This window comes from Roseomonas indoligenes (genome assembly GCF_017813365.1).
Lineage (GTDB): Bacteria > Pseudomonadota > Alphaproteobacteria > Acetobacterales > Acetobacteraceae > Roseomonas > Roseomonas indoligenes.
In genome coordinates this window covers 1-55,976 of record NZ_JAGIZA010000018.1, presented here as the reverse complement: position 1 = coordinate 55,976, position 55,976 = coordinate 1, and the positions used below count along the sequence as shown (strand labels likewise).

Genomic DNA, 55,976 nt, shown 5'->3' with positions numbered 1-55,976 from the left:
GTGGGCTCAGCGCGCCCACCACCTTCTCGCGCGAGAGGCGGCCTGGGGAGAGCCAGCCGGCGGTGTAGGCGAAGGCGGCGGTGGCCCCGCACAGCACCCCCGCGATGACCGCGAAGGCGCCGAGGCGGAAATGCGGCGTTGAAGGTGGCTGCACGACGAACCTCTCCAAGTGCAAGGCGAGCCGCGTTCAGCCCTGAACCCCCAGGCTATCGCAGGTTAGGAATGCTTCAACCCGCAGAATGATGACGAGTGGCAGAGGTCTCCAACTTCGGGACGCGATCCGAGGGACATGAGCCATAGGTGCCGCGGCTGCTCGGCGCTCCGGCGCCTATTTCCCACCAAGTCGTTTCTCCGGCCGGAACGGCTGCCGGCGGAATGATCACTGCGCCTTCTCCGGACGCTGGAGCTGGTCGGACCAGATCGCGTCGGACCTGCACCGGCGGCACGGCATGGCGGTCCACTGATTCCCGCCGTCCGGGCTCGCAGGACCGTGCCGGGGCGAAGCCTCACTCCTGGCGGATGCCGCCCTCCCGGATCACCGGCGTCCAGGTGTCGTACTCCTTCTGCAGGAAGCGCGTGAAATCCTCCCGGGTGCCGCCGACGACGTTCCCGGCCTGGGAGTTGAACACGGCGTCCCGCACCTCGGGCAGGGCGGCGATGCCGGCGAAGATTTCGTTGATGCGCTGCGCGAGATCGGGGGCCATGCCGGCGGGGGCGGCCACGCCGTACCAGACGCCGATGTCGAAGCCGGCCAGGGTGTCGCTGACAGGCGGGACCCCCGGCATGGCGGGGCTGCCGCCGGGATTGCCCATGGCGATCGGGCGGATCGCGCCTTCCTTCAGCATCTGAAGCGCGGAGGAGAGGCTGGGAAAGCCGAGCTGCGTCTCGTTCCGCATCACGGAGGTGACGATCTCGGATCCGCTGCGATAGGGGATGTGCACCATGGAGATGCCGGCGCGGCGGCAGAGCAGGGCCATGAAGAGATGGCTGCCATTGCCCACCCCGGCCGAGGCGTAGGTATAGGCATCCGGCCGCGCCCTCGCCCGGGCGATGACATCCGCCACCGTCCTCTCCGGCACGGAGGGATGGGCGAAGAAGACGGCCGGCAGGTTCACGAGGTGGATGATGGGGGTGAAGGCCGTCATCGGGTCGTAGCCGAGGCGGGGATTGAGCTCCTTGCCAATGGCGTTGGCGCCGATATCGGCCATCAGCAGGATGTTCCCGTCCGGCCGCTGCCCCGCGACATAGGCGCCGCCCACCAGCCCGCCCGCGCCGGCGCGGTTCTCCACCACCAGCGCCTGGCCGTTGGCGAAGCGCGGGAAATGCTGCGCCACCTGCCGCGCCAGCGTGTCCGAGGCGCCGCCGGGGGTGAAGGGCACCACCAGCGTCACCGGGCGGTCCGGCCAGGCCGCGCGCTGGGCCAGCGCCGGGGTGGCGAGCAGCCCGGCGCCGATGGTGCCGAGCGCGCGGCGGGTGAGAATCGATCCTGTCATGGTCGGCTCCTTCGCAACTGGGCGGCCTATTCGGCCGCCTGCTTGCGCTCGGGGCGCGCCCACTTCGCGTCAAAGTCCCACACCTCCTGGAAGCCCATCAGCTCGTTCATCCCGCTGAACGGGTAGATATCCAGGCCGTGGCTGTCGCCGCGCTGGCGCAGGTGGCCATAGGCCTCCTCCAGCACCTTCGCGACGCTCAGGAAGCCGATCGCGGGATAGATAGCGACGTTGTAGCCGATGGACTTCAGCGTCTCGGCCGAGAGGATCGGCGTGCGGCCGCCGCCATCCACGTTGTTCGCCAGCAGGGGCGCATCGATCTCGCCGCCGATGCGGCGCATCTCCTCCTCGCTCTCGGGGCTCTCGATGAAGACGATGTCGGCGCCGGCCTTCGCGTAGAGCTTGCCACGGCGGATCGCCTCATCCAGCCCGAGGGTGGTGCGGGCGTCGGTGCGGGCGATGATGAGGAAGTCGTCGCTCCTGCGCGCCTCGGCCGCGACCTCGATCTTCAGCGCCATCTCCTCGGCGGGGATGACGCGGCGGCCGGGGGTGTGGCCGCACTTCTTCGGCACCTCCTGGTCCTCGATCTGGATGGCGGTGACGCCACCGGCCTCGTAGCCCATCACGGTGTGGCGCACGTTCAGCAGCCCGCCATAGCCGGTATCGGCATCCGCGATCACGGGCGTCGTGCTGCCCTGCGCGAAGCGGGCCATGCGGGAGACCATGTCCGTGTAGGTCGCGATGCCCGCATCCGGCACGCCGAGATGGGAGGCGACGGTGCCATAGCCCGTGGCATAGAGGGCGGCGAAGCCCATCCGGTCCGCCACCCGGGCGGAGATCATGTCGAAGATGCCGGGGGCGACGACGAAATCGCCGGCCTTGAGGGCGGCCTTGAGGCGGGGATCGGCCATGGGGTGTCTCCTGGTGGGGTCTGGGGTTCAGGCGGCGAGGGCGGCGCGGACGCGCTGGACCAGCCCGCCGGCGGCGAGGATGGCGCGCACCTCCTCGCCCAGGGGCTGGGCCTGCCAGGTCCGGTCGCCCTGGCGGATGGAGGCGGTAGCGAGGTCGACCGTGGCCGGCTCGCCCGCTTTCAGGGCAGCGGCGGCTTCCGGGCAGATCAGCACGGGCAGGCCGAGGTTGACGGCGTTGCGGTAGAAGATGCGCGCCGCGCTGACGGCGACGATGGCGCCCACCCCCGCCGCGCGCAGCGCCACCACCGCGTGCTCGCGGGAGGAGCCGCAGCCGAAGTTGCGGCCGGCGGCGAGGATGTCGCCCGGGCGCGCGCGGTCGGCGAAGCCGGGGTCCAGCCCTTCCAGGCAGTGGGCGCGCAGCTCCTCCGGCCTGCGCAGGGCGAGGTAGCGGCCGGGGAGGATGACGTCGGTGTTCACCTCGTCCCCGAAGCGGTGGACGCGGCCTTGCAGGAGCGCGCTCATGCCGCCTTCACCACGGCGCGCAGCGCATCCGGCGGGACGATCTCGCCGGCGACCGCCGCGGCGGCGGCGACCCAGGCATTGGCGAGGAAGACCTGGGAGTCCGGGTCGCCCATGCGGCCGCGGTAGTTGCGGTTGGTGGTGGCGATGGCCGTCTCCCCCGCGGCGAGGATGCCCATATGGCCGCCGAAGCAGGCGCCGCAGGTGGGGGTGGAGACGGCGGCGCCAGCGGCCGCCAGCGCGTCCAGCAGCCCTTCCGCCAGGGCCTGGCGCCAGATTCGCTGCGTCGCCGGCACGACGACGAGCCGCACGCCCGGCGCGACATGCCGGCCCCGCAGGACCGCGGCGGCCTGGCGCAGGTCCTCGATCGTGCCGTTGGAGCAGTTGCCGATATAGACCTGATCCACCCGCTGCCCCCGCAGCGCCTCGACCGGCACGCCGTTGGCAGGGGATGGGGGGCGGGCGACGAGGGGGGAGAGGGCGCCGAGGTCGATCGCGATGCGGTGGCGATAGCTGGCGCCGGGGTCGGCCGCCACGGGCGGACCGTTCGGCGCGCCGGTGGCCGCGTTGCGCGCGGCGGAGAGGGCATCGCCCTCCAGCACGCAGGTATCGGCGCCGGCCTCCACGGCCATGTTCGCCACGGCCATGCGGGCGTCCACGGGAAGGCTGGCGAGGCCCGGGCCGCCGAATTCCAGGGAGGCATCCGCGGCGCCGTCCGAGCCGATGCGGCGGATCACCTCCAGGATCACGTCCTTTCCCGCGACATAGGGGCCGGGCCTGCCCGTGAGCTCCACGCGGATGGAATCCGGCACGCGCATCCAGAGCTGCCCCGTCGCCATGGCCGCGGCGAGGTCCGTGGAGCCGAAGCCGATGCCGAGCGCATTGAAGGCGCCGGCCGTGCAGGTGTGGCTGTCCGCGCCGAAGACGACGCTGCCATGGCCGACCATGCCGAGCTCCGCCAGGAGCGTGTGCTCGATCCCGCCATTGCCGGGCTCGTAATAGTGCGGGATCCCGTGGCGCGCGGCGAAATCGCGCGTCATGCGGATGGCCCCGGCCGCAGCGATGTTGGGGGCCGGAGCGAAGTGATCGGCCACGAGCACGATGCGCTGCGGATCGAAAGGGCGGGCGGCGCCCATCTCCTCGAACCCCTCGAAGGCGAGCGGGCCGGAGACGTCGTTCAGAAGGACGACGTCCGGCCGCACCGTGACGGTCTCGCCCGCAAGGGCGGTCCCGCCGACGGCATGGGCGGCCAGGATCTTCTCGGTGATGGTCTGTGCGGCCAAGTCGGCGGCGCCTTTCCCGTGATTATTGCGAGACGTTGATCAGCCCCTCGCGCGCGGCCTGGGCCCAGCGGGCATCGTCGCGCTGCAGGAAGGTGGCGAAGGAACCGAGGACGATCGGCTTCACGTCGGCGCCGAGTTCCAGCAGCTTCGCCTTCAGCGCAGGTTCCTTCAGTGCGTCCTGGATCGCCGTGGCCATGCGCTGCGCGATCGGCGCGGGCAGGCCGGGCGGCGCGTACATGCCGTACCAGGCCGTGAACTCGTAGCCGGGCACCCCGCTCTCGGCGATCGTCGGCACCTCTGGCAGGAGCAGGGAGCGCGTATCGGAGGTGACGGCGAGGACGCGGACCCGCTCGTCCTGAATATAGGGCAGGACGGAAACGGTGCTGGTGACGCAGGTCGGCAGGTGGCCGGCGATCACGTCGTTCAGCATCGGGCCGCTGCCGCGATAGGGCACTTCCGTCATCGTCAGGCCGGCCATGCGGGCGAAATTGTTGCCGGCGAAGCTGGTGGCGGCCTCCGTGGTGCCGAAGCTGACGCTGCCCGGCTTCTCCTTGGCCGCCTTCATCATGCCCGCCAGATCCCGGAAGGCGCGGCCGTTCACGGCGATGCAGAGCGGAAAGCTGGAGAGAAGGGCGATGGGCGTGAAGTCGTTCACGGGATGGAAGGGGATATTGCGCATGGAGTACTTGTTGATGACGTGCGCGCCCGTGCAGACGGCGAAGGTGGTGCCATCGCCCGGGGAGCGCATGACGTGCTCCGCCCCCACCACGCCGTTGCCGCCTGCGCGGTTCTCCACCACCACGGGCTGGCCGAGCAGGGTCCGCAGGCTTTCCGCCAGGGCGCGCGCGAAGATGTCCGTGCCGCCGCCGGGCGCGTAGGGAACGACAACGCGGACGGGCTTGGTCGGCCAGTCCTCGGCCCTGGCGCGGGGGGCGAGGGCGAGCCCCGCGCCGGCGGCCAGGAGGGTTCGGCGCTGGATCGTCATGCTGGCGGTTCCTCCCGTGATCGGCCCTCTCGGGGGGGCCTCGTCTTGGGGGCGGGGCGCAGCGGCGCCCGGCCCAGGCGGCCCTAGATGCTGTAGGGGGTGTCGCGCATGCCCAGCTCCGCCGCGGCACGGGCCTGATAGGCCACGAGTTCCGGCGTGACGCCGCGCCCCTTGAAGCCGCCGCGCACGCTATTGGCGTCAACGCTCTTGTAGACGTCCAGCAGGGCGGGGGAGAGCGGCCGCGCCTCGGGCACGGAGAGCCAGAGGCGCAGCAGGTGCCGCTTGCGCTCCGGCTCCTCGAAATCCTCGTAATGCGTGCGGGAATGGATGAGGACGTGGTTGTTGACGAGCTGGAAGTCGCCGGGTTCCAGCCACATGTCGAAGGAGAAGTCCGGGCTCTCCGCCATGCGCTGCACCGTGTCCAGCGCCTCGTGCTGGAGCGGGGTCAGGCGCGGCGTGCCCTCCATTGCCTGGGTGGAGCGAATGTGGTTGCGGATGTAGCGGCAGGCAAAGGCGCCGTCGCGCTCGCTGAAGACCGGCGCCATGTACCAGGGCGCCTCGTCCGCCGCCTCCTCGTTCTGCCGGCTGTGGGGAAAGAGGCCGTAGAGCGCCTCCGCCAGGTCGGGGCGGGTGCGGACCAACTCGTTGTGGATGGCCACGGTGGAGGAGAGGCGGCTGAGCCCGCCGGAGCGCGCGGTGTTGAGGCAGAGCAGCCCGACCACGTCGCTGCCATCCGTGTGGTAGTCCAGCTCGGCATTCGTGTTGTAGCCACGGCCGCTGCCGCTGCGGTAGGTGCCGCCGGCGTCGCGCACGTCGGAGATGAGCTGGCTGGCCTTGCCCTGTGGGCGCGCCACGCCGAGATGGGCGCCAACCGCCCAGGCCATCAGCTTGTTCTCATCCGGCGTGCGGCCGGCGGTAGGCAGGCCGCGCATCACGATGAAGCCGGGCCCGTCCTCCACCACGGCGCGCACGTCCTGCAGTACGTCGGCGAAGCGGCCGAGCGGCACGTCGCGGCGGGTGATGCCGAGCATGGGCTTGCCGGCCGCCTTCAGGGCATCCAGGGCGGCGACGAGATCGGCGACCTCCTCCTCCGTCACCTGCCGTAGCCAGCGGCCGGAGCTCGCAATACCGGCTGGGCGCCAATCGGCCTCGGACTGGATCTCCCGATGCATCCGCTTCCTCCTCGTTGTCTCTCTTCCTCCCCGCGTGAGCCGGCGGGGTTAGGGCGAGCATGGCCCGGCAACCGCGCCTTGTTCAAGCACTTTGAGCAAAGCTTTGCGCAAGCATGATGCTGCACTGCGTCAGGGCAGATGCAGAATTGGTCCTGCCATCCAGCGCAAACCTTTGCTCGACGTGACGCTGTGCTAGCATCGCCGCATGGATCTGCCCGCCCCGCGGCTCCGGCCAGCCCGCGCCACGCTGCTCTCCCTTGCCCAATCCGCCGGCGTCTCGGTCTCAACCGTGTCCCGCGCGCTCCGCGGCGACGGGCGCATCTCCCCCGCCACCCGAAAGCGGATCGATGCCCTGGCGACCGAGGCGGGCTACGCGCCGAACGCGATGGCGCGCACGCTGCTGGGCGGGCGCAGCGGCCTGATCGGGCTCGTACTCGGCCCGATGCACAACCCTTTCTACCCGGCGCTGCTGGAGGAGCTGGTCACACAGGCCGCGGAGCGCGGGCAGCGGCTGGTCATCCTGCACGCGGGCGAAGGATCGATGGAGGACCGCACGGCCCAGGCGCTGCTGCAATACCAGCTGGACGGCTGCATCGTGACCTCCGCGGTCCTGCCCTCCCGCATCGCGACGATCTGCCGGGAGAATGCGGTCCCGCTCGTCATGGTGAACCGCGTGGCGCGGGAGCACGGGACGGCGGTGTGCTGCGACAACGCGGAAGGCGGGGCGCGGCTGGCCGACTGGCTGCTCGATGCCGGGCACGCGCGCCATGCCGTGGTCGGCGGCCATGCCGATACCTCGACGAGCCTCGACCGGGAACGTGGCTTCGTCGCCCGCCTCGCCGAGCGGGGCCATGCCCTGGCCCTGCGCTTCGACGGCGGCTCCACGCGGGAGGGGGGATGGGCGGCCGGCACGCGGATCGCCGCCATGCCGCCCGAGGAACGCCCCGACGCCGTCTTCGCCGTCAGCGACGGCATGGCCATGGGCGTGGTCGATGCGCTGCGCGCCGGCTCCGTGCCGGTGGGAGAGGCGGGCGGCGTCTCCGTCGTCGGCTTCGACGGCGTCGCGGCCGCGCTGAGGCCGCCTTACGAACTGACCACCATCCTCCAACCACTCCGGGCCGTGGTCGGCCGTGGACTGGACCTGCTCCTTGCCCGCATGGAGGAGCCGGACAGGCCGGAGGAAGTCGTCATGCTGCGGGGAACGCTGCATGTCGGCCGCTCCGCGCGGCGCCCGGTAGGGTGGGGCATCTGAACCTCTGGGGGCGGTCGGTGGCCGAGGAGAGGAAGAAGGAATTCCTCCTCTCCCCGGGCCCCTCACCATCATCTTTTTCTAGGAGTTGGTCTTGCTGTGCCGACGGCGCGCCTCGGCTCGTGAAGCCGAGGCGACGGCATGAATAGGGTAGGATCGGTCCCGATCCCGAAAGGCTGACAGATCAGGTCAGTCCCGCGGCAGCCCGATGCAGGTCCAGGGTTGGACCTATAGGTCCAACCAGCCTCCTGGCGGAGGGTCGGGGGAGGCAGAGCCTCCCTGGGGCCACTCGGAGCGGCCAGCCTCAGCCCTCGTTCCCGGAGAGCCGCGCCTTCGGCTCATCCAGCGACAGGAGATCGGCGTATTTCTGTCCCATGTCGAACAGGTTCGCCTCCTGCGGCCCGATCGCGCGATCCCCGACGTAATCCGTGATCACCACCGGCCGCATGTTGTAGGCCGCTCGCCCGGACGCAGCCGCTGGTCGTGCAGCCCGCCACCAGCACGGTGTCCACCCGCCGGAAGGCCGGCCAGGCCGCCAGGTCCGTGCCCGCGGCGGAGATGTGGCTGGGCAAGCCGTTGATCCTCATCAACACCGCGACCTGGTGGCACGCGCTGCGCGCCAACGGCATCGAGAACCACATGGAGGGCTTCGGTCGGCTGCTCTCCGGGTTCTGACGCACCGGCGGGAAGAGGGAGCAGCGAGGATACCGAACGCGGCCGAGCGGGCCTATCAGGCCATCCGTGACCGCATCCTCCACGGCAGCTTCATCCCTGGCGCGCCGCTGCGGGAGGAGATGCTGGCCGCAGAGATCGGTGTCAGCCGGACGCCCGTGCGCGACGCACTGCGGCGCCTGCTGGCGGACGGACTGGTGGAGACCACGTCGGCTGGAGGGGGATGCTGCTGCGGCTGCTGCAGGCCCCGCTCGTGCTGCTGAAGGAGTACGGCCTGCAGCAATCCGTCGGGATCGGCCGGTCCAACAGCCAGCACCGCGAGATCCTGGCCGCCCGGCGCGCCGGCAACTCGGAATGGGCGGGGATGGCCGTTCGGGGCCCATATCGCGTCCACCGTGCCGGAAGGGCTTCGATCAGCCGGAACGTGAAAGGGCCCCAGCCACCGATCTCCGTGCGCCTCCCTCAAGGCAGGATGACGTTCCGGAGTTCATGGCTGAGCTCTCCGTAGATGCGCGTCAGCTCGGCAAGCTCCTCGATGGCCGCCATAAGCAGGTGATCCTGTCCCGATCGCTCGAGCTCGGCGATCAGCTTCTTCTGCCGCTCGATGCCCAGCTGGCTCGCGCGCGCGCTGAAGAGCTTTCTCGAATCGGGTTGGCCCTGGTGTCATCCCAGACCTCCGGCACCAGTTGCGTCGCGCTTCTAGGCTGACGAGCAGCGGTCTGGCATTCACAGGCGATACCGGCGCGCCGCGAAACGCCGGTTTCCGGGCGCATGAGGACGCCGCATAGCCGGGGCGTTCCAGTTTCTTTGAAGCGCCGCGAATCGGGGATAAGCTGCCTGTGAGAAGCCGCGTCCTGGCGCTTCCATTTCAGGAGCGAAGCGTGAGAACCCTCGCGTCATTGCCGCAGCGGTATCGCCTGATCCACAAGCTGGAGAGCATCGCGAACCTGACCGAGGACGAACGGAAGGCCCTGTTGGATCTTCCGATCATCTTGCGGGACTACGCGACAGGAGACGATCTCGTCCGGGACGGGGACCGCCCGCGCGAGTGCTGCCTGCTGTTGGAAGGGTTCGCCTGCCGCTACAAGCTGATGCCGGACGGGCGCCGCCAGATCATGTCCTTCCATACGCCCGGCGACATTCCCGACCTGCAAAGCCTCCATCTCGGCGTCATGGACCATGCGCTAAGCGCAATCGTTCCGACCTCGGCCGCCTTCCTGCAGCACAGCGACATCCGTGACCTGACACAACGCTTCCCCGGGCTCTTGCACGCCTTCTGGCGCGACACCCTGGTGGATGGCGCGATCTTCCGGGAGTGGATGATCGGGATGGGCCGCCGGGAAGCCTACCAGCGCCTCGCCCATCTCCTCTGCGAGATGATGCTGCGCTTCAAGGCCGTGGGGCTCGTCTCCGACCAATCCTTCAACATGCCGGTGACCCAGGCCGAGGTGGGCGATGCGCTGGGCCTCTCGACGGTCCATGTGAACCGCGTCCTGCAGAAGTTGCGGGAGAACGGGCTGATCACCTGGACCAAGGGCACCGTCGCCGTCCTGAACTGGGAGGCGCTGCAGGAGGCCGGCGAATTCGATCCGACCTACCTGCACCAGGACGGCAGGCTGTACCAGGACCACGAGGCCACAGCCGCCCGGATCTGAGATCCGACCCGGCTCAGGGCATCTCGCCGGCGCGTGGCAGCAGGGCGCCGCGCGCCTGCGCGAACTCCCCGACGGTGGCCACGAAGCGGTCCAGGTCCGCCTCTGCCACCGGCAGGCTGAGCGCCGCCATGCCGCGGCGCGCCATGTAGATGCCGGCCGCCGCCATATCGAGGAAGAACAGCTCGCGCAGCGCCTCCTCCCGCTCCGTCTGCACAAAGGGGCGCTCGATCGGCGCCGGGCGGAACTGCACCGTCGCCATGGAACCGATGCCGCTGAAATGCATGGCCGTCCCGGCGCGGGCCAGGGTCTCATTCAGCGCCGCGCGCATCGCCTCCCCGCGCCCGAACAGCGCCTGGGCCACCTCAGGCGTGAAGATGGCGCCCATGGCGACGCGGCCGGCGGCCATGGACAGCACGTTGTTGTTGAAGGTGCCGGCATGCGGCAGCCTGCCGTCGAACAGCGCCATCACCTCGGCCCGGCCGCCGAAGGCGCCGAAGCTCATGCCGCCCGCCACGTACTTGCCGAGGGTGGTCAGGTCCGGCGTGATGCCCAGCTGCTCCTGCATGCCGCCGCCGCTCATGCGCGACGTCATCACCTCGTCGAAGACCAGCAACGCGCCCACTTCCCGCGTCGCCTCGCGCAGGGCAGCAAGGAAATCCGGGCGCGCGGGAATGCAGCCGCCGCTGCCCAGCATGGGCTCGACGATCACCGCCGCCAGCCGGTCCGCATGGGCGCGGATCGCCGCCACCGCACCCGCCGTGTCGTTGTAGTCGGCCATGAGGAAGGGAAAGGGCACCGTCACCGGCGCCGGGCCGTTGAGGGAGAAGAGGAGCACGCCGCCGTGGTAGCCGCCGCGGAAGGCCATGATCATGTCGCGGCCGGTAAAGGCGCGCGCGGCCGTCAGCGCCATCAGGTTGCCCTCGGTGCCGCTGTTGGTGAAGCGCACGAGGTCGATCGAGGGGAAGCGCGCGCAGAGCAGTGAGGCCAGCTCGCCCTCCGCCGCGCCCACGGCGGCCAGGTTCAGGCCGCGCGCCATCGCCGCCTGCACAGCGGCATGGATCCGCGGCTCCGAATGCCCGAAGAGCCCCGCCGTGTACTCGCCGCAGAGATCGAGATAGCCGTGTCCGTCCACGTCCCAGAGCCGGCAGTCCTCGCCGCGCTCCATCGCGATCGGGAAGGGGCCGTAGGACAGGACGGAGCGCGTGTTGCCGCCGGGCATGACCTGCCGCGCCGCCTCGTGCAGGGCACGGCTCCGCGGATGGGCGGCGACGTAGCGCTCCCGCGCCTCGTCCAGGGTGGAGGACAGATCGCTGTTCCGCAGCATCTCGGCGGCGCTCATGGGCGAAGTCTCCTGCGGGCCCCGTTCCGGACCCTGTCGTGAAGGGGCGCGATCACTGCCACAGCCAGGACATCAGCATCCCACCCTGCGACCACAGGCGGTTCGGGCCCCGGTCGATCCCGAGCCCGTCCTTTCCGGCGGTGCGCTCGTAGATCTCGCCGTAGTTGCCGACGGTGCGGACCACCTGGAAGGCCCAGTCGGCGTTGAGGCCGAAGCCGGTACCGATGTTGTCGATCCGGCCGAGGAAGCGCTGGACATTGGGATCGGGGTTGGTCCTCCGGACCTCCTCGGCATTGGCCCGGGTGATCCCGAACTCCTCCGCCTGGACCAGGGCGAAGACGACCCAGCGCGTCAGGGTCGCCCATTCCGCATCGCCGTTCCGCACGAGGACGCCGTGCATCTCCTTGAAGATGACGTCCGGCAGCAGGACAAGGCTGTTGGGATCGGGCGCGGCCAGCCGGTTGGCCGCGAGATTGATCATGTCGTTCGTGATCGCGTCGCAGCGCCCGGCGAGAAAGGCCGCCAGCACGCTCGGCGCCGTGTCGAAGGCGATGGTCCTCACCTCGATCCGGTTGGTGCGGGCCCAGTCCTGCAGCGTCCGCTCGTTGACGGAACCCTGCGTGGTGCAGACGGAGGCACCGTTCAGCTGCGTCGCGCGCTCCAGCCCGGCCTGGCGATGCACCAGCAGGCCCTGGCCGGTGAAGAAATGCGCGACGGTCTGCGTCAGCCCCATGGTGCTGTCCCGCGCCAGGGTCAGCGCGGTGGTGCGCGAGAGCAGGTCGACCTCGCCGGACTGCAGGGCCGTGAAGCGGCTCTGCGCCGTGGTCGGGACGAAGCGCACCCGCTCGGCATCGCCGAAAACCGCCACCGCGACGGCGCGGCAGATCTCGACGTCGAAGCCGCTCCAGCGCCCGTTGCTGTCCGGGGCCGACATATGGGCAACCCCGGTGGAGACGCCGCAGCGGACACTGCCGTTGCGCTTCACCGTGTCCAGGATCGTTCCCGCCCCGGCGGGCGCACCGCCGGCCCCGATGGCGAGAAGCAGGCCGAAGCAGGCCAGATGGACGCATCGCCCGAGCCGTCGCATCCCCGATCCCTCACCTGCCGGGCGCGAGTGTGGCCATAGTCCTGGGAAAGCCGCAATCGCGCCTCGGACCGGGTTCTGCGTGGCCAGCGGGATGTTGCGCCGGACATGGCACGGTGGATGCCCCCTGGGCATCCGGCCCTGTCAGGCCCAGTCCGGCGTGGCCAGCAGGGCGAGCATCCGCGCCGCCTCGATGCGCCCGGGGGTCAGGACCGGCTCCGGCCAGAGGATGTTGAGCGTGCCGACGCAGCGCCCGCCCAGGACGATCGGCGCGTTGACGATGCTGCGCAGGCCGAGGCCAAGGATCACCTCGTGATCCGCGAAGTGCTCGCGAATCGCCGCCTCGCCCTCGCCCTCGAAGCGGCGCGCCTCCAGCAGCACCTGGCGGCCCCAGGCCGTGTCCCGCTTCGGCTTCCGCCCACCCACCGGATACTCGTCCGGGCGGGAGCTGAAGAGGCGCTGCACCGTCATCGCCTCCCGGTCAAAGACCATGGCGGTGAGGAGCCGCTGCCCCATCCGCTCGCGCCCGAGCCGGTCGGCGGCACGGATCCGCGGCAGCGGCCCCTCCTCCCGGGCCGCCGCCTCGAAAGCCTCGACAAGGCCGGGCAGGAGGTCAGGCATCGGACTTGTCGATGCCCAGCTCCTGGATCAGCCGGCGCCACTTCACCGCATCCGCGCGCAGCTGGCCGGCGAAGGCGGCCGGGGTCTCGTTCACCACCTCCACGCCGATCGCGGCCATCTTGTCCTTCACCTCCGGCAGCATCAGCGCGCGGTTGATCTCGCCGTTCAGCCGGTTCACCAGGGTGGGCGGCATGCCCTTCGGGCCCAGCGCGCCATACCACACGGCCATCTCGAAGCCCGGCAGGCTCTCACCCACCGTCGGCACCTCCGGCAGCAGGGTGGAGCGGCGGCCTTCCGTCACGCCCAGCAACTTCAGCCGCCCCGCGCGGACATGGTCCAGCGTCTGCGTGCCGGCGGAGAAGAAGAGCTGCGTCTGGCCGGCCACCGTGTCCAGCGTGGCGGGCGCGCCGCCGCGATAGGGCACGTGCACCATGTCCAGCCCGGCCATCTGCGCGAACATGGCGGCACAGAGATGGTTGGTGGAACCGGGCCCTGCGGAAGCATAGGCGACCTTGCCGGGATTGGCCTTGGCGTAGGCGATGAACTCGGGAACCGTGCTCGCCGGCACGGAGGGATGGACCACCATCGTGTTCAGCACATAGGCCAGCAGCGCGATGGGGGTGAAATCCTCCACGCCGTTGAAGGGCATGTTGCGGAACAGCGCGTCGTTCATCGCGTGCGTGCTCATCGTCGCGAAGAGCAGCGTCTGCCCGTCCGGTGCGGAGCGCGCGACATAGGCCGAGCCGATATTGCCGGAGGCGCCGGAGCGGTTCTCCACCACGAAGGGCTGGCCCATTGAGACGCGCAGCGGCTCCGCCAGCACGCGGCCGAGGATGTCGGTGGAGCCGCCCGGCGCCCAGGGCACGATCACGCTGACGGGGCGGCTGGGATAGCTGTCCTGCGCGCGCGCCGCGCGCGGCAGCACCGCCAGGGCGGGCGTCGCGAGGAGCGAGAGCGCGCTGCGGCGAGAGAGGTGGGATCGGGTCATGGCCTGGATATCCTGCGAGTTGCGGCTCGCTCAACGGGTTCGACCGTGGTGGCGTGGCCGTCCGCGTGTTCCCGCGGTTCCGGCGTGTCATTCCAGCCGGCTTCCTCGCTCTGGATGGCGAGTTGGACCGACTGCAGGTGGGCGCGCATGGCCCGCTGCGCCGCCGCCGCGTCCCGCGCGGCGATGGCGGCGGAAATGGCCCCGTGCTCCAGTGCGGAGGCCTGGCGCATGGGCTTCGTGGTGATGGCGGCGCGCAGCCGGCCCCAGTCCGTCAGCGCCCGGCCGGCCTCGATCGTCTCGAAGGCCGCCAGCAGCAGCGGGTTGTGGCAGGCGCGGGCGATGGCACCATGAAAGGCCCCGTCCCAGCGGCCCCAGCTCTCCTGGTCGCTCGTCTCGGCGCCGCGGCCGGCGGCGCGGGCGATCGCCTCGATGTCCGCCGCCGTCGCCTTGATCGCGGCCAGCGACGCCATGGCGGGCTCCAGCGTCATCCGCGCCTCCATGACCGCGAGCGGGTGGCTGGCCTGGGCCGCCGGGTTCGCGCGGCGGGCCGTGGCGGGCTTCGCGCCGAGATAGGTGCCCTGGCCCACGCCGCGCCAGATCCGGCCCTGCAATTCCATCTCGCCCAGCACCGCCCGCAGCGCGCGGCGGCTGATGCCGAGGCGCGCGGTGAGCTGGCGCTCGGGGAGCAGGCGGTCGCCTGGCCTGAGGCCGACCTCCTGGAGGTGGGCCTCCAGCCGGTCGGCGGCGGGGTGGGCGGGCATGGAACCTTTGCTAGATTGGTTTTGCCGTGTCGGCAAGCTTTCTGCCCCTCGCCGCATCGGCTACGACAACCGGCACGCCGGGAAACGGCGGATCGATATGGAACCAATCATGATTGGTTCCGACCCGGGAGCCCTGCATGTTCACGACCCGTCCGGAAATCCGCGGCACCTTCGGCGCGGTGGCCACCACGCACTGGCTTGCCAGCGCCGTCGGCATGTCCGTGCTCGAGCGCGGCGGCAACGCCTTCGACGCGGCCGCGGCCGCCGGCTTCGTGCTGCAGATCGTGGAGCCGCACCTGAACGGCCCGGGCGGCGAGGTGCCGATCATCCTCAAGCGGCACGACGCGCCGGAGCCGGTGGTGATCTGCGGCCAGGGCCCCTTCCCCATGGCCGCCACGCCGGAGCGCTTCGCGGCGCTGGGCCTGAAGCAGGTCCCCGGCACCGGCCTCCTACCCTCCGTCGTGCCCGGCGCCTTCGGCGCCTGGATGCTGCTGCTGCGCGACCACGGGACCTGGAGCCCGCGCGCCGTGCTGGAGGCCGCGATCGGCTATGCCGAGGATGGCTTCCCCGTGCTGCCCCGCGTCTCCGCCTCCATCCTGCCGGCGCGCGACTTCTTCCCCGCGGAATGGCCCAGTTCGGCGGAGGTGTGGATCCCCGGCGGCGAGGTGCCGCGCCCGCGCAGCCGCTTCCGCACCCCCGGCATCGCCGCCACCTACCGCCGCATCCTGGCCGAGGCCGAGGCCGCCGGCGCCGACCGCGAGCGGCAGATCCAGGCCGCGCGGGACGCCTTCTACCGCGGCTTCGTGGCCGAGGCGGTGGACCGCTTCTATCGCACGGCGGAGCTGATGGATTCCAGCGGCCGGCGCCACGGCGGACTGCTGCAGGCCGACGACTTCGCGCGCTACGAGGCGCGGGTGGAGCGCACCGTCTCGCGCGACCACGCCGGCGTCACGGTCCACAAGACCGGCCCCTGGGGTCAGGGCCCCGTCCTCCTCCAGACCCTCGCCCTGCTGGAAGGCTACGACATCGCCGGCATGGACCCGGCCGGGGAGCAATTCGTGCACACGGTGGTGGAGTGCATGAAGCTCTCCTACGCCGATCGCGAGGTCTTCTACGGCGATCCCGACGCGTCGGAGATCCCGCTCGATACCCTCCTCTCCCGCGACTACGCCAACCGCCGCCGCGCCCTGGTGGGTGAGACGGCCTCGCTTGACCTCATCCCCGGCGACCTGCCCGGCGCGGCGGAAGCGATGCGCCGCATCCTCGCCATGGCCGGCGCCGAGACGCCCGTCGGCATCGGCCATGGCGAGCCCACCTTCGCCCCCCTTCCCGTGGAATGGGGCGACACGGTCCATCTCGACGTGGTGGACCGCTGGGGCAACATGATCTCCGCCACGCCCTCCGGCGGCTGGCTGCAATCCTCCCCCGCCGTGCCCGGCCTCGGCTTTTCCATCTCCACCCGCGGCCAGATGGGCTGGCTCAACGCTGGCCTGCCGAGCGACCTGCGGCCGGGCACCCGCCCCCGCACCACCCTCACCCCCACCCTCGTCACGCGCAACGGGGAAGCGATCCTCGCCATGGGCACGCCGGGCGGCGACCAGCAGGACCAATGGACCCTCGCCGTCCTGCTCCGCCGCCTGCACCACGGGCTGGACCTACAGGCCTCCATCGACCTTCCGCTCTTCACCAGCAAGCACTTCCCGCAATCCTTCTACCCCCGCACCTTCGAGGCCGGCCGCCTGCTGGTGGAGGACCGCCTGGGCTCGGACGCCATCGCGTCGCTGGAACGCCGCGGCCACCGCGTGAAGGTGGAGGCGCCCTGGTCCCTCGGCCGCGTCTGCGCCGTGGGGCGGGAGGACGGGTTCGTGATCGCGGCGGCGACGCCGCGCCTCATGCAGGCCTACGCGATCGGGCGTTAGGGATGGTCCGGTTCTGCGGTGGCGGTCTGTCCCGGGGAGAGGAAGAAGGAATTCTTCCTCTCCCCAGCCCCCTCACCATCATCTTCTTCTAGGCTTTGGGACTCCCCGGCTGACGTGCGCCTCGGCTCGTGGAGCCGAGGCGACTGCAAGGGCAGGATCGATCCCGATCGCAGAGGCTGACATATCCGGTCAGTTCCGCGGCAGCCCAACGCAGGTCCAGGGTTGGACCTATAGGTCCAACCAGCCTCCTGGCGGGGGTCCAGGGGGCGCCCCCTGGGTCTTTTGCCGTCAAAGGCTCATCAGGCTGGCGTTCCCGCCGGCCGCTGCGGTGTTGGTGCTGACGGAGCGCTCCGCCATCAGCATGTCCAATCGGTAAAGACCTTCCTGCGGTGTGAGGATGGGGCGGATCGGCCCCTCAGCCACGGCGACGGCCTCTGCCAAGCGTTTCAGCGCCTCCGGCGCGCCCTCGAACAGGACGGCCTGGCAGCCGCCGATCCCGTCGCCACGGATTGGCGGGACATGGCCGGCGAGGATGAGGGGCAGGTCCTCCGGCGGGGTCTCCACGCGAGCCAGGTTTCCGGTGGCAAGGCAGGCCGCGATCTGCACCAGCAGCCCTTCGGTCGTCTCCGCGCGGCAGAGAACGGTGCCGCGGGCATGAAGGCCGTAGCGGTTCGCCTCGCCGACGGGACCGGGCAGGTCGATCTCCAACCCTGCGCGGGACGGCCGGACCTGCGCGGTGCAGCGCGCGGCCAGCTCCTCCGGAACCCTGCCGCGCAGCCAGTCCAGGAAGGCCGCGGCGGCGGTAAGCGCGGGACGGTCCGGCAAGGGCGGATCGGCGGGGGCAACGGCGAGGAGGCGGCGCAGGTAGAGCGGGCCGCCCGCCTTCGGGCCGGTGCCGGACAGGCCGTGCCCGCCGAAGGGCTGCACGCCGACCACGGCGCCGATCAGGTTGCGGTTGACGTAGATGTTGCCCGCACCCGCCTGGCCCGTCAGCCGCGCGATCGTCTCATCGATGCGGGAATGCACGCCGAAGGTCAGGCCGAAGCCGGTGGCGTTGATGTCGCGCAGCAGGGCGTCCATCGCATCGCGCCGGAAACGCAGCACGTGCAGCACCGGCCCGAAGACTTCTCTTTCCAGCTCCGCGATATCGGTGATCTCGATGATCGCCGGCGCGACGAAGCTGCCGTGGCGGCACGCCTCCGGCAACGGCAGGGCGTGCACGGGGCGGCCCGCCGCGCGCATGGCGTCCGCATGGCCCTGGATGCTCGCGCGCGCCTCCTCCGTGATGACGGGGCCAATATCGGTGGAGAGCCGCTCGGGGTTGCCGAGGGAGAGCTCCGCCAGCGCGCCCTTCAGCATCGCCAGCACGCGGTCCGCCACCTCCTCCTGCAGGCAGAGCACGCGCAGCGCTGAGCAGCGCTGGCCCGCGCTGTCGAAGGCGGAGGCGAGGACATCCGCCACCACCTGTTCCACAAGGGCCGAGCTGTCCACCACCAGCGCGTTCTGCCCGCCCGTCTCCGCAATCAGCGGAATGGGTTGCCCGGCGGCGCCGAGGCGCCCGGCCAGCCCGCGCTGGATCATCCGCGCCACCTCCGTGGAGCCGGTGAACATCACGCCCTGGATGCGCGGATCGGCCACCAGCCGCGCCCCCACCTTCCCATCGCCTGGCAGGAGCTGAAGGGCGGCGGGCGGCACCCCGGCCTCGCGCAGCAGGCCCACGGCGAGGGAGGCGATCAGCGACACCTCCTCCGCCGGCTTCGCCAGCACGGGATTCCCCGCGGCCAGCGCGGCCGCTACCTGGCCGGTGAAGATGGCCAGCGGGAAGTTCCAGGGCGAGATGCAGACCACGGGGCCAAGCGGGCGGTGCCCTGGCCCGAAGCCGCGCGCGCCGGCGGCGTAGTAGCGCAGGAAGTCCACGGCCTCCCGCACCTCGCCGATGGCGTTGGGCAGGGACTTGCCAGCCTCCCGCACGATGGGGCCGAGAAGGACGTCCATGCGGGCCTCCATCAGCTCGGCCGCGCGATCCAGCATCGCGGCCCGCTCGGCATGGGGCGTGGCAGCCCAGGCGGTTGCGGCGGCATCTGCGTGCAGCAGGGCGGAATCCACGACCGCATCGCCGGCCTCCACGACATGCCCCACCAGGTCGCGCCTGTCGGCGGGGTTGCGGACCTCCCGCGCCTCGCCATCCACAGGACCGTCGCCCAGCAGCGGCACGGCGCGGAGAGGCGTGACGCCTTCCCGCAGGGTCGCCGCCAGCGCGGCGAGGCGGTCCTCGTTCGTCAGGTCCAACCCCGCCGAGTTCAAGCGCGCCGCACCGAACAGGGCGCGCGGCTGCGCGATGCCATCATGCGGGCGGCCACGAGGCGAGAGGGCGCGCGCCTCTGCCACCGGATCCGCGACCAGCGCTTCCACCGGCACGTCCGGGTCGTTGATGCGGTTCACGAAGGAGGAGTTGGCGCCGTTCTCCAGCAGGCGCCGGACGAGATAGGCCAGCAGCGTCTCATGCGTGCCGACCGGGGCGTAAATGCGGCAGGGCCGGTTCAGGTGGTCCTGGCCGACCACCTCCTCGTAGAGCGGTTCGCCCATCCCGTGCAGGCACTGGAACTCGTACTGGCCGGGATGCCAGACGGTGGGATCGGCCATCTCGTGGATGGCAGCCACCGTGCGCGCGTTGTGGGTGGCGAATTGCGGGAAGATGGCGTCCGGCGCCGCCAGGAGCCGGCGCGCGCAGGCGAGGTAGGAAACGTCCGTGTGGATCTTGCGCGTGAAGACCGGGAAGCCCTCCAGCCCATCCATCTGGGCGCGCTTGATCTCGCTGTCCCAGTAGGCGCCCTTCACCAGCCGCACCATCATGCGCCGCCCGGTGCGGCGGGCGAGGTCCACCACGAAGTCGATCACGAAGGGCGCGCGGCGCTGATAAGCCTGGATGACGAAGCCGACGCCGTTCCAGCCGGCCAGCCGCTCGTCCTGGCAGAGCGCCTCCAGCAGATCGAGCGAGAGCTCCAGCCGGTCCGCTTCCTCCGCGTCGATGTTCAGGCCGATGTCGTGGCGGCGCGCCAGCACGGCGAGTTCCGCGACGCGCGGCAGCAGCTCCGCCATCACGCGCGCCCGCTGTGCGCGGGCGTAGCGCGGGTGCAGGGCGGAGAGCTTGATGGAAATGCCCGGCCCGTCCTGGATCCCGCGCCCGGCGGAGGCTCTGCCGATGGCCTGGATCGCGCGCTCGTAGCTGCGCAGGTAGCGCGCGGCGTCCTCCGCCGTCGTCGCGGTCTCGCCGAGCATGTCGTAGGAATAGCGGAAGCCTTTCGCCTCCAGGGCGCGGCTGCGGGCCAGCGCCTCCTCGATCGTCTGCCCGGTGACGAACTGCTCGCCCATCATCCGCATGGCGAGATCGACGCCCCGGCGGATCACCGGCTCGCCCGCGCGGGCAATCAGCCGCGTCAGCGCGGCGCCCAGCCCCGCCTCGCTGTTGGTGGAGGAGAGGCGCCCGGTCACCACCAGCCCCCAGGTGGCGGCATTGACGAAGAGGGAGGGCGAGTGGCCGAGATGGGCGGCCCAGTCGCCTCCGCCGATCTTGTCGCGGATCAGCGCATCGCGCGTGGCGGTGTCGGGGATGCGGAGCAGGGCCTCGGCGAGGCACATCAGCGCCACCCCTTCCCCGCTGGAAAGAGAAAACTCCTGCACCAGCGCCTCCACCCCGCTGCTGCGGCGCTTGGCGCGCAGCGCGGTGACGAGGCGGCGGGAAAGGGAGGCGGCCGCGGCCTCCCCCTCCGGCGAGAGGGCGGCGGCCTCGATCAGCGGGGGCAGGCACCTCTCCTCCGGCCGGCGATAGGCCGCGGTGACGGCCGCGCGCAGCGAGGACTGCGGCCGCAACTCGTCGGCCAGGGCCTGGAATGGCGTCCAGCCGGTCTTGGGCAGGGTGGCGGTACTCATGGTCGCGTCGGTCCTGGATAGCGTCGACAGCCTAGGGCTGTCCGCGCCGGATCAACATGCGATAGATCCGCCGCGATGCCGCAGGATTCACCCCAAAGCGGCGCGATGGGCGTGAGAGATGCAGGAACTCGACCGGACCGACCGCATGATGCTGGCCATCCTCCAGCGCGAGGGGCGGATCACCAACCTGGAACTCTCGGACCGCATCGGCCTCTCCCCGACCGCGACGAGCGAGCGGATGCGGCGGCTGCTGAAGGAAGGGTTGGTGACGGGCTTCGGCGCGCGGCTGGACCCGCACCGGCTGGGCTTCGGCCTTCTTGTCTTCGTCGAGGTGCTGCTCGACAAGACCACGCCGGACGTGTTCGACCGCTTCGCCCAGGCCGTGAACCGTGCGCCCGAGGTGCTGGAATGCCACATGGTGGCCGGCGGCTTCGACTACCTCGTCAAGACCCGGGTCCGCGACATGGCCGCCTATCGCGACTTCCTGGGAAAGGTCCTGCTCGGCCTGCCCGGCGTCCGCGAGACGCGCACCTACGCCGTCATGGAGGAGGTGAAGTCGGACGGGCCGCTGCCGCTGTGAGCGCGCGGTGCCGCCGGCCCCGTGCGGCGGCGGCACTAGGCATGCCACCGGGTCGATGCAAAACTGGACGGATCGGAACCCCGGCAGTGTTGCATGACGTCTCGTCCCGTCCCCAGGGTCCCGCCTCGGCATCAGCGCCCGGGACGGCAGAAGCCGGATCCCCGCGCCAGGATCTCGATGCCGTAACCATGCCGAGTGCCCTCCGGTCCCTCTGGCGCGAGTCCCTTTGGCGCGAGGTGCTGGCCGGCCTCGCGGCCGCGCTGGCCACGCTTCCCTCGAACATGGCCCACGGCGCCATCGCCTTCGCGCCCCTCGGCACGGCCGGGGCGATCGCCGGCGCCGCCGCGATGGTGGTCACCGGCGCCATCGGCGGCATCGTGCTCGGCGGGCTGGCCGGGAGCCGGCCGCTCGTCGGCGGGCCGGCCTCGGCGGTGTCCCTCGCCATCGCCGGGGTGCTGGGCGCCACGCTCGGCGGTAGCGGCCTGCCGGCCTCGGCGGCGGAACTGGGCAGCGCCGTCGTGATCGCCGCAATCCTGACCGTCCTGACGGCGCTGCTGGTGGGCGGCCTCGCCCTGCTCCGCCTGGGAAGGCTTGCGGCGCTGATGCCCTATCCCGTGCTGTCCGGCTTCCTCAACGGCACCGCGCTGCTCCTGCTGCTGAGCCAACTCGGGCCGTTGATGGGGCAGCCGATCGGCACCTGGCCGAGCTGGGAGGGGATGCGGCCCCTGGCGGCCCTGGTCAGCCTCGTGACGCTCCTGGCGATGGTGGCGCATCCGCCGGGTGCCCTGGCACGGGTGCCGGGCTCGCTGCGCGCGATCGCGGCGGGCTGGGTGGCCGATGCGGCTCTCCGTGCCGGCGGGGCGGGCTCCCTGCTCGGCCCGCTGCTCGGGGCGCCGCCGACCCTCCTGGGCCATGCCGGGAACCTGGCGGCAGGGCTGGAGGCCCTGCCCCTGCTGCCCCTCGCCCCAATGGTCCCGGGCCTGCTGGCCGCCGCCTCCGCGATCGCGGTGCTCGTGATCCTCGAGACCCTGACCACGGGCACCGTGCTGCGGGAGCGAGGCCTGCCGCGCGCCGACCTCGACCGGGATATCCGCGCCCTGGCCGCCGCGAACCTCGCCTCGGCGGCGGTGGGCGGCACCCCCGTCGGCGGCAGCGTCTCCGGCAGCACCGCCTGCCACGCGGCGGGGGGGCGGGGCCGGCTGGCCGCCGTTACCCGGGGCGGGTTCCTGCTCCTCATCCTCGTGGCCCTCGGGCCGGCCGTCGCGCGCCTGCCGCAGGCGGTTCTGACGGGCATCGTGCTCGGCACGGCCTGGAACATGCTCGATGCTGGAACGCTCCGCCCGCTGCTCGGCGGCGCGGTCCGGCCGCGCATGGCCGATGCGGCTGTCATGCTGGCCGTCGCGGGGGTGGCGGTGGCGTGGAGCCTCGCCGCGGCGGTCGCGGTCGGCACCGGCCTCGCCATCCTGGCCTTCACGGCCTCCATGGCGCGGGGCGTGATCCGGCGGGCCTGGCGGAACCCGGGCGGGCGCTCCCGCACCCGGCGCCCAGCCTGGGCGGAGGCCCTGCTGCTCCGGGCCGGCGAGCGGATCGAGGTGGTGGAGCTGGAGGGGCCCCTCTTCTTCGGCAGCGCGGATGCCGTGGTGCTGCACGTGGAGCGTGCCGTGGCAGCGGGCGCGGAGGTGGTCATCCTCGACCTCCGGCGCGTCAACCGCGTGGACCTCTCGGGCGCGCGGCAGATCGGGCGGCTGGTGCGGAACCCGCCCGCCCCCGCTGCCCGCGTGCTGCTGGCCGGGCTGCGGGAGGGCCACCCCGCGCGGGAGGACCTGACGGAGCTCGGCATCCTCTCCGCCATCCCCGCCGCTGCCACCTTCGAGACTCTGGAAACGGCCCTGCAGGAGGTCGAGGGCGAGATCCTCGCCGCCTCGGGCGTCCAGGCCGCGGAACGGGAGAGCGCGCCGGGGCCGCTCGCGGCACTGGTGGAACTGGGCCTTCCGCCGGAGCGCGCGGCGCGGCTGCTCCCGCTCATGTCGGAGGAGAGCTTCCCCGCGGGCACCCTCGTCCTCTGCCGGGACGACCTGCCGGAGGGGCTCTATGTCCTGTTGTCCGGTACGGCGGACATCCTCATCGCCCGCCCCGGCTCCGGCCAGGCCACCCTTCGCGTCGCGACCCTGGCGCCGGGCGCCCTCTTCGGGGAGATGGCGCTGCTGAACGGCGGCCGCCGCACCGCCGATGTCCGGGCCCGCACGGCCCTGCGATGCCTCAAGCTCAGCAGCGAGGCCCTGTCCCGCACGGAGGAGGACGATCCCGCCACCGCCGCCGCCCTGCTCCGCGCCATCGCGCGCCAGCTCGACAGCAACCTGCGCATGGCGAACACGACGGTGACGATGCTCGACGGCTAGTCCCGCGGCCACATGGTTGTGATCGGGGAACGGTCAGCGCCATGATAGTCCATTCCGGCAGGAGGGCTGATCCATGGGACGTCATTGGGGTGTGGCCGGCCATGGACTGGTCCGGCCGGGTCTGGCGGCCGTTCTGATGCTCGCGGCGGGGATGATGCCGGCCCGCGCCGAGACGCCGCCCCTTCGCAAGCCGGTGGCCAGCACGGGCCAGGCCGCGCCGACGGACGACGCGGTCCTGGAACTCCTGCGTTCCCGCGGCGCGCCCTCGGGGCGCTCGGCGGCGGCCACGCGCGGCATGGCCCGCCCCGTTCAGCAGGCCCCCCTGGACGACCAGCAGCGACGCTGATCCCGGATGCGCGGGCCGCGACCTCCCGTTACCGCGGCCGGCGCGGCCCATCGGCCGCCTGACAGGCGCGGTGGGGGCGGGCGGCGGAGCGGGATGGACCTTGCCGCGCGCTGAGGCCGGGGCGCTGCGAGGTCCCGGCCGCCTTCTCCGTCGCCGGGCGGTCCGCGCCCTTCTCTCGGCCCAGGCGGTCGCCGTGCTGGTGCTGCTGGCACGGGGCGCGGGGCTGCTCCAGCCGGTCGAGCTCGCCTGGTACGACGCGGCGATGCGGCAGCGGGCGGGCAGCGCGGAGTCCGCCGAGATCGGCCTCGTCCTGGCCGATGAGAACGACATCACCCGCTTCGGCTGGCCCCTGCCGGACGGCGTGCTGGCCCGGCTGCTGTCCCGCCTGTCCGAGGCGGGGGCGGCCGCGGTGGCAGTGGACCTCTACCGCGATCGCCCTGTAGGCGAGGGCAGCGAGGCCCTGGCGGCCGTGCTGGCGGCGGAACCGCGGATCCTCTGGGCTTTCCGCCTGGGCGAGGAGGGGCGCCCCGGCATCTCCCCGCCCCCGGCCCTGCGCGGCACGGCGCGCGCCGCCTTCGCCGATGTGGTGGCCGATCCCGGCGAGGTGGTGCGGCGCGCCCTCCTGGCCGCCACCGAGCCGGAGAGCGGGCGCGTGGTGCCCTCCCTCGGCGCCGCGCTGGCCGCGCGGATCGCCGGCGCGCGTCTCCGCCCCGCCGGCGAGGACCTCACCTTCGGCGAGGGGCGGCTCCGCCTGCTGGAGGAACCCTTCGGCCCCTACGCGCAACTCGATGCCGCGGGCTACCAGACCCTGCTGGACTATCGCGGCACCTTCCGGCGGCTCTCGATCGCCGAGGTGATCGATGGCGGGGCCGCCGCGCTGGCCGGCCGCGGCGTGGTGGTCGGCATGGACAGCCTTTCCGTGCGGGACAGCTTCACCACGCCGCTGGGCACGGGCCTGGTCCGGACGGCGCCGATGCCGGGCGCCGCGGTGCATGCACATCTCGCGGCCGGGATGCTGCGCGTGGCGCGCGGGGAGGCCGGACCGCCCGCGCCGCCCCCGCGCCCGGCGGAGTACGCGCTGGTCTGGGCGGCGGCGATGCTCGGCGCGGCGATCCCGCTCGCCGCTCCGCCGCTCGGCTGGGCCACGGTGGCGGGCGGGCTGGCCGCACTCTCGCTCGCGGCGCTGCTCGGTGGGGCGCTGCTGGCCTTCGGCCTCGGCCTGCTGCTGCCCGCCATCCCCGCGGCACTCGGCCTGGCGCTCTCCACCGGCCTCTCGGCCTGGCTGCTGCTCGGCCTCGGCCACCGGCAGCGCCTTCAGCTCCACCGGAGCTTCGAGCACTACATGGACCCGCGCCTCGTCGGCGCCGTGCTCGCGGCCGAGATCCCGCCGCGCCTGGGAGGAGAGCACCGCGAGATCACCGCGATCTTCACGGATATCGCGGGCTTCACGACCCTGGCGGAGGCGCTGCCGCCGGAGCGGCTGGCGGAGTTGCTCAACGCCTATTTCGAGGGAATGGCGGCGGCGGTGATGCGCCATGGCGGGCTGGTGAACGACTTCATCGGGGACGGCATGGTCGCGCTGTTCGGCGCGCCGCTGGTGCAGCCCGATCACGCGGAGCGCGCCGTGGCGGCCGCGCTCGCGGCCGACAGCTTCGCGCAGGGCTTCGCCGCATCGCTGGCGGCTGAAGGGATCCCCTTCGGCCACACGCGCATCGGCGTGCATTCCGGCCTCGCGCTCGTGGGCAATCTCGGGACGCGGTCGCGGCTCAAATACGGGGCGCTGGGGGATACGCTGAACATCGCGGCGCGGCTGGAGTCCCTGAGCCGCTTCACGGGGACCCGCCTGCTCGTCTCCGCCGAGACGGCCGGGCGGACGCCGGGGCGGCTCCACCGGCTGGTCGGGGAGGTCCTCCTCGCCGGGCGCACCGGGCGCATCGGCGTGCTGGTCCCGCATGCCGGCAGTGCCGAGGCGGCCGCCCTGCACGAGAGCGCGATGGGGGCGATCCGCGCCGGCGATGCGGGGCTTGCCGCCCGCCGCCTGGAAACGCTGGCCGCAATGATGCCCGATGATCCCGTCATCGCCTTCCATCGTGCCAGGCTCGCCGCGGGGCTGTGCAGCCTGGAGGTGCGGCCGGACGGGAAGTGAGGCGCGCCCGGGAGGACGGGGCCGGGTTCAGGCGGGAACGACGACGGCGGGTTCCCAGCCGAGCGCCGGCGCGACCTTCTCCGCGATCAGCTCGATGGAGCGCAGGATGTAGGGGTGCGGCGGATCGGCGGAATGGACCTGGAAGGCGATGTCGGTCGCCTGCATCAGCGCGGCATCGGTGCGAAGGGATTCGATCACCTCCTCCGGCCGGCCCAGATGCAGGTCGGAGGCCGCGACGACCGATTCCAGCGGTCCCTCGGGAAAGGGAAGGTTCAGGGCGCGCGCCCGGTCGGCGGCGCGGCGCAGGCCGATCTCCGCGAGGCGCAGCGCCTCCGCCCGGTCGTCCGCGACGAAAAGGCTGCGCGAGGCCAGGATGCGCGGCGCGCGCCCGGGCGGCAGCGCGGCGCGATAGGCCTCGATCATCGGGAGCTGGATTCCGGCCAGGGGCAGGCCGGGCGCATCGGCCGGCCTGGGCTGGGTACGGGAGAGCATCAGCCCATCGCCCGCGCGCCCCGCCCGCGCCGCGCCGGCCACGGAGAAGCTGGCCTGCCACAGACGGTCCCGCAGCTGCGGCGCCTGCGGGCTCAACCGTGCGCCCCCGTCCAGGGGCGCCCCCTTCCAGGCGCGGAGGAGCCGGTCGAGCTTGGCGGTGAAGATCGCGGCGCGCTCCTCGCTGCGCTCGCCAAAGGCGGCATAGGCAGTCGCGGAGCCACCCGTTCCCAGGCCCATTTCCAGCCGCCCGCCCGAGAGCAGGTCGAGCACCGCCGCGTCCTCCGCCACGCGCAGCGGGTCCTCCAGCGCCAGCGTCACGACGCCCGTGCCGAGGCGGATGGCCGATGTGCGGGCCGCCACGGCGGCGAGGAAGACGAAGGGGGATGGCAGGCCACCTTCCGTCGGGTCGAAATGGTGCTGCGCCACCCAGGCGGAGTCGAAGCCGTGCCGCTCGGCGTGGCGGATCTGCTCCATCGCCAGGCGGAACCGCTCGCCCGGCCCCACATCGTCCAGAAGCCGGGTGAAGAAGCCGAGGCGCTTGCGGGCGGGCTGCATGGGCTTCTCCTTGGTCGGCGCCACCGAACGTCCTCTCCGGTAAAGCCTGAGCCGACGCGAAAGGCCAGTGCGGGGCCGGTCAGGCGACCTCGGCCGTCTCCGGCGGGGTCCAGGCCCGGCCGGGCACGGAGGCGAGAAGGGCGCGGGTGTAATCCTCGCGCGGCGCGCCGAAGACCTGCTGCGCCGTCCCCTCCTCCACCACATGCCCGCCCTGCATCACCGCGATCCGGTCGCAGATCTGCGCCGCCACGCGCAGGTCGTGGGTGATGAAGAGGAGCGACAGCCCGAGGCGCTGCTGAAGCTCCGCCAGGAGGCGCAGCACCTGCGCCTGCACCGAGACGTCCAGCGCCGAGACCGCCTCGTCCGCCACCAGCACCTCCGGGCGAAGGGCCAGGGCCCGCGCCAGGCCGATGCGCTGCCGCTGCCCGCCGGAGAACTCGTGCGGGAAGCGCTCCAGCGCGTCCGCGCGCAGGCCCACCAGCTCGAAGAGCTCGCGCGCCCGCTCCATCGCCTCGGCCCGCGGCACGCCGTGCAGCACCGGCCCCTGCGCCACGAGGTCGCCCACCCGGCGGCGCGGGTTGAGCGAGGCATAGGGGTCCTGGAAGACCATCTGGATACGCCGCGTCTCCCGCCGCCACTCCGCCGGGCGCAGCGCGAGCAGGTCCGTCTCGCCCAGGCGGACATGGCCCGCCTCCGGCTGCAGCAGGCGCATGACGCAGCGGGCCAGGGTGGACTTGCCGGATCCGCTCTCCCCCACGATGCCCAGGGTTCCGCCGCGCGGCAGGGTGAGGGTGACGTCGGCGACGGCCCGCGTCTCCCGGCCCTTCCGCCCGAACCAGCCGCTGCGGCGATAGGTCTTGGACAGGTCCTCGATCCGCAGGGCGGGCGGGGTATCGGCCGGCATCGGCGCGCGGAGCGCGGCGTGCAGCGGCGGCACGGCGGCGATCAGCGCGCGGGTATAGGGGTGCTCCGGGCGGTTCAGCACGGCTTCCGCCTCGCCGCTCTCCACCACCCTGCCGTGCTGCATCACGGCCACGCGGTCCGCGATCTCCGCCACCACGCCGAAATCATGGGTGATGAACAGCACGGCGGTACCGCGGCGCCGCTGCAGGTCGCGGACCAGGGCCAGGATCTGGGCCTGGGTGGTCACGTCCAGCGCCGTGGTGGGCTCGTCGGCGATGATGACCTCGGGCTCCAGCGCCAGGGCCATGGCGATCATGGCGCGCTGGCGCTGGCCGCCGGAGAGCTCGTGCGGGAAGGCCTTCAGCGCCGCGGGCGGGTCGGGCAGCCGCACCTCCTCCAGCAAGGCCAGGGCGCGGGCCTCGATCTCGGCGCCGGAAAGCCCGGTGTGGATGCGGAACATCTCGCCGATCTGGTCGCCGATGCTGCGCAGCGGGTTCAGCGCCGTCATCGGCTCCTGGAAGATCATGGCGATGCGCGCGCCGCGGATGCGGCGCATCCCGGCCTCGGGCATCGCCAGCAGATCCTCGCCGGTCAGCCGCAGGCTGCCGCCGGCGACGCCGATGCCTGGCGGAAGCAGCCGCATGATCGTGCCCGCCAGAATGGACTTGCCCGACCCGCTCTCCCCCACCACGCAGAGGATCTCGCCGCGCGCGAGGGCGAGGGAAACGCCTTCCAGCGCGAAGGCGCGGTCCCCGCCCGGCGGCAGCCGGACGTCGAGGTCGCGGATCTCCAGCAGGGAGGTCACGGCGTTCCTTTCAGGCGGGGGTTCAGCGCGTCGTTCAGGCCCTGCCCCACGAGGGAGACGGCCAGGACGGTGAGGAGGATCGCCAGGCCCGGGATGGCGGAGACGTACCACTGCACCCGCAGCACGGCCCGTCCGGCGCCGATGAGGTTGCCCCAGGAGGCCACGTTGGGATCGGAGAGGTTGAGGAAGGCCAGCGCGCTCTCCAGCAGGATGGCGGTGGCCATCACCACCCCGGCATAGACGATGACGGGCGGCAGGGCGTTGGGCAGGATCTCCCCGAGGATGATCCGGGCGTCGCGCATGCCGAGCGTCCGGCAGGCCTCCACGAACTCGCGCTGGCGCAGGGTGAGGAACTCGGCGCGGGTCAGGCGCGCCGTGGCGGGCCAGGAGACGATGCCGATGGCAACCGTGACCGTGCCGATCTCCGAGCCGAAGACGGCGACGAGCACGAGCAGGAGGAGAAAGTTCGGCAGGATCTGGAACATCTCGGCCACGCGCATCAGCGCATCGTCCACCCAGCCGCCGTAGTAGCCGGCGATGGCGCCGACGGCGACGCCGATACTCAGCGAGAGAAGCGTGGCGACCACGCCGATAAGGAGGGAGATGCGCGCCCCGTGCAGGAGCTGCGCGGCGATGTCCCGGCCCGTGTTGTCCGTGCCCAGGGGGAAGCGCGGGTTGGCGAAGGGCCATTGCAGCGGCCGCCCGGCCAGGCGCAGCGGATCGTCCGGGTAGAAGAAGGAGGCGGAGACGGCGGCGGCGAGGACGAGCAGCAGCAGCACCAGCCCGATGAGCCCCGCGGGATTGCGGAGGAAGCGGCCGAGCGCGCTCATGTCCGCCCCCCGATCCGCGGATCCAGCCGCGCGTAGAGCAGGTCCACCACGAGGTTCACGGCGATGACGAGCAGGGCGGAGACGAAGACGATACCGAGCAGCGTGTTCAGGTCCCGCTGCGTCACCGCGTCATAGGCCAGGCGCCCGAGGCCGGGCAGGGCGAAGACGCTTTCCACCACCACCGCGCCGCCGAGCAGCGTGCCGGCCTGCAGCCCGATGAGGGTGACCATGGGCAGCAGGGCGTTGCGGAGCGCGTGGCGCAGCAGCACCCCGGCCTCCCCTAGCCCCTTGGCGCGGGCGGTGCGGATATAGTCCTGCGTCATCACCTCCAGCATCGAGGCGCGCATGATCCGCAGGTAGATCGCCAGGAAGATGAGCGCGAGGGTGACGGTGGGCAGCAGCAGGTGGGTGGCGATGTCCGCCACGCGGCGGAGGCCGGTGAAGCCGGCCCCGATCTCCTCGAACCCGCCCGGGGGCAGCCAGCCCAGGGTGATGGAGAAGAGCACGATGCCCATCAGCCCGAACCAGAAGGAGGGCGTGGCGTAGAAGACGAGGCCGAGGGTGGAGATCAGCGTGTCCGGCCAGCGATGCACCCGCCGGGCGGCGAGGATGCCGAGCGCCGTGCCTGCCCCGATGGCGAGCAGCAGAGAGGAGAGCATCAGCAGCAGCGTGACCGGCAGGCGTTCCAGGATCACGCTCGCCACCGGCTTGCCGTAGATGCTGGAGAAGCCGAGATCGAGCTGCACCAGCCGCAGGAGGTAGCGGCCGAGCTGCACGGGCACGGAGACGTCCAGCCCGTAGAACTGCCGCAGCTGCTCCATCATCGCCGGATCGCCGCCGCCGATCTGCGCGGTCAGCGCATCCACCGTGTCGCCCGGGGCGAGTTGCAGGAGCAGGAAGAGGCCGACGAGGACGAGAAAAAGCGTCGGCAGGCTGGCGAGCAGCCTGCGCGACGCGAGGGCGAGAAGCCGCACGGCTCGGCCCCGTCGATCAGCCGGGCGCCAGCCAGGTGTCGTGCCAGTCGGCCGACCCCCAGCGCGGCGTGTTCAGCGCGTTGCCCACGCGCTTGCTGATCACGGTCTGGAACTCGCGCTCCGTGACCATCCAGATCGGCAGCTCCTCGTTCACCGCGCGCAGCCACTCCGCGTAGAGGGCCTTGCGCTTTGCCGGATCGGTCTCGGAGGCGGCCTGGTCCGTCAGCCCATCCACCTTGTCGGACTGCCAGCCCCACTGGTTGGTCCAGGGCGCGCCCTTGGGGCTGCCGGAGCGGTACCAGACGGTGGTGGAGACGGCCGGATCGCCCCGGTACTGGTGCCAGCCCGTCGCGATGTCGAAGTTCCAGTCCGTGTACACCGCCCGCAGCGCGCCGGCGGCGTCGTAGTTCACGATCTCTACCCGGATGCCCACGGCCTGCAGCGATTGCTGGATGAAGGTGGCCAGCAGCGGCACGTCCTCGCCGTTCTGGATGGGAACAAGACGGAGGGAGAAGCGCACCCCGCCGGCACCGCGGCGATACCCCGCCTCGTCCAGCAGCGCCTCCGCGCGGCGCTTGTCGAAGGGATAGGGCGGCTTGGCATCCGCCGGGAAGAAAGCGGCGGAGCTGGAGGGGATGGGGCCGGCCGCCGGCTTGCCCTGGCCGTAGAGGAAGTTCTCGAGGAAGAAGGGCACGTCGATGGCGTGGGCGATGGCGCGGCGCACCCGCAGATCGGCCAGTTCCTTCCGGCGGTGGTTGAACTCCAGCGTGTTGTTGAAGGCGTTCGCCTCCGAGCCCCGGGTGGTGACGGTGAAGCGCGGGTCCTTGCCCAGCCGGTCCAGGTCCGCCAGGCCGATGCCGTTATAGGCGGAGAGCTGGATCTGCCCCGTCTCGATCGCGGCGGTGGCGGCGCTGCGGTCCGTGATGAAGCGCCAGACGATCCGGTCCAGCGGCGCCGGGCCGCGCCAGTAGGTCGGGTTGCGCTCGGCGATCACGTACTGCCCGCGCTCGTACCCCACGAACTTGAAGGGCCCCGTGCCGACGGGGGCGGTGTTGGCCGGGTTCTCCAGAACGTTCGTGCCCTCGAACAGGTGGCGCGGCACGACGTAGCCGAGGTCGCAGAGGGCGCGCAGCAGCAGGTGCAGCGGCATGGGGCGGCTGTAGCGGAACACGGCCGTGTGCGGGTCCGGCGTGTCCACCGCGTCCAGGTACTGCTGCAGCTGGGTGCCGTAGTTCAGGTGCCTCTTCCACAGCTCCAGCGCGTTGTACTGCACGTCGGCGGAGGTGAAGGGCTTGCCGTCGTGCCAGGTCACGCCCTCCCGCAGCTTGAAGGTGATGGTGCGGCCGTCCGGCGCGCTCTCCCACGACGTGGCGAGGACGGGGGCCGGCCTGCCGAAGGCGTCCAGGTCCACCAGCGCCTCGATGATCTTGCTGGTGATGACGTAGACGCCGGTGGAGGCGCGCAGGGCCGGGTTCAGGATGCGCTGCTCACCGCTCATATGGGCGGTCAGCACGCCGCCGCGGCGCGGCTCGCCCCCGGCTGCCTGGGTCTGAGAGCCCGGGGCCTGGGCCGCCGCCTCCCGGGCCAGCTGCATGGTGGCGAGGAAGGCCGGGAGGGACGCCAGGACGGCGCGACGGGTGGTCATGGCGGTCTCCAGGAGTGCTCGTTGAATGAGGGGAACGGGCGCGGCCGTTACAACCGCTGCCCGCCGCCAGGATCGATGATCCGGCGCGTCAGGGCAGGAAGGCCAGGGCCAGACCGGCGGCCGAGGCGGCCGGGACCAGCACGCGATCCTCCCGGGCGGACAGCCCGGCGATGGCGTTCTCCGAGAGCAGCCGCGCCGTCGCGCCGAGGTCCCGCACGCGGATGCCGAGCGCGACCATCCGGTCCGTGCCGTCCGCCTGCACCGGCGCGGCATCCCCGAAACGCTGCCGCACCGCCTCCGGCGAGAGGATGAGGACGGAGGCCGTGTCCGCCGGGACGGCGTATCCGCCTTCCGTGGCGGCCACGGCATCATCGCCGAACAGCTCGCGGTAGAGGCCGGCCGCCCTCGCCGGGTCGGCGGCGGCAATCACGAATTCGGCCAGCCCGGTCGCGCCATTGGCGTGCCCCCGCCACTCGTCGCGCCAGACCAGTTCCGGCGTGAAGTGGTGGCAGAAGAAGACGCGGCCGTTCTGCACGCGCGGGTCGGAAAGGGTTGCCGTGCGGAAGCGGGCCTCGCCCACGCCCTCGCTCGTACGGACCGGCCGGTGGAACTCGCGGGGGTCCTCCACCTGGATGCCCCGGGCGCGGAGGGAGGCGGCGAAGCCGGGATCCGCCGGCGGCTTGAAGACGAGGCCGGCCAGGCCGGTCGGGTGCTGGAGGAAGTCCACGCGGCTGGCCTCGCGCCCGGGCTCCACGCCCAGCAGCTCCAGGTAGTCCTGGCCGAAGATCGCGAGGTGGTTGCTGGAGCCGAGCGAATGGTGGCCGCGCTCGGTCAGCGAGAAGCCGAGCCTCCCATACTCGGCGGCCGCCTCGTCGAGCCCGCTGGCGACGTTGATGACGACGTGGTCGATGACCGGGCGAAGAAAGGGCAAGGCGAGGACTCCACGATGGGGACAGGGTATCAGAGACCTTGCCGGACGCTATCGCGTGGCCGGCGCGGCGCGGAAGGTTCCGCCCTGGACGGCGTGCGGGTTCGGCGGGGGTGCGGGATGGGGCGGGGGCCGCGCGGTGTCCCGGGCCCCGTCCATGCCGGATGGGGGCGGGCCTTCTCGGGCGCCCCCTAGCTGCCCATGACCGTCTGACGGCCGGGACTCAGCTTCGACAAGGCTCTGCGCGCTTCATGCGGCCTGTCAGCGAATGGCTCGACATACGGGAAGGCTAGCAGCGCCCTTCCGGCACACGAAGAGGCAGCGCTTCCAAATCCGGTCACGCCGGAAGCAGGGTTGCCCTACGCGATCCGCCTTTCGGAGCACGAACCGGCTGCGGCGCATCGAAGAAGGTCCCGCTACCGTAGGGGGCGCGCGCCAGCGACGCTCACTCCCCCCGGATGCCGCCGCGCCGCACCACGTCGGCCCAGAGGGTGAGCTGCCCGTCCAGATGCGCGGCGAAGTCCGCCGGGCTGTCGGCCACCACCTCGTAGCCCTGGCGCAGCAGCGCCTCCCGCGTCGCGGGGACGGAGAGCGCCTCGGCCGCCGCCGCGTGCAGCCGCGCGACGATGGCGGGCGGCGTGGCGGCCGGGGCCAGGAGCGCCTGGAAGGTGTCCACCACCACCCCGGCCACGCCGGCCTCGGCCAGGGTGGGCACATCCGGCAGGGCGGGCCAGCGCGCCGGTCCCGTCACCGCCAGGGCCACCAGCGCCCCGGACTGCACGGAGGGCAGCGCCTGGGGCAGGGCGGAGAAGGAAAGGTCTACCTGCCCGCCGAGCAGCGCCTGCATCGCCGGTGCGGCCCCGGAATAGGGAACATGGACCAGCTCCGCCCCGGTGCGCTGCCGCAGCAGCTCCGCGGTCAGGTGCGGGCTCGTCCCGATACCCGGCGTGGAATAGGTCAGCCCGCCCGGGCGCCCCTGCGCGGCCGCGATCAGCCCGGCCAGGTCGCGCAGCCCCTTGCCCGGCCCCGCCACGATGATGTTGGGCGAGACCACGGCGCGGGTGACGGGCACGAAGTCCCGACGCACGTCGAAGGCCGCGTTCGGGTAGAGCGCGGGGTTGATGGCCAGCGCGTTGCTGACCACCAGCAGGGTCTGCCCGTCCGGCGCGGCCCGTGCCGCGGCGGCGATGCCGATATTGCCCCCGGCCCCCGCCCGGTTCTCCACCGGGAAGCCCGTGCCGATCCGGGATTGGAGCTCGCGGGCCAGCAGCCGGGCCACCGTGTCCGTCGGCCCGCCGGCCGCGAAGGGCACGATCACGCGCACCGGCCCATCCGGCCATGGCCCCGCCGCGCGGGCGCCCCGCGCGAGGGCGATGGTACCGGGGCCGGCCAGGAGGGCGCGGCGGCGCAGGGGCCTCATGTCGCGCTTCGCGCCTCGAGCGCCGCCGCCCGGCGCCGCACCTCTTCCGCGGCCCGGGCGGCATCGGCGTGCAGCAGCCGGCCGTCGCGCTTCAGCACGCGGCCATCCACCATCACGGTCTCCACCGCGGCGGCACCGCCCTGGTTCAGCACCGCCGCCACGGGATCGTGCACCGGGCTGGCGCCCACCGTGTCCGCCCGCAGCAGCACGATGTCGGCCCGCTTGCCCGGCGTCAGGCTGCCGGCGACGTCGCCCAGCCCGGCGGCCCGCGCCCCGCCCAGCGTCGCCCAGTGCAGCGCCTGGCGCGTGGTGAAGGCAACCTGGGGCAGCAGCGTGCCGGCCTGTCGCGCCTCCGCATTGGCGAGGCCGCGCGCGGCGGCCAGCGCAATGCGCGCCTGCACCAGCACGTCCCCGCCCACGCCGGCCGAGATGTCGCTGCCCACCGCCGCGATGCCGCCGGCCCGCTGCATCCGCGCGGCGCAGGGGAAGCCGTGGCCCATCTGCATCTCCACCTCGGGCGTGGAGACGGTGCTGCCGCCGGCATCGGCGACCATCCTGTACTCGTCCTCGTCCAGGTCGTTGGCATGGGCCAGGGAGACCTTCGGCGTCAGCAGCCCGCGCTCCCGCATCATCGCGATGCCGCGCCAGGTCCGGCCGGCATAGACCGGCGCGCCGGCATGGAACTGCACGAGAAGGTCGAACTCCCGCGCCAGGCGGATATCGCCCGCCACCTCGTCCATGGTGGAGAAGTCCGGGCCGCGGATGGCCAGGGCGAGCCTCACCCGCCCGGGCGAGGCCATGCGCCCGGCCCGCAGGCGCCGCATGTCCTCCGCCACCGCCTCAGGGCTGTTGGCGCTGCGCACGCTGCCGGCGCCCGATCCTGCGAGCCCGTAGGCGAAGACGGCGCGGATGCCCGAGGCCTCGAAGGCGTCCAGCGCCGCGTCCGCATGGCCCGGGCTCGTCGTCTCCCGGCTCCAGTCCAGCACCGTGGTCACGCCGGCATCGAGAAGCTCCAGCGAGCCGCCGTAATCCGCCGCGCGCAGGTCGTCCGGCGAGAGGCGGGAGGAGAGCTTCGCGACCACCGTGGCGAAGTACTGCGCCAGGGTCTGGTCCGCCGACATGCCGCGCTGCAGCGCCTGGCCGAGATGGATATGCGCGTTCACCAGCCCGGGGATGGCGATGCGGCCCGCCGCCTCCAGCACCTGCGCCCCTTCGGGCGCATCCAGGACAGGCCCGATCGCGGCGATGGCGCCGTCCCGCACCAGGATGTCGCCGCGCGCGAGGTCCGGCACCGCCGGGTCCATCGTGACGACGGTGGCACCGCGGATCAGCAACGGGCGCCGGGGATCGAAGGCCTCCGGCACGCGCGGGGCGGCCGGAACCGTCTGGGCCGCGACAGGGAAGGATGTGGCGGCGAGCGAGAGCCCGGCCAGCAGGGCACGGCGCGGTGGGCGCATGGATCGTTTCCTCGCGCCCCCTTGTCAGAGACCGGCACCGGGCGGAGGGCTTCGCCACGGCGCCTTTTCCCGATGCCCTCGTCGATTAGTCCGCGTATTCGCCGGCGGCGGAGAGGATGGGCCGCCAGCGCGCGATCTCCGCCTCCAGAAAGGCGCGGTGCGCGTCGGGCGTCGCGCGCTCCGGCGGCTCGGCCGTGGTGGCAAGATCGCTGAAGCGGTTGAGCACGGCCGGGTCGGCCAGCGCCGCGCGAAGCGACTGGGCCAGCCGGTCGATCACAGGCCGCGGCGTGCCGTGCGGGGCGTAGAAGCCGTGCCAGATCGTGACCTGCAGCTGCGGCAGCCCGCCCTCCGTCGTCGTCGGCACGTCCGGCAGCGCGGCGAGGCGCTGGGGCGTCGTCACCGCGAAGGCCCTCACCCGGTTGTCGCGGATATAGGGCACGGTGTTGGTGGTCTGGTCGCAGGTGATGTCGATGCGCCCGGCCATCATCTCCGTCATGACGGGCGCGGTGCCGCGGAAGGCCACCGGCGTCATCGGCGTCTGCAGGATGGAGCGCAGCAGCGTGCCGCAGAGCTGGCTGGCGGAGCCGAGCCCGGCATGGGCGATGTTCACCTCCGCCCCAGGCCGGCGCAGCCAGGCCAGCAGTTCCGGCAGGTTCTTCGCCGGCAGGTCCGGCCGGCCGATCAGCGTCATCGGCACGGGCGTGATCAGGCCGATCGCGTCCAGCTGGGTCAGCGGATCGTAGGGTGGGCGGCGGTACAGGGTGGGCGCGGTGGCCACGCCGATATTGCCCAGCAGCAGCGTGTAACCGTCCGGCCGGGCCTGCACCACGCGCTGCGCGCCCAGCGTGCCGCCGGCGCCCGTCACGTTCTCCGCCACCACGGCGACGCCGAGGGCGCGGGACATGGCCTCCGCCACCTGGCGGGCCACCACGTCCGTGGGGCCGCCGGCCGCGAAGGGCACGATGACGGTGATGCTCTTGTCGGGGAAGCGGGGCTGCTGCGCGAGGGCGGGAAAGGCCGCGAGCACGGCCCCCGCTAGCAGGACGAACATTCTTTTCATTTGTCTTTTCCTCCCTGTTGCACGCCGCCGGCCGCTAGCCCGGAATGGCGGGCCGCAACGGCATAGCCAGCAGCACGGCCGCGGGCCGGTTGGTGCGGTTCTCAAGCTTCCGGCCCTCGCCCGGCGCGATGCGGCAGGAATCCAGGCGGCCCAGGGTCGCCTCCTCCTGCCGGCCGTCGATCTCCGCGACGACGGTCAGCTCGCCCTCGACCACGACGTAGTGCTTCTCGATCGGGGATGCGTCGAGCGTGGTGTGGCCGCCCGGCAGCAGCCAGGAGAGGCCCATCCAGAGCGTGTCCGACGGCCCGGCCTCGCGGCCCTGCAGGCGGAACATCCGCATGTCGAAATGCCCGGGCGCCTCGTAGCGCTGCGCCGCGTCGAAGCGGGTGACGTTCACGCCCCCATCTCCAGCAGCACGCGCTGCGGAGCACCGCCGAGGACGACGCGATAGGCCTCCTCCGCGCGGGAGAGCGGGAAGACGTGATCCTCCTCGATCTCGTAGGGAGTGATCGCGCCGGATTCGAAGCCGGGGCGCAGCGAGTCCAGGACCGCCCCCGTCTCCGCCGCGCTCAGCGCCAGCGTGTCCACGCCCACGTAGCGATGGCGCGCGCGGTAGAAGGCCAGGATGTCGAAGGGCACCGCGCGGTCCAGGGTCGCGATGAAGATCTGCGTGCCCCCATGCGCCAGGGCCGCATTGCCCGTGGCGAACCAGGGCGAGCCGACGCAGTTGAAGACGAGGTCGGCGCCGTGCCCGCCTGTCGCCGCGCGCACGGCTTCCGCCACGTCGCCCGCCGTGCTGTCGAACACCGCATCCGCCCCGCGCACGGCGGCCGCCGCCTCCGGGCGCCGGATGCCGGCCAGCACCCGGGCGCCGGCGGCCTTCGCGATCACGCAGGCGGCCTGGCCGACGCGGCCATTGGCGCCGAGCACGAGCACCGTCTGACCCGCGCGCACCCCGCCCGCCTCACGCCAGCCCACCTCGGCCGTGACGAAGGGCACGCCGATCGCCGCCGCCTGTCGCATTGAGAGGTTGGCGGGCTTGCGGAACACGGCCTCCGGCGGAAGGGCGAGGTAGCGGGCATGGCTGCCGTCCCGGGTGATGCCGACATCGCCCCCGGACCCCCAGACCTGCGCGCCCACCAGTTCCGCCGCTCCCTCGACCACGGTGCCCGCGAAGTCGCGGCCCGGCGTGCGCGGGAAGACGGCCTTGGGCATGGCGCCCAGCACGGCCTTCACGTCGGAGGGGTTCACGCCGGCGGCGGCCACCTCCACGAGGCACCAGCCCGGCGGCACCTCCGGCCGGTGCTCTTCCAGTTGCAGGCCCAGGGATTGCGGGCCGGCGGCCTTGGCGCCGACGCGCAGCGCAAGGCTCTTGCCCGTCTCCGTCTGGAGGGCGGCGGACATGGCGGGACCTTTCAGGACAGGCCGATGATCGCGCGCGCCCGGGCGGGGCTCGCGATCTTCGGGCCGAGGTGCTCGACGATGCGGCGGGCCTTGGCGACCATCGCCGCGTTGGAGGGCGCGAGGACGCCGCGCTCGATCATCACCGCGTCCTCCAGCCCCACCCGCGCATGGCCGCCCGCGAGGACGGACTGCGCGACCATGGGGAAGGAGGAGCGGCCGGTGCCGATGACCGTGAACTGCGCCTCCTCCGGGATCAGGCCGCGCGCGTAGAGGACCGTCTCCGGCGAGGGCGGGAAGCCGTACTTCACGCCCAGCACGAAGGAGCAGAGCACCGGCGTGCCGAGCGAGCCATCGGCCAGCATGTCGCGCATCAGCCCGCAATCGCCGGAATCGAACAGCTCGATCTCCGGCACCGCCCCGGCCTCGCGGATGGCCTTCGCCATCAGCCGCGCGTTCTTCGGCGTGTTGATCACCACCTGGGCGCCCGAATTCATCGTGTTCAGGTCCAGCGTGGCGATGTCCGGCCGCAGCGCGGTGATGTGCGCGGTGCGGATGGCGGGCGTGGTCAAGGTGGTGCCGGGGCCGGCGAGCTTCGGATCCTCCTCCCCCACCACGAAGCGGCCGCCGGGGCCGGTGGTGAGATTGATGATGAGGTCCTTGTTCTTCGCGCGGATGCGCTCCACCACGTCGCGGTAGTATTCCAGCTCCATGCTGGGCTTGCCCGTCGCGGGGTCGCGCACGTGCAGGTGGGCGATGGAAGCCCCCTCCTCCGCGGCGGCGAGCGCGGCATCCGCGATCTCCTCCGGCGTCACCGGCAGCCCGGGGTGCTGCTCCAGCGTCGTCAGGTTGCCCGTTACGGCACAGGTGAGGATCACCTCGTCACGCATGGCCCTCATAGTGCGCGCCCTCCATCCACAAGAAGTACGGATCCGGTCGAGTAGGTGAGCAGCGTGGCGCAGGCGAGGACGGCTTCGGCCACGTCCTCCGGCAGGGCAACGCGCTTCAGCGGGATGCTCGGCGCGATCTTCGCGTTCTGCTCCGGCCCGCGGCCGGGCACGAAGCCCGTCTCCACGATACCGGGGGAGATGGACATCGCCCGCACCTTTGGCCCCAGCGCGCGGGCCAGCGACTTCGTCATGCTGTCAGTCGCCGCCTTCAATGCGGCGTAGGCGAGGTTGGAGCCGGAGCCGTTCAGCCCGCCGATCGAGGAGACGTTCACCACCAGCCCCTCGGATTCCTCCAGCAGCGTCCGGAAGGCGCGCACCGCCGCAAAGGGGCCGCGCCAGTTCACCGCCCACATCCGGTCCAGGAACGCGTCGTCGAGCGCGTCCAGGTCGCCATGCGGCACGGCCTTGGTGAAGCCCGCGCTGTTGACGAGGATGTCGCAGCGCCCGCGGGTCTCCCGCACCTGCGCCGCCAGGGCGTTCAGGGAGGTGCTGTCCTCCACGCTCGCCGGCAGCGCCGCATGGCCCTCGCCCGGCAGTTCCCCGACCAGCGCGCGCGCCGCCGCCTCACCCCCGCGATAGGTGACGACCACCGCCGCCCCTGCCCCGGCCAGGCTGCGCGCCGTGGCCGCGCCGATGCCGCCGGATCCGCCGATGATGACGGCGGTGCTTCCCTGAAGGTTCTTCATGCGATCGGCGGCACGGGCAGCCGCGCCTCCCCGGGTTCCATGTGGAAGATGTAGTCCAGGCTCCACCACTCATTCGCGCTGCCGTCCGGCGCTGGTCCCTCGCCGAGCCGGTAGCCGCCCACCAGCGCGCGGGTGACGCCGAAGACGACGTCGCTCTCCAGGTGCTCGTCGTCGTCCACGAAGACCTGGGTGATGAGCGTCTTGAAGCCGGGCTTGTGGATCAGGAAGTGCAGGTGGGCCGGGCGGAAGGGGTGCCGGTTCTGGGCCCGCAGCAGGTCGCCGGTCGGGCCATGGGTGGGCACCGGGTAGCCGGCGGGCTTCACGGAGGTGAAGCGGAAACGCCCCTCGGCATCCGTGGTGAACTGCCCCCGCAGGTTCATCGGGGCCATGTCCGGGTCCTGGTTCTCGTAGACGCCTTCCGGCGAGGAGTGCCAGACATCCACCCGCGCACCGGCTACGGGCGCCCCGCCCGCGAGCACCTGGCAGGAGGCGAAGAGGCGCGGGCCGGGGGTGGGCCCGCGGACGATGCTGCCGCCATCCTCCACCTTCGGGGAGTTGTCCCGCCAGAAGGGACCGAGCAGCGCGGCCGCCGTCTCGGTCGCGCCGTCCGCACCGTTGTTCAGCAGGCAGACGAGGGTGGAGACGCCCACGGCGTCGGAGAACAGCACGCCCTCATTGTGGGTGGGGCTGTTCGCCTGGCCGATGCGGCAGAGGAAGTCCACGCCGAACTCCCATTCGCTCTCGCTCGGCCGGACCTCCCGGATGAAGGCGTGAAGGTGGCGGACCAGCGCGGCGGAGACCGCCTTCAGGCGCTCGTCCGAGGTTCCCGCCATCGCCTCCAGCACAGCGGGCGTCACCGCCGCTTCGCCGTCGATAATCACGGCCGCGTCTCCTCCGAAGCTCTTGCAATCGATTGTATGGGGTTCCCGCGCGGGGGTGCAATCGATATTTTGGGGCGATGTCCCCTACGCAGTCCCGAATGGTGGCCCTGCGCGACGTGGCCGCGGCGGCGGGGGTGCATCCCTCCACCGCCTCCCGCGCGCTGAACCCGGCCATGCGCTACCTCGTGGCGGATCCTGTCGTGGCGCGGGTGCAGGAGGTCGCTTCCCGTCTCGGCTACCGGCCGAACGCGGTGGCCATGTCGCTGCGCACCGGCCGCTCCCGCCTGATTGGGGCGCTGGTGCCGGGGATCGCCAACCCTGTCTTCGCGCCCATCCTCGCCGGCGCGGCGGAGGTCCTGTCCTCGGCCGGCTATGCGCTGATGGTCGCCGACCCCGGCGACGACAACGGCCGCGCCGCCGAGTTCGTGGAGCAGCTTGCGGCGCGCGGCGCGGACGGGCTGCTGCTCGCCACGGCCTCCCTGCGGGACGACCCGGCCCTGGCGGCCTGCCGCGCGCGGAACATCCCCGCCGTCCTCGTCAATCGCGGCAGCGAGGGGATGTCCTCCGTCGTGTCGGACGACCGGGGCGGGATGGCGCTGGCCGTCGCCCATCTCCTCCAGCTCGGCCACCGCCGCATCGCACTCATCGCCGGCCCGGCGCAGCTCTCTACCGGCCTTCGCCGCAGCGAGGGATTCGAGGAGGCCCTGCGCGCGCAGGGCTTGGCGCCGGACCCTGCGCTGCAGGAGATCACCGCGGCCTACACGCGCGAGGCGGGAGAGCGGGCGGCCGCCCGGCTGATCGCACGGCATTCCGACGTCACGGCCCTGTCCTGCGCCAACGACCTGCTCGCGCTCGGCGCCTACGACGCCTGCCGCCGCGCCGGGCTGCGGATTCCCGAGGACATCTCCGTCACCGGCCACAACGACATGCCGATGGTGGACCTGATCGAGCCGCCGCTGACGACCGTGCGCATCCCGCACGGCGAGATGGGCCGCCAGGCCGCGGGCCTGCTGCTGGACAGGATCGGCCATGGCGGCGGCGCGAGCGACGTGGTCCTGCCATCGGCGCTGGTTGTGCGCGGCTCCACCGCCGCGCCGCGCCCCACCGCCCCGGGGGCCGCCCCGGCGGCACGCTCAGCGCGGAGGCGAGGGCCGGCACGGCCCGGTCATCCGGAAGGCTGAACCTGGCGCCGAGCCAGGCCGCGAGGGGCCCTCGTCGGCGATCATGGGCCGAACCTTCCGCGCCGCGCTCGCTGTCTCAGGCCGGCCAGTCCCGCGCCGGCAGCCGCCGCCCGTCCCTGGACGAGGCGAGGACGTCGTCGATCAGCCGCGTGGGCCTCACCGCATGCCCGAAGCCCGGCGCCGTCGCCGTGCCGTGCAGGATGTCGTGACAGGCCTGGCATCGTTCGATCGAACGTGCCGGTCGTCCTGCGCGAAAGGCACATGCACTGGGCGGCCGTGCTCGTGCCAGGGGTGCTGTACCCGGTGCCGCTGCATGCGGCGCCGCATCGGGAGGGAAGTGGTCGCGGGTGATCCGCGCTCCCCTTCAGGTCTCCATCCCCGGGAATCGGTGCCTGTTCGGACCGTCGCGGTCCTAGCCTGACGGGTGCTGCTTCGCCTCGAGAAGGGGACGAACCGTCGACAGCTTCTCCATGACGCCTTGCAGATGCGCGCGCAGCAGACCCGCCGCTTCAATCTGGGCGCCACGCTCGATCAGCCGGAGGAGTTCGAGGTGCTCGGCGGCCTGTCGCCGGTATCGGCTGCGATCGGCGAGGGAGCGATACACCAGGAGCCGACGGATCCGGTTCACCCGCTTCAGGGTATCGAGGAAGAACGGATTGCCCGATGCGCCCACGATCGCTTCGTGGAAGCGGACGCCACGATCATAGAGGGCGTCGGCCGATGCCGTCTCGATCTCGCCGCCGAGCATCCGCTCCTCCACCGCGCGGCACCGGAGGAGTGTCTCCCGCGCAAGGCAGTAGCCGGGCTCCAGGAGGCTTGCCGGTTCGATGGCGAGGCGGAGACGATAGCTCTGCTCCAGCGCGGTCGGTGTCGTCAGGACGGCGGAGAAGCGCCACCCGTAGCCCGGGCGCCTCTCCGCCCAGCCCTCCCCGGCCATGCGATTGAGAAGTTGCGAGAGCTGGCCGCGGCCCAGGCCGTACCGGTCCCGCATGGCCTGCTCCGAAATGGTGTCGGGCAGGGCCCCGGCCAAGCGGTCTTCGGCGATGCGGAAATAGGCCGATGTGAGATCATCGTGGCCGCGCTCGGCGCGATAGCTGGCTGCGTGGTCCGGGCCGTCGGAAGCAACGGAGAAGCCCCGGCCGGGATCGGCGGTCAGCAGGCCGCGATCGGCCAGGATCCGCATGGCCTGCCCGATCGGGAACCGCGAGACCCCGAGCAGGTCCGCCAGGCGCTGCGCGAGCAGGCGATCCCCGGGCTTCAGCGTTCCGTCCGCAACCAGTGCCGAGATCGCCGCGGCCGCCTCCGTCACGACCCGCCCCGTCATGCGCCTCGTCGTGTCGCTCATCGGCAGAACCGGAAACTCCCTGACGCCGGCTGGCCCATCCGGGGCCGTCATCCCCGCGCCTTCTCGCCTCATCCTGCAACCCTCCGCAAGCGCCGATGCCGCTGGGCGGTCAGCCACGATCCCGCCGGGCCATCCGGGCGCCCCTCGAGCGGGGTGGAAAAAGCATATTGCATTTCTTGGCCGCTAAATGCATTCATCGCGGCAAGAAGAACGACAGGAGGACGTGCAGTGACCGGCCATGCCATGCCCGGGGCGGAGAACCCCCGTCCGCCATCCCGCCGTCTCCTGCTCAGGGCGGTGGCCGCCGGGGTTCCGGGCCTGGCACTCCTCCCCGCATCCCGCGCCTGGGCGCAGCCCGGCTACCCGGAGCGTCCCGTCCGCATCGTCGTGCCCTTCGCCCCCGGGGGTGGGGTGGACATCGTGGCACGCCTTCTCGCCGAGCCGATGCGCGCCGCCCTCAGCCCCGGCGGCGCCGTGCCGCTGGTGATCGAGAACCGGGGCGGCGCCGGCGGGCAGCTCGGGGCCCAGGCCGTCGCGAAGGCGGCGCCCGACGGCTACACCATCCTCCTCGCATCTGCGGGGGAGATCGCCGCGGCGCCGGCACTCTACGGCGTGAACCTTCCCTACGATCCGATACAGGATCTTATCCCGATCACCCTGGTCGTCCGGGTGCCCAACCTGCTGGTGGTCGCCAGCACCGTCCCCGCCCGCAGCGCGGCGGAGCTGATCGAACTCGCGAGGCGGCAGCCGGGTGCCCTGAGCTACGCCAGCTCCGGCGTGGGCAACCTGCAGCACCTCAACGGCGCGCTCTTCAACAGCCTGGCCCGGGTCGACACGGTCCATGTGCCCTACCGCGGCACCGGCTCCACCCTGGCCGACGTGGCGGCGGGGCGGGTCAGCATGACCTATGCCGGCGCCCCTGCCCTGCTGCCCCTCATACGGGACGGCAAGCTGCGCCCGCTGGGCGTGACCTCGCGCACCCGGATCCCGGGCCTGCCCGACATCCCCGCCCTGTCCGAGACGCCGGCCCTGTCCTCCTATGAGCTGGTCAACTGGTACGGCCTCTTCGCGCCCGCCGGAACGCCCGCCCCCGCGCTGGAGCGGCTCCACGCGGCCGCCACCCAGGCGCTGCGGCACTCCGATCTGATCCGCAAGCTGGCGGAGCAGGGCGCCGAGGCCGCGCCGATGCCGGCCGACGAGTTCCGCGCCTTCGTCTCCGCCGAGAGCACCAAGCTCGCCCGGCTGATCCGCGAGGCGGAGATCCGCCCCGAGAACTGAGGAGAACGCGATGTACAGGCTGGATGTGCTGGTGCAGGGCTATCCCGGCAAGAGCGTCTGCCATGGCGGCCTCGGCTGGAGCACGATCGCCCTGCTCCGCGGCGAGGGGCGCGTCATCCTGATCGATGTCGGGGCCTTCGGCATTCGGAAGGAGTTGGAGAAGCAGCTCGCCGCGCGCGGCGTCTCCGCCGATGCCGTCACCGATGTCGTGCTGACCCACGCGCACTACGACCACAGCGTGAACTACACGCTCTTTCCTTCGGCGACGGTCTGGATCGGGCGCACCGAGCTGGAGTGGGCGCGCGAGGTGCCACCCGGCTTCAACCCGCTCCCGGAACTCTACGTGCAGGACATGGCGCGCTCGCCACGGGTGCGGTTGATCGAGGACGGCGGGCGCTTCCTGCCCGGCCTGACGGCCATCGCGGCCCCCGGCCACACGCCGGGCTGCCTGCTGTTCCGCCTGGACGCCGCCAGCCCGCCGGTCCTCTTCACCGGAGATGCGGCGAAGAACCGGGCGGAGCTGCTGTCGCTCCGCACCGACATGACCATGGACGCGGATGCCAGCCGCGCCTCGCTCGAGACCGTCTGGCGGCTCTGGCGGGAGACGCCGGGGATGATCGTGGTGCCCGGCCACGACCTGTCCATGCGCCTCGATGAAGGCGGCCGCCCCGAATACCTGGGCGAGCGCCGGGCGGCGATCGCCGCCTGGTTCGACGAGGACCTCTCCGTGACCACGCCCATTGACCTGACCGAGGGACATTCATGACCGACGCCGTGATCGCGGAGGACAAGCTCCTCGCCCTCGCCACCCGCGCCCTCGTTGCCGGGGGCATGACAGAGGAGGATGCCGCGCCCACGGCCCGCATCCTCGTGCTGGCGGACCTCTTCGGCCTTCGCACCCATGGGGTGAGCCGAGTGGCGCAATACCTGGGCCGCGTCGATGTCGGCGGCGTCGATGCGCGCGCGCCGGTGCGGGCGACGCGCGTGGCGCCCGGCCTCTCGCTGGTGGACGGCGCCAACGGCATCGGCCCGCTGGTGGGGATGCGGGCGCTGGAGGCGGCGATGGCCTCGGCGCGCGAGGTCGGCATCGGCGCGGCCTTCGCGCGGGCCTCCAACCATTTCGGGCCGATCATGCCCTACGCCCTGATCGCGGCGGAGGAGGGCTTCGCCTCCATCATCGGGACCAACGCCACCACCACCATCGCCCCCTGGGGCGGGCGGGACACGCGGCTGGGCAACAACCCGCTGGGCATCGGCGTGCCGATGCCGGGCGGGGAGCCGATCCTCCTCGATCTCGCGATGAGCGTGGCGGCGCGGGCCAAGATCCGCCGCGCCCTGAAGGATGGCACCGCCCTGCCCGAGGGCTGGGCCGCCGATGCCGACGGCAAGCCGACCACCGACCCGGCCGCGGCGCTCGCAGGCTTCCTCCTGCCTTTCGGCGGGCACAAGGGCTACGGCCTCGCGCTCATGGTGGACCTGCTCTCCGGCCTGCTCTCCGGGGCGTCCTACCTCACCCATGTGAAGGCCTGGGACAAGGAGCCGGAGGCGCACCAGGATCTCGGGCACTTCTTCATCCTGATCGACACGAAGCGACTGGCCCGGCCGGACGTCCTCGCCGGCCGGATGGAGGACTTCAAGTCGATCATCCGCTCCACCCCGGCAGCGGACCTTTCGCGCCCGGTTCGCCTGCCCGGCGACCTTGAGTTCGAGGCTCTCCGGCGGCAGCGGCGCGAGGGCGTGTCGATCGCCGCCGAAGACCTCGCCGCCCTTGAGACGCTGGCGGCTCCAAGGACGGCCTGAGCGAGACTGCGGAAAAAAGAGGGAGAGAAACGATGGCGTGCATCGAGAAGCGGAAGCTTGGCCAGGCCGCCCTGGCCCTTGCCTTCGGCGGCTTGGCGGGCCGCCCGGCACGGGCGCAGGGCGGCTGGCCCTCCCGTTCGGTGACCATGATCGTTCCCTGGGCACCCGGTGGCTCCAACGACGTCGTCGCCCGCCTGCTCTCGCCGGGGCTCCAGAAGGCCTTCGGCAAGTCCTTCGTGGTGGAGAACCGCGCCGGCGGGGGTGGTGCCGTGGGCATGGGGATGGCCGCCCGTGCCCGGCCGGATGGGCACACGCTGCTCATCTCCTCCGCCTCCAACCATGTCTTCAACCACTTCGTCGTCCCGGACCAGGGCTACGATCCGCGCGAGGCGCTGTCTGCCATCTGCATGATGGTCGATGTGCCGAACGCGCTGGCCGTGCACCCCTCCCTCGGGGTGAGCGATGTCCAGGGCCTGCTGGCGAAGATCCGGGCGACACCGGGCGGGCTCAGCTACGCGTCCACGGGCGTCGGCAGCAGCAACCACCTCGCCGGGGAGCTGCTCCGCCTGCGCGCCGGGGTGGAGTTGAACCATGTGCCGTACCGCGGCGGCGGACCGGCCCTGGCCGACCTCATTTCCGGCACCATCCCCGTCGCCTTCCTCAACCTGCCGACCGTGCTGCCGGCCGTCGAGGCCGGGCAGGTTCGCCTCCTCGGCATCGGCGGCAAGTCGCGGATCCCGAGCCGGCCGGATATCCCGACCATCGGCGAGCAGGGCGTGGAGGGGTACGAAATCCAGTCCTGGACGGGCCTCTTCACCCCGCGCGGCACGCCCAGGCCCGTGATCGAGCGGGTTGCTGCCGAGGTGAAGGGGCTGCTCGGCGATCCCACGACGCGCGAGCGGCTGGTCGAGAGCGGTTCCGAGAACATCTGGGCGGGCCCGGACGAGACGGATGCCTTCGTCCGGGCCGAGTTCGACCGCTGGGGCCCGATCGTGAAGCAGGCCGGGGTGACGAATGGCTGACCGCGTCCCCCGGTGTGAGAGCCTGGGCGCTGCCGCGCCGACAGGGCGTCGGCGGCAGCATCCCGCGCCTGCCGTCCTCAGGCGCGGCGGTGTGCCGCCGAAGACCTAGAGCGGCCAGCCATAGAGGCGGGCGGGGTTGGTCACGAGAAGCCGCCGGAGCCGCCCCTCATCACCGGCCCATTCCGCCAGCCGGGCAAGGGCGCGACGGTCGTCCACCTGCCGGAAGGGATGCACCGCCGAAGGATCGCTTCCCCCGCCGGATGGTCCGGCGTGCGGCCAGTCCGAGCCCCAGAGCACGCGATCCGGGTTCGCTTCGATCATGGCGCGCGCGAGCGGCGCCATGTCCTCGCAGTCCGGCCAGTCCGAGAGGCGATGGGCCGCCGAGAGCTTCACGTGAACGGCGCCCGCGCGCAGCAGGTCCAGCAAGGCGTCCAACCCGGGCTGCGACAGCCCGCGCCGCCCTTCGGGGCGGCCGAAGTGATCGATCACGAGCCCGCCCGGCAGGTCCAGGATCGTGTCGCGCAGGGCGGCGATCACGGACAGCTCCGTATAGGCCTGGACGTGCCAGCCCAGGGATGCGACCCGCCGCGCCGCGCCGAGCAGCATCGCGCGCGCCATCGCCGGATCCGTGCGTCCGGCCGTGTGAAGGTTGATCCGCACGCCGCGAACGCCCGCATCGTGCATGTCGCGGAGAGCGGCCTCGGTCGTGCCTTCGTCGATCACCGCCACGCCACGGCCCCTCGCGGGGCCCAGCCGGCGCAGCCCGTCGAGCATGCAGGCGTTGTCGGCGCCGTAGGGGCTGGGCTGGACGAGGACGACGCGATCCAGCCCCAGGGCGTTCTGCAGCTCCAGCAGGGCGTCGGGCGGGGCTTCACCGGGCGTGTAGGTGCGGCCCGCCGCGAAGGGGAAGCTTGCCGCGGGGCCGAAGACGTGGGTGTGGCAATCGCAGGCGCCTGGCGGAACTGGGAACATGGGGCCTCTCCGGAAACGGCCTGAGGCTTGGCCGCGGCCAAGGCGGCGTCCAGCCACCGATTCTGCCATCATCCATCGATCCGGTTTATGGTGCCGGCCAGGGAGTCGAAACGGGAAGCGGATGAACCTCCGGCAGCTCGAGGTCTTTCATGCGATCATGCGCACGGGCTCCGTCACGGGCGCGGCGCGGCTGCTGAACGTCACCCAGCCCTCGGTCAGCACGGTCCTGAAGCACTGCGAGGCACAGCTGCGCTTCCCGCTCTTCAACCGCGTCGGCGGCAGGCTGCAGCCGACGCCGGAAGCGCAGGCCCTGTTGCCGGACATCGAGACGGTGTTCAGCCGCCTGGCCGCCGTGGAACGCCTCTCCCAGGATCTGGCGGGCGGGCGGCTCGGCACCCTGTCGCTCGCCGCCGCCTTCCCGATCGCGAACGGATACCTGGCCCAGGCCCTCGCCACCTTCCTCGCGGAACGGCCGGGCACGCGCGCGGCCCTGCAATCCCTCAACTCGCCCCAGGTGGTGGACCGGGTGGCCAGCCGGGAGGTGGAGCTGGGCATCGTCCACGAGCCGGTGGTGAGCGGCGAGGTGGAGACGGAGCTGCTCGTCCGCTCCTCCATCGCCTGCGTGATGCGGAGCGACCACCCGCTGGCACGGCACGAGGCCGTGCCGGTCGCGGCCCTGGCGGACCAGCCGGTAATCACCTACCTGCCGCAGATCCTGTTCCGCAGCTACGTGGACGGGGCGCTGTCCCAGGCGGGGATCGCGCCCCCGATCGTCGCCCAGGTCAGCGTCTCCCTCACCGGGATCATGCTCGCCCGGCACGGCGGGAGCGTGGCACTGGTGGAGCCGCTGATGCTGCGCACCCTGCCCTTCCCCGACCTCGTCGCCCGTCCGCTCGATCCCCCCGTCACCTTCAGGACGGTGCTGGTGCGGCCACGGGGGCGGCCGGACTCCACCCTGCTCCGGCGCTTCGTCGCCCATCTCCGCCGCACCCTGGCGGAGGGGATCGGAATCCCGCCCGGCGGGCATTAGCGGCGTCTATGGAGGTCCCAAGGCTTGGTATTGGACGGCGCCCGGCGGGGCTGGGAGAGATGACGGAACGTCCGGGCCGGCCCATGCGCGCCGGCCCGGCTGAACGGGAGGACTGCCGGTGGACAACATGGTCGCGCGTTACGACACGAACTGGCCATCGATCCGCGACCAGGTGAGCGAGGCGGAGTGGCAGGCGCGCCTCGATCTCGCCGCCTGCTACCGGCTGGTCGAGGCCTACGGCATGACCGACCTGATCTACAACCACATCACGCTGCGCATCCCCGGCACCGAGCACCTGCTGATCAACCTCTACGGGCTGCTCTACAAGGAGATCACGGCGACCTCCCTCGCGAAGATCGACGTAGAGGGCAACATCATCTGGAAGCCCGACACGGATTACGGGATCAACAAGTCGGGCTACGTGATCCACGGCGCGATCCACAAGGCGCGGCCGGACGTGGCGGCGGTGCTGCACACGCACACCCGCGCCGGCATGGCGGTGGCCGCAATGAAGGAGGGGCTGCTGCCGCTGAACCAGACGGCCATCCGCTTCGTCGGCCATATCGGCTACCATGACTACGAGGGGCCGGCGATCGACCTTTCGGAGCGCGAGCGGATCGTGGCCGACCTTGGTCCGCACGACGCGATGATCATGCGGAACCACGGGCTGCTGACCTGCGGAGCGACGCTGCAGCAGGGCTTCAACACCATGTACCAGTTGGAGATGTCCTGCCGCGCCCAGGTGGACGCGATGGCGGCGCGCACGGAGCTGACCCTGCCCTCGGAGGAGGTGCTGGCGAGGACCGCGCATCTGTACCAGCCCGGCGCCCGGCGGCCCTACGGCGTGCTGGAGTGGCACGCCATGCTGCGGCTGCTGGAGGCGGAGCAGAAGAACTCGGGTTACCCGCCCTACTGGGCCTGAGGCCGCAGGGCGTCCAATCCGGCGAAGCACGCCATCAGAGCGGGCGCCGGGCCAAGGGAGGGAAGGTCGATGGGTTCACCCGAGATGGGGCGGCGCGCCCTGTTCGCGCTCGGCACCGCGATGGCCTGGCGGGCCGGCGCGGCCCGGGCCCAGCCGGGCGCGGAGGCCTATCCCAGCCGGCCCATCCGCTTCGTCGTGCCCTTCGCCGCGGGCGGGAACAGCGATGTCACGGCGCGGCTCTTCGCGTCCCAGATCACCGCCCGGCTCGGCCAGGCGGTGGTGGTGGAGAACCGCAGCGGCGCGACGGGGGCGATCGGGACGGAGGCCGTGGTCCGGTCCCGGCCGGACGGCTACACGCTGCTGATCGGCAGCCCCGGCTCCATCGTGAACGGCCCGCTCCTCATGGCGGCGCCGCGCTACGACACCATGGCCGACCTGGTGCCGGTCGCGCTGCTCGGCCAGGCGCCGATGGTGATCATCCTCCGCCCCGGCCTTCCCGTGCGGGACCTGCAGCAACTGGTCGCCTTCTCGAGGACGCAGCCGCGCGGCGTGACGATCGGGACCTCCGGCGTCGGCGGCGCGAACCACCTGCCGCTGGAGTTGTTCAAGGCGGCGACGGGCGCCAACCTCGTGCACGTGCCCTATCGCGGCGGCGGCAATACCCTGCCGGACTTCGTCGCCGGCAACGTGGACGGCGTGCTGATCGAGATGTCGAGCGTGCTGGACCTGCACAGGGACGGGCGCGGCCGGATCCTCGGCATCGCGGCCGCCCACCGCTCGAAGCAGGTGCCGGAGGTCGCGACCTTCATCGAGCAGGGGATCGATGGCTTCGTCGCCGCCTCCTTCGTCGGCCTCTTCGCGCCGGCGGGCACGCCGGAGCCGGTGCTGGGGGCGCTGCAGGGCGCGATATCCGCGGCGGCCGCCGATCCCGAGGTGCTGGCGCGGCTGGAGGCGATCGGCAACAACCCGCCGACCGGGGCCGAGTTGACCACCCCCGGCACGGTCGCGTTCCTGCAGGGCGAGTTGGCCAAGGCGCGGCAGGCCATCGCGATCGCCGGGCTGAAGCCGGAATGAGCGCCTCTGCATGAGGACTTCTGCGACCTGACACCGCGCGTTCGCTCACCCCGGCTCGCGGACGCGGCCGGGGCGAAGGCGCCCGGCGGGCCGGCTTACTCCACGGTAGCGCCGGAGGAGGCCACCACGGGTCTCCAGAGGCGGAACTGGCCATCCCAGAAGGCCTGCAGTTCCTCCGCCGAAGTACCGGCCGGCTCCACGCCGGCCTCGCGCAGGCGACGCTCCCCGCCCGGCGCGCGGACCGCGGCGCGCACCGCAGTCGAGAGTGCGCCGATGACCAGGGCCGGCGTGCCCGAGGGAGCGAAGACGGCCATCCAGTTGACGATTTCGAAGTCCGGCACGCCCCCCTCGATCACGGTCGGCACCTCCGGCAGGAGCGGGCTGCGCTGCCGCCCGGTGACGGCGAGCGCCCGGATCGAGCCCTGGCGCACGAAAGGCGCTTGCGAGGGAATGCCCTCCACCAGGAAATCCGTATCTCCTGACATCATCGAGGCGAAGACCGGTCCCGCGCCCCGGAAGGGGATGTGCTCCGCCGCCGTGCCCGTGCGGTTGCACAGCAGCAGGGCGCCGAGGTGGTTGATGGTGCCCGGGCCTGCGGAGCCGTAGGTGGTCCGCCCTGGACGGGAGCGCATCCAGGCCACGAAGTCCGGCAGGTCCCGCGCGGGCACATGGTTCCCGACCGTCACCACCATCGGGAAAGTGGCGACAAGGGAGACGGGCGCGAAGGCCCTCTCGGTGTCGAAGCGCAGGTTCCGGTGAAGCAGGGCGTTCAGCACGGCGGCGCTGACGGTGAAGAAGCCGAGGGTGGTGCCGTCCGGCGCGGCGGTCGCCACCGCCTCGGCCCCGATCACCCCACCCCCACCGCCGCGGTTCTCCACCAGCACGGGGCGGCCGCCCAGTGCCTCGGACATGCCGGGGGCGACGATGCGGGCGATCACGTCGGTGGAGCCGCCCGCGGCGGCCGTGACCATCAGACGAACCGGCTGGCCCGTCTGCGCAAGCCCCGTTCCGGCAACGGCGGAGGCGGCGCCGGCCAGCAGGGCGCGGCGGGGCAAGGCGCCCGGGCCGCGGGTACTCTTCATGCCGCCTCTCATCGGGCGTCCTCCCTCACGCGTTCGGCGGGGCGCGATCACTCCAGCAGGTAGGGGGCCCCGCAGCCCTCGCACATCGCCCGGATCTGGTCGGCGAGCCGGCGCGGGACCGGGATGCCCTCGCGCAGGCGCGTCTCTCGGGCCGCCGCCTCCGGATCCCCTGGCACCAGCACGGGCAGCGCGGGGTCGGCGGGCGGCGCGGCGCGCAGCACGTCCAGCGCGTCGTCGAGATCGGCCTCGAACTCACCCTCCTCCCGGAAGGCCTCGGGGTCGATCGCCATGAAGAAGTGCCCGAGGTTGTCTGGGTCCTCCGCCTTCTGCGTCCGCACTCGCAGGGGTGAGAAGGAAGCGCCGGAGAGGGTGCCCCCGAGGATGTGGACCATCATCGCCAGCCCGTAGCCCTTGTGGGACGCCGTCTCCGGCCGGCCGCCCAGTGGCGTCAGCCCGCCCTCCTTGCCTTCCCGGATAAGGCGTGACGCCTCGTCGGGGTCGGTGACGGGCTGGCCGCTGCCGTCCACGGCCCAGCCCTCCGGCAGGGTGCGGCCGTTCAGCCCGTAGACGCGCACCTTGTTGTTGGCGGTGGTGGTGGTCGCCATGTCCAGCCGGAAGGCGCGGTTCCGCCCGGCGGGCGCGCAGAAGGCGAGCGGGTTGGTGCCGAGCAGGGCCTTGCTCGCGCGCGTCGGCACCATGTTGATCGTGCGCGTGGCGCTGGTGACCATCCCGATCAACCCATGGACCGGCGCGAGCGCAGCATAGTAGCCCGCCGCGCCGAAATGGTGGGAGTTGCGGACGGTGACGACGCCGACGCCAAGGTCCTTCGCCTTCGCGATGGCCATCTCCATCCCCATCACCGCCGCCGGGTGGCCAAGTCCCGCATCGGCGTCCACCAGCGCCGTCACGGCGTTCTCCCGCACCACGCGCGGGCGGGCCTGCAGGTTCAGCTTCCCCTTCCGGCGGGACGAATCGTAGTCCATCAGCATCGAGACGCCGTGGCTGTCCACGCCGGCGAGGTCGGTCTCCACCATCACCTCGGCGGTGGTGCGGATCAGTTCGGGGTCCATGCCCCAGGAGGTCAGCACCGCGACGACCTGCGCGCGCACCGTCTCCGCGGGGACCTGTAGGCGCCCGCTCACGGCGCCCGCTCCGACAGGGCCGCGCGGACGCCGCTGGCCCAGGCCGTCGCCGCTGCATTCAGCAGGGCGATGTCGGTCTGGGTGGTGAGGAAGAGGGCGCCGCGCCGGATCGCGTCGGCCTGGCGCGCCACGTCGCGGTTGCCGCCGCAGCCCGCGGCGATCCCGGCCGCGCGCGCGGCGGCGATGACGCGGTCCTGCGCCGCCCTCGCCGCCGGATCGTCGAACTTCCCGGCCTTGCCCATGCTGACCAGCAGGTCGTTGGTGCCGACATGCACCACGTCTACGCCCGGCACCGCCGCGATCGCCTCCACGTTCTCCAGCCCCTCCACCGTCTCGATCATCAGCACGACCAGCGTGCTGTCGTTCAGTTGCGCCGTCGCCTCGGGCAGGGGCACGGGGCGAAAGTCGAACTGGGCGTAGCCGCCGGCGACCGAGCGGCGTCCGATGGGCGGGAAGCGGGTGATCTCCACCGCGCGCCGGGCCTGCTCCACCGTCGAGATGTCGGGGAAGACGATGCCGGTCACGCCGTTGTCGAGCAGCAGGGACACGTCCGGGTCGTCCACGCCGCGCACCCGCACCACGGGCGCGACCCCGAGCGCATCCGCCGCCTGGGCGAGGTGGATGATCGTCTCCAGCCCGAACACGGCGTGCTGCACGTCGATGAAGAGGAAGTCGTGCCCGCTGCCGCGCGCGATGTGGGCGATGTCCGCCGAGCGAGCCATGCGCACGCTGATGCCGAGCGCGGGCTCGCCAGCGCGCAGGCGCTCCTTCACGGGGTTCCTCAGATGGGGCATGTCGGGTCCTCGGGGGGTCAGTCGGGCCGGATGCCGGCCTGGGCCGCGAGCTGGCGCCATTTCGGCACCTCCTCCGCCAGTCGCGCTGCGAGGGGTGCGGGCCCGTCCATGCGGATGGTCGCGGCGCCCTCGGCCATGCGGGCCTGCAGCTCCTGCGCATCCCGCAAGGGCGCGAGCTCGGCCGTCAGGCGCGAGAGGAGTGCCGGCGGAAAGCCTTTCGGCGCGAGGAGGCAGAACCAGTTCGGCGCGGCGTAGCCCGGCACGGTCTCGGCGATGGCCGGGACGTCCGGCAGGGCGGGGACACGCCCGGGCATGGTGACGCCGAGCAGCCGCGCGCGCCCCTGGCGAACATGCTGGAGCAGCTCCAGCGTCGAGCCGAAGATGAGGGAGATGTCGCCGGAATAGACCGCCGTCACGGCCTGGCTGACGCCGCGATAGGGCACGTGCGTCATCTGCACCCCCGCCAGCGCGCAGAAGAGCGCGCCCGCCAGGTGGTTGGCGGAGCCGACGCCGCCCGAGGCGTAGGTCAGTTCCCCCGAATGGGTCTTCGCATAGGCCAGGAGCTGCGGCAGCGACCCGAACTCGGACTCCTTCCGGACCAGAAGTCCCGAGGGCACGTCGCACATGAGGCTGACCGGCTCGAGATCCCGCTGCGGATCGAAGCTGAGGGCGGGCTGGAGCGTGGGGATGATGGAGATGCCGGCGGAGGTCGCGAGGAAGGTGGCGCCGTCCGGCGGCTGCTGCGCCACGTACTGCGATCCGATTCCGCCGCCGGCCCCGGCCCGGCTCTCGACGATGAAGGTGGCGCCGAGACGCCGCGTGAGGTGGTCCGCGACGATCCGGGTGGGAATCTCGATCGGGCTTCCCGGCGCCTGCGGCACGATCAGGCGGACCGTGCGAACCGGCCAGGTCTCCTCCGCGCGCGGGCGCGCCGGCGAGAGGAGACCGAGGGTGAGGCCGACCATGCCCTGCCCGAGAGTCCTGCGCTGCATCCGTTTCCTCCCGGCCTCTCCGGGCCGATGGGCGGGATGCTGGACCGGCCGCTTGCGAGGCGTCCAATCCCAATAGAGGCGCCGCGCATTGACGCCGTTTATGGCCGGGCCCTGTGCGGCAGCACGGGCAACCCCCTATGACGAGGGCCAGATCAGGGCCGGGAAGGCGGAGGCGGGCCTTCCCTAGGTAGGGGACTCATTCAGGTCCACTCGCTGACGGTGGCGACGAGAGCGAGGCTGGCGAGGTAGTTCCGCGCGAGGCGGTCGTAGCGGGTCGCCAGCCTTCGCCAGTTCTTGAGGTGGCAG

52 protein-coding genes and 1 pseudogene (1 of these 53 running past the window's edge) are annotated in these 55,976 nt (G+C 72.2%); 18 read left to right on the top strand and 35 right to left on the bottom strand.

All coding sequences use genetic code 11. The features are described 5' to 3' along the window. The 7 genes from J5Y10_RS22440 to J5Y10_RS22410 all read right to left on the bottom strand — a co-directional run. Positions 1–154: the 5' portion of a catalase family peroxidase gene (locus J5Y10_RS22440; RefSeq protein WP_209376356.1), read on the bottom strand. The gene continues 899 nt to the left of window position 1, outside the view; the window shows 154 of its 1,053 coding nt (coding positions 1–154); the start codon lies at positions 152–154; its stop codon lies off the left edge, out of view. A 352-nt stretch (positions 155–506) separates the two neighbouring features. Continuing rightward, on the bottom strand, positions 507–1,493 hold the full coding sequence (locus J5Y10_RS22435; protein WP_209376355.1) for a Bug family tripartite tricarboxylate transporter substrate binding protein: 987 nt from the start codon (positions 1,491–1,493) through the stop codon (positions 507–509). 26 nt (positions 1,494–1,519) lie between these two features. After that, positions 1,520–2,401 (bottom strand): isocitrate lyase/PEP mutase family protein, encoded by an 882-nt coding sequence (locus tag J5Y10_RS22430; protein ID WP_209376354.1) that lies wholly within the window; start codon positions 2,399–2,401, stop codon positions 1,520–1,522. 27 nt (positions 2,402–2,428) lie between these two features. After that, positions 2,429–2,923, bottom strand: coding sequence for a LeuD/DmdB family oxidoreductase small subunit (locus J5Y10_RS22425; protein ID WP_209376353.1), 495 nt, complete (start codon positions 2,921–2,923; stop codon positions 2,429–2,431). Further along, positions 2,920–4,203, bottom strand: a complete 1,284-nt coding sequence (locus J5Y10_RS22420; RefSeq protein WP_209376352.1) for an aconitase/3-isopropylmalate dehydratase large subunit family protein — start codon at positions 4,201–4,203, stop codon at positions 2,920–2,922. Before J5Y10_RS22420 ends, J5Y10_RS22425 begins: the two co-directional genes overlap by 4 nt. 22 nt (positions 4,204–4,225) lie before the next feature. Further along, positions 4,226–5,188 (bottom strand): Bug family tripartite tricarboxylate transporter substrate binding protein, encoded by a 963-nt coding sequence (locus J5Y10_RS22415; protein WP_209376351.1) that lies wholly within the window; start codon positions 5,186–5,188, stop codon positions 4,226–4,228. 83 nt (positions 5,189–5,271) lie between these two features. Continuing rightward, positions 5,272–6,360, bottom strand: coding sequence for a TauD/TfdA family dioxygenase (locus tag J5Y10_RS22410; protein WP_209376350.1), 1,089 nt, complete (start codon positions 6,358–6,360; stop codon positions 5,272–5,274). A 205-nt stretch (positions 6,361–6,565) separates the two neighbouring features. On the opposite strand from J5Y10_RS22410, the gene J5Y10_RS22405 reads away from it, so the two are divergent. Continuing rightward, entirely contained in the window at positions 6,566–7,612 is a 1,047-nt protein-coding gene (locus J5Y10_RS22405) for a LacI family DNA-binding transcriptional regulator (protein WP_209376349.1), read from the top strand. A gap of 301 nt (positions 7,613–7,913) precedes the next feature. Here J5Y10_RS22405 and J5Y10_RS29010 read toward each other — a convergent pair whose 3' ends face one another. Then, on the bottom strand, positions 7,914–8,057 hold the full coding sequence (locus tag J5Y10_RS29010) for a cysteine hydrolase family protein (protein WP_209376348.1): 144 nt from the start codon (positions 8,055–8,057) through the stop codon (positions 7,914–7,916). Between the two features lie 35 nt (positions 8,058–8,092). Between J5Y10_RS29010 and J5Y10_RS29005 the strand changes: the two genes are divergently transcribed. The 4 genes from J5Y10_RS29005 to J5Y10_RS22380 all read left to right on the top strand — a co-directional run bounded on the left by J5Y10_RS29005 (position 8,093) and on the right by J5Y10_RS22380 (position 9,936). Further along, the gene (locus J5Y10_RS29005) at positions 8,093–8,284 is read left to right on the top strand and encodes a hypothetical protein (protein ID WP_209376347.1); all 192 of its coding nucleotides are present in this window, start codon (positions 8,093–8,095) and stop codon (positions 8,282–8,284) included. Beyond that, on the top strand, positions 8,212–8,544 hold the full coding sequence (locus tag J5Y10_RS22390) for a GntR family transcriptional regulator (protein WP_432761262.1): 333 nt from the start codon (positions 8,212–8,214) through the stop codon (positions 8,542–8,544). The genes J5Y10_RS29005 and J5Y10_RS22390 overlap by 73 nt, the downstream gene beginning before the upstream one ends. A gap of 226 nt (positions 8,545–8,770) precedes the next feature. Continuing rightward, on the top strand, positions 8,771–8,989 hold the full coding sequence (locus tag J5Y10_RS22385) for a hypothetical protein (protein WP_209376346.1): 219 nt from the start codon (positions 8,771–8,773) through the stop codon (positions 8,987–8,989). A gap of 173 nt (positions 8,990–9,162) precedes the next feature. After that, positions 9,163–9,936: a Crp/Fnr family transcriptional regulator gene (locus J5Y10_RS22380; RefSeq protein ID WP_209376345.1), complete on the top strand. Its 774-nt coding sequence runs from the start codon at positions 9,163–9,165 to the stop codon at positions 9,934–9,936. A gap of 13 nt (positions 9,937–9,949) precedes the next feature. Here the strand turns inward: J5Y10_RS22380 and J5Y10_RS22375 are convergent, their stop codons facing one another. From J5Y10_RS22375 to J5Y10_RS22355, 5 genes are all read right to left on the bottom strand, one after another. Beyond that, entirely contained in the window at positions 9,950–11,275 is a 1,326-nt protein-coding gene (locus tag J5Y10_RS22375; RefSeq protein WP_209376344.1) for an aspartate aminotransferase family protein, read from the bottom strand. Between the two features lie 52 nt (positions 11,276–11,327). Beyond that, positions 11,328–12,362, bottom strand: coding sequence for an amino acid ABC transporter substrate-binding protein (locus J5Y10_RS22370; RefSeq protein ID WP_209376343.1), 1,035 nt, complete (start codon positions 12,360–12,362; stop codon positions 11,328–11,330). Between the two features lie 141 nt (positions 12,363–12,503). Continuing rightward, a complete protein-coding gene (locus J5Y10_RS22365; RefSeq protein ID WP_209376342.1) occupies positions 12,504–12,980 on the bottom strand; it encodes a GAF domain-containing protein in 477 nt (158 codons plus the stop codon). Beyond that, a complete protein-coding gene (locus J5Y10_RS22360) occupies positions 12,973–13,968 on the bottom strand; it encodes a Bug family tripartite tricarboxylate transporter substrate binding protein (RefSeq protein WP_209376341.1) in 996 nt (331 codons plus the stop codon). Before J5Y10_RS22360 ends, J5Y10_RS22365 begins: the two co-directional genes overlap by 8 nt. Beyond that, positions 13,965–14,729, bottom strand: a complete 765-nt coding sequence (locus J5Y10_RS22355) for a FadR/GntR family transcriptional regulator (protein WP_209376340.1) — start codon at positions 14,727–14,729, stop codon at positions 13,965–13,967. The genes J5Y10_RS22360 and J5Y10_RS22355 overlap by 4 nt, the downstream gene beginning before the upstream one ends. A 137-nt stretch (positions 14,730–14,866) precedes the next feature. Between J5Y10_RS22355 and J5Y10_RS22350 the strand changes: the two genes are divergently transcribed. Next, positions 14,867–16,648, top strand: a complete 1,782-nt coding sequence (locus J5Y10_RS22350; protein WP_209376339.1) for a gamma-glutamyltransferase family protein — start codon at positions 14,867–14,869, stop codon at positions 16,646–16,648. 288 nt (positions 16,649–16,936) lie between these two features. Here the strand turns inward: J5Y10_RS22350 and putA are convergent, their stop codons facing one another. Then, entirely contained in the window at positions 16,937–20,578 is a 3,642-nt protein-coding gene (putA, locus tag J5Y10_RS22345) for a trifunctional transcriptional regulator/proline dehydrogenase/L-glutamate gamma-semialdehyde dehydrogenase (RefSeq protein WP_209376338.1), read from the bottom strand. Positions 20,579–20,696: 118 nt separating this feature from the next. On the opposite strand from putA, the gene J5Y10_RS22340 reads away from it, so the two are divergent. From J5Y10_RS22340 to J5Y10_RS22325, 4 genes are all read left to right on the top strand, one after another. Beyond that, on the top strand, positions 20,697–21,158 hold the full coding sequence (locus J5Y10_RS22340; protein WP_209376337.1) for an Lrp/AsnC ligand binding domain-containing protein: 462 nt from the start codon (positions 20,697–20,699) through the stop codon (positions 21,156–21,158). Between the two features lie 188 nt (positions 21,159–21,346). Then, complete coding sequence (locus tag J5Y10_RS22335; protein ID WP_209376336.1) at positions 21,347–23,557, top strand: SLC26A/SulP transporter family protein; 2,211 nt, start codon at positions 21,347–21,349, stop codon at positions 23,555–23,557. Positions 23,558–23,630: 73 nt separating this feature from the next. Next, positions 23,631–23,903, top strand: coding sequence for a hypothetical protein (locus tag J5Y10_RS22330; RefSeq protein ID WP_209376335.1), 273 nt, complete (start codon positions 23,631–23,633; stop codon positions 23,901–23,903). A 100-nt stretch (positions 23,904–24,003) separates the two neighbouring features. Continuing rightward, positions 24,004–26,049 carry a CHASE2 domain-containing protein gene (locus tag J5Y10_RS22325; protein WP_209376334.1) on the top strand — a complete coding sequence of 682 codons (2,046 nt, stop codon included), beginning with the start codon at positions 24,004–24,006 and terminating at the stop codon, positions 26,047–26,049. 27 nt (positions 26,050–26,076) lie between these two features. On the opposite strand, the gene J5Y10_RS22320 is transcribed toward J5Y10_RS22325, so the two are convergent. The 14 genes from J5Y10_RS22320 to J5Y10_RS22255 form a co-directional block, all read right to left on the bottom strand. Further along, the gene (locus tag J5Y10_RS22320; protein ID WP_209376333.1) at positions 26,077–27,096 is read right to left on the bottom strand and encodes a putative FMN-dependent luciferase-like monooxygenase; all 1,020 of its coding nucleotides are present in this window, start codon (positions 27,094–27,096) and stop codon (positions 26,077–26,079) included. Between the two features lie 79 nt (positions 27,097–27,175). After that, positions 27,176–28,804, bottom strand: coding sequence for an ABC transporter ATP-binding protein (locus J5Y10_RS22315; RefSeq protein ID WP_209376332.1), 1,629 nt, complete (start codon positions 28,802–28,804; stop codon positions 27,176–27,178). Beyond that, positions 28,801–29,634: an ABC transporter permease gene (locus tag J5Y10_RS22310; RefSeq protein WP_209376331.1), complete on the bottom strand. Its 834-nt coding sequence runs from the start codon at positions 29,632–29,634 to the stop codon at positions 28,801–28,803. Before J5Y10_RS22310 ends, J5Y10_RS22315 begins: the two co-directional genes overlap by 4 nt. Further along, positions 29,631–30,608, bottom strand: coding sequence for an ABC transporter permease (locus J5Y10_RS22305; RefSeq protein WP_209376330.1), 978 nt, complete (start codon positions 30,606–30,608; stop codon positions 29,631–29,633). Before J5Y10_RS22305 ends, J5Y10_RS22310 begins: the two co-directional genes overlap by 4 nt. A gap of 16 nt (positions 30,609–30,624) precedes the next feature. After that, positions 30,625–32,253, bottom strand: coding sequence for an ABC transporter substrate-binding protein (locus tag J5Y10_RS22300; RefSeq protein ID WP_209376329.1), 1,629 nt, complete (start codon positions 32,251–32,253; stop codon positions 30,625–30,627). An 88-nt stretch (positions 32,254–32,341) separates the two neighbouring features. Continuing rightward, positions 32,342–33,184, bottom strand: a complete 843-nt coding sequence (locus J5Y10_RS22295) for a VOC family protein (protein ID WP_209376328.1) — start codon at positions 33,182–33,184, stop codon at positions 32,342–32,344. 442 nt (positions 33,185–33,626) lie between these two features. Beyond that, positions 33,627–34,601: a tripartite tricarboxylate transporter substrate binding protein gene (locus J5Y10_RS22290; RefSeq protein WP_209376327.1), complete on the bottom strand. Its 975-nt coding sequence runs from the start codon at positions 34,599–34,601 to the stop codon at positions 33,627–33,629. Next, a complete protein-coding gene (locus tag J5Y10_RS22285) occupies positions 34,598–36,058 on the bottom strand; it encodes an amidohydrolase family protein (RefSeq protein ID WP_209376326.1) in 1,461 nt (486 codons plus the stop codon). The genes J5Y10_RS22290 and J5Y10_RS22285 overlap by 4 nt, the downstream gene beginning before the upstream one ends. A gap of 85 nt (positions 36,059–36,143) precedes the next feature. Continuing rightward, positions 36,144–37,118, bottom strand: coding sequence for a tripartite tricarboxylate transporter substrate-binding protein (locus J5Y10_RS22280; RefSeq protein WP_209376325.1), 975 nt, complete (start codon positions 37,116–37,118; stop codon positions 36,144–36,146). A 34-nt stretch (positions 37,119–37,152) separates the two neighbouring features. Next, positions 37,153–37,515, bottom strand: coding sequence for a cupin domain-containing protein (locus J5Y10_RS22275; RefSeq protein ID WP_209376324.1), 363 nt, complete (start codon positions 37,513–37,515; stop codon positions 37,153–37,155). Further along, positions 37,512–38,522, bottom strand: a complete 1,011-nt coding sequence (locus J5Y10_RS22270; protein ID WP_209376323.1) for a quinone oxidoreductase family protein — start codon at positions 38,520–38,522, stop codon at positions 37,512–37,514. The genes J5Y10_RS22275 and J5Y10_RS22270 overlap by 4 nt, the downstream gene beginning before the upstream one ends. 11 nt (positions 38,523–38,533) lie before the next feature. Continuing rightward, positions 38,534–39,418, bottom strand: a complete 885-nt coding sequence (locus J5Y10_RS22265) for a beta-keto acid cleavage family enzyme (RefSeq protein ID WP_245214974.1) — start codon at positions 39,416–39,418, stop codon at positions 38,534–38,536. Then, positions 39,415–40,155, bottom strand: coding sequence for an SDR family NAD(P)-dependent oxidoreductase (locus J5Y10_RS22260; RefSeq protein WP_209376322.1), 741 nt, complete (start codon positions 40,153–40,155; stop codon positions 39,415–39,417). The genes J5Y10_RS22265 and J5Y10_RS22260 overlap by 4 nt, the downstream gene beginning before the upstream one ends. Continuing rightward, positions 40,152–41,036, bottom strand: coding sequence for a dioxygenase family protein (locus J5Y10_RS22255; protein ID WP_209376321.1), 885 nt, complete (start codon positions 41,034–41,036; stop codon positions 40,152–40,154). Before J5Y10_RS22255 ends, J5Y10_RS22260 begins: the two co-directional genes overlap by 4 nt. A 77-nt stretch (positions 41,037–41,113) precedes the next feature. Between J5Y10_RS22255 and J5Y10_RS22250 the strand changes: the two genes are divergently transcribed. Next, positions 41,114–42,217 carry a LacI family DNA-binding transcriptional regulator gene (locus tag J5Y10_RS22250; RefSeq protein ID WP_209376320.1) on the top strand — a complete coding sequence of 368 codons (1,104 nt, stop codon included), beginning with the start codon at positions 41,114–41,116 and terminating at the stop codon, positions 42,215–42,217. Positions 42,218–42,629: 412 nt separating this feature from the next. Here the strand turns inward: J5Y10_RS22250 and J5Y10_RS22245 are convergent, their stop codons facing one another. Then, positions 42,630–43,526, bottom strand: coding sequence for a GntR family transcriptional regulator (locus tag J5Y10_RS22245; RefSeq protein ID WP_342452992.1), 897 nt, complete (start codon positions 43,524–43,526; stop codon positions 42,630–42,632). A 264-nt stretch (positions 43,527–43,790) separates the two neighbouring features. Between J5Y10_RS22245 and J5Y10_RS22240 the strand changes: the two genes are divergently transcribed. From J5Y10_RS22240 to J5Y10_RS22225, 4 genes are read left to right on the top strand one after another with little or no spacing between them, the layout of a single operon-like run. Next, the gene (locus J5Y10_RS22240) at positions 43,791–44,840 is read left to right on the top strand and encodes a Bug family tripartite tricarboxylate transporter substrate binding protein (RefSeq protein ID WP_342452991.1); all 1,050 of its coding nucleotides are present in this window, start codon (positions 43,791–43,793) and stop codon (positions 44,838–44,840) included. Positions 44,841–44,850: 10 nt separating this feature from the next. Continuing rightward, positions 44,851–45,606 (top strand): MBL fold metallo-hydrolase, encoded by a 756-nt coding sequence (locus J5Y10_RS22235; RefSeq protein WP_209376318.1) that lies wholly within the window; start codon positions 44,851–44,853, stop codon positions 45,604–45,606. Further along, complete coding sequence (locus J5Y10_RS22230; protein ID WP_209376317.1) at positions 45,603–46,640, top strand: Ldh family oxidoreductase; 1,038 nt, start codon at positions 45,603–45,605, stop codon at positions 46,638–46,640. Before J5Y10_RS22235 ends, J5Y10_RS22230 begins: the two co-directional genes overlap by 4 nt. 32 nt (positions 46,641–46,672) lie before the next feature. Further along, complete coding sequence (locus J5Y10_RS22225) at positions 46,673–47,662, top strand: Bug family tripartite tricarboxylate transporter substrate binding protein (RefSeq protein ID WP_209376316.1); 990 nt, start codon at positions 46,673–46,675, stop codon at positions 47,660–47,662. Positions 47,663–47,767: 105 nt separating this feature from the next. Here the strand turns inward: J5Y10_RS22225 and J5Y10_RS22220 are convergent, their stop codons facing one another. After that, positions 47,768–48,634, bottom strand: a complete 867-nt coding sequence (locus J5Y10_RS22220; RefSeq protein ID WP_209376315.1) for an amidohydrolase family protein — start codon at positions 48,632–48,634, stop codon at positions 47,768–47,770. Positions 48,635–48,755: 121 nt separating this feature from the next. Here J5Y10_RS22220 and J5Y10_RS22215 point away from each other — a divergent pair, with 121 nt between their 5' ends. The 3 genes from J5Y10_RS22215 to J5Y10_RS22205 all read left to right on the top strand — a co-directional run bounded on the left by J5Y10_RS22215 (position 48,756) and on the right by J5Y10_RS22205 (position 51,660). Next, positions 48,756–49,664, top strand: coding sequence for a LysR family transcriptional regulator (locus J5Y10_RS22215; protein ID WP_209376314.1), 909 nt, complete (start codon positions 48,756–48,758; stop codon positions 49,662–49,664). A gap of 127 nt (positions 49,665–49,791) precedes the next feature. Further along, complete coding sequence (locus J5Y10_RS22210; RefSeq protein ID WP_209376383.1) at positions 49,792–50,586, top strand: class II aldolase/adducin family protein; 795 nt, start codon at positions 49,792–49,794, stop codon at positions 50,584–50,586. Between the two features lie 69 nt (positions 50,587–50,655). Beyond that, positions 50,656–51,660 carry a Bug family tripartite tricarboxylate transporter substrate binding protein gene (locus tag J5Y10_RS22205; RefSeq protein WP_209376313.1) on the top strand — a complete coding sequence of 335 codons (1,005 nt, stop codon included), beginning with the start codon at positions 50,656–50,658 and terminating at the stop codon, positions 51,658–51,660. Positions 51,661–51,755: 95 nt separating this feature from the next. Here J5Y10_RS22205 and J5Y10_RS22200 read toward each other — a convergent pair whose 3' ends face one another. The 5 genes and pseudogenes from J5Y10_RS22200 to J5Y10_RS22180 form a co-directional block, all read right to left on the bottom strand. Further along, on the bottom strand, positions 51,756–52,742 hold the full coding sequence (locus J5Y10_RS22200) for a Bug family tripartite tricarboxylate transporter substrate binding protein (RefSeq protein ID WP_209376312.1): 987 nt from the start codon (positions 52,740–52,742) through the stop codon (positions 51,756–51,758). 47 nt (positions 52,743–52,789) lie between these two features. Continuing rightward, positions 52,790–53,884: an Ldh family oxidoreductase gene (locus J5Y10_RS22195; RefSeq protein WP_209376311.1), complete on the bottom strand. Its 1,095-nt coding sequence runs from the start codon at positions 53,882–53,884 to the stop codon at positions 52,790–52,792. Further along, positions 53,881–54,678, bottom strand: coding sequence for an HpcH/HpaI aldolase family protein (locus tag J5Y10_RS22190; RefSeq protein ID WP_209376310.1), 798 nt, complete (start codon positions 54,676–54,678; stop codon positions 53,881–53,883). Before J5Y10_RS22190 ends, J5Y10_RS22195 begins: the two co-directional genes overlap by 4 nt. A 17-nt stretch (positions 54,679–54,695) precedes the next feature. Continuing rightward, positions 54,696–55,670, bottom strand: coding sequence for a Bug family tripartite tricarboxylate transporter substrate binding protein (locus J5Y10_RS22185; RefSeq protein ID WP_209376309.1), 975 nt, complete (start codon positions 55,668–55,670; stop codon positions 54,696–54,698). A gap of 200 nt (positions 55,671–55,870) precedes the next feature. Further along, a pseudogene (locus J5Y10_RS22180) lies at positions 55,871–55,976 on the bottom strand (IS5/IS1182 family transposase); the annotation flags it as partial.

Coding starts and splice junctions, on each gene's coding strand:
- J5Y10_RS22435 (WP_209376355.1), bottom strand. CDS start 1,493: ATGACAGGATCGATTCTCACCCGCCGCGCGCTCGGCACCATCGGCGCC.
- J5Y10_RS22430 (WP_209376354.1), bottom strand. CDS start 2,401: ATGGCCGATCCCCGCCTCAAGGCCGCCCTCAAGGCCGGCGATTTCGTC.
- J5Y10_RS22425 (WP_209376353.1), bottom strand. CDS start 2,923: ATGAGCGCGCTCCTGCAAGGCCGCGTCCACCGCTTCGGGGACGAGGTG.
- J5Y10_RS22415 (WP_209376351.1), bottom strand. CDS start 5,188: ATGACGATCCAGCGCCGAACCCTCCTGGCCGCCGGCGCGGGGCTCGCC.
- J5Y10_RS22410 (WP_209376350.1), bottom strand. CDS start 6,360: ATGCATCGGGAGATCCAGTCCGAGGCCGATTGGCGCCCAGCCGGTATT.
- J5Y10_RS22405 (WP_209376349.1), top strand. CDS start 6,566: ATGGATCTGCCCGCCCCGCGGCTCCGGCCAGCCCGCGCCACGCTGCTC.
- J5Y10_RS29010 (WP_209376348.1), bottom strand. CDS start 8,057: ATGCGGCCGGTGGTGATCACGGATTACGTCGGGGATCGCGCGATCGGG.
- J5Y10_RS22385 (WP_209376346.1), top strand. CDS start 8,771: ATGGCTGAGCTCTCCGTAGATGCGCGTCAGCTCGGCAAGCTCCTCGAT.
- J5Y10_RS22375 (WP_209376344.1), bottom strand. CDS start 11,275: ATGAGCGCCGCCGAGATGCTGCGGAACAGCGATCTGTCCTCCACCCTG.
- J5Y10_RS22370 (WP_209376343.1), bottom strand. CDS start 12,362: ATGCGACGGCTCGGGCGATGCGTCCATCTGGCCTGCTTCGGCCTGCTT.
- J5Y10_RS22365 (WP_209376342.1), bottom strand. CDS start 12,980: ATGCCTGACCTCCTGCCCGGCCTTGTCGAGGCTTTCGAGGCGGCGGCC.
- J5Y10_RS22360 (WP_209376341.1), bottom strand. CDS start 13,968: ATGACCCGATCCCACCTCTCTCGCCGCAGCGCGCTCTCGCTCCTCGCG.
- J5Y10_RS22355 (WP_209376340.1), bottom strand. CDS start 14,729: ATGCCCGCCCACCCCGCCGCCGACCGGCTGGAGGCCCACCTCCAGGAG.
- J5Y10_RS22350 (WP_209376339.1), top strand. CDS start 14,867: ATGTTCACGACCCGTCCGGAAATCCGCGGCACCTTCGGCGCGGTGGCC.
- putA (WP_209376338.1), bottom strand. CDS start 20,578: ATGAGTACCGCCACCCTGCCCAAGACCGGCTGGACGCCATTCCAGGCC.
- J5Y10_RS22340 (WP_209376337.1), top strand. CDS start 20,697: ATGCAGGAACTCGACCGGACCGACCGCATGATGCTGGCCATCCTCCAG.
- J5Y10_RS22335 (WP_209376336.1), top strand. CDS start 21,347: ATGCCGAGTGCCCTCCGGTCCCTCTGGCGCGAGTCCCTTTGGCGCGAG.
- J5Y10_RS22330 (WP_209376335.1), top strand. CDS start 23,631: ATGGGACGTCATTGGGGTGTGGCCGGCCATGGACTGGTCCGGCCGGGT.
- J5Y10_RS22320 (WP_209376333.1), bottom strand. CDS start 27,096: ATGCAGCCCGCCCGCAAGCGCCTCGGCTTCTTCACCCGGCTTCTGGAC.
- J5Y10_RS22310 (WP_209376331.1), bottom strand. CDS start 29,634: ATGAGCGCGCTCGGCCGCTTCCTCCGCAATCCCGCGGGGCTCATCGGG.
- J5Y10_RS22300 (WP_209376329.1), bottom strand. CDS start 32,253: ATGACCACCCGTCGCGCCGTCCTGGCGTCCCTCCCGGCCTTCCTCGCC.
- J5Y10_RS22290 (WP_209376327.1), bottom strand. CDS start 34,601: ATGAGGCCCCTGCGCCGCCGCGCCCTCCTGGCCGGCCCCGGTACCATC.
- J5Y10_RS22285 (WP_209376326.1), bottom strand. CDS start 36,058: ATGCGCCCACCGCGCCGTGCCCTGCTGGCCGGGCTCTCGCTCGCCGCC.
- J5Y10_RS22280 (WP_209376325.1), bottom strand. CDS start 37,118: ATGAAAAGAATGTTCGTCCTGCTAGCGGGGGCCGTGCTCGCGGCCTTT.
- J5Y10_RS22270 (WP_209376323.1), bottom strand. CDS start 38,522: ATGTCCGCCGCCCTCCAGACGGAGACGGGCAAGAGCCTTGCGCTGCGC.
- J5Y10_RS22265 (WP_245214974.1), bottom strand. CDS start 39,418: ATGAGGGCCATGCGTGACGAGGTGATCCTCACCTGTGCCGTAACGGGC.
- J5Y10_RS22260 (WP_209376322.1), bottom strand. CDS start 40,155: ATGAAGAACCTTCAGGGAAGCACCGCCGTCATCATCGGCGGATCCGGC.
- J5Y10_RS22250 (WP_209376320.1), top strand. CDS start 41,114: ATGTCCCCTACGCAGTCCCGAATGGTGGCCCTGCGCGACGTGGCCGCG.
- J5Y10_RS22235 (WP_209376318.1), top strand. CDS start 44,851: ATGTACAGGCTGGATGTGCTGGTGCAGGGCTATCCCGGCAAGAGCGTC.
- J5Y10_RS22230 (WP_209376317.1), top strand. CDS start 45,603: ATGACCGACGCCGTGATCGCGGAGGACAAGCTCCTCGCCCTCGCCACC.
- J5Y10_RS22225 (WP_209376316.1), top strand. CDS start 46,673: ATGGCGTGCATCGAGAAGCGGAAGCTTGGCCAGGCCGCCCTGGCCCTT.
- J5Y10_RS22220 (WP_209376315.1), bottom strand. CDS start 48,634: ATGTTCCCAGTTCCGCCAGGCGCCTGCGATTGCCACACCCACGTCTTC.
- J5Y10_RS22215 (WP_209376314.1), top strand. CDS start 48,756: ATGAACCTCCGGCAGCTCGAGGTCTTTCATGCGATCATGCGCACGGGC.
- J5Y10_RS22210 (WP_209376383.1), top strand. CDS start 49,792: ATGGTCGCGCGTTACGACACGAACTGGCCATCGATCCGCGACCAGGTG.
- J5Y10_RS22205 (WP_209376313.1), top strand. CDS start 50,656: ATGGGTTCACCCGAGATGGGGCGGCGCGCCCTGTTCGCGCTCGGCACC.
- J5Y10_RS22200 (WP_209376312.1), bottom strand. CDS start 52,742: ATGAAGAGTACCCGCGGCCCGGGCGCCTTGCCCCGCCGCGCCCTGCTG.
- J5Y10_RS22190 (WP_209376310.1), bottom strand. CDS start 54,678: ATGCCCCATCTGAGGAACCCCGTGAAGGAGCGCCTGCGCGCTGGCGAG.
- J5Y10_RS22185 (WP_209376309.1), bottom strand. CDS start 55,670: ATGCAGCGCAGGACTCTCGGGCAGGGCATGGTCGGCCTCACCCTCGGT.